The sequence below is a fragment of the Pseudomonas duriflava genome (genome assembly GCF_007830155.1).
In the GTDB taxonomy this organism is placed as follows: Bacteria; Pseudomonadota; Gammaproteobacteria; order Pseudomonadales; family Pseudomonadaceae; genus Chryseomonas; species Chryseomonas duriflava.
In genome coordinates, this window is sequence record NZ_VLKY01000012.1 from 115,344 (window position 1) to 173,014 (window position 57,671).

The 57,671-nt window shown below is 55.9% G+C and carries 50 protein-coding genes, 1 tRNA gene and 2 pseudogenes (1 of these 53 only partly in view); 21 read left to right on the forward strand and 32 right to left on the reverse strand.

Annotation, left to right across the window (positions count from 1 at the left end):
* The first annotated feature begins 260 nt into the window (after nucleotides 1–260).
* Nucleotides 261–911 (forward strand): HTH-type transcriptional regulator RutR, encoded by a 651-nt coding sequence (gene rutR / locus IQ22_RS17115; protein WP_145144389.1) that lies wholly within the window; start codon nucleotides 261–263, stop codon nucleotides 909–911.
* Between the two features lie 40 nt (nucleotides 912–951).
* On the opposite strand, the gene azu is transcribed toward rutR, so the two are convergent.
* The gene (gene azu, locus IQ22_RS17120) at nucleotides 952–1,404 is read right to left on the reverse strand and encodes an azurin (RefSeq protein ID WP_145144206.1); all 453 of its coding nucleotides are present in this window, start codon (nucleotides 1,402–1,404) and stop codon (nucleotides 952–954) included.
* 373 nt (nucleotides 1,405–1,777) lie between these two features.
* On the opposite strand from azu, the gene IQ22_RS17125 reads away from it, so the two are divergent.
* The 3 genes from IQ22_RS17125 to IQ22_RS17135 all read left to right on the forward strand — a co-directional run bounded on the left by IQ22_RS17125 (nucleotide 1,778) and on the right by IQ22_RS17135 (nucleotide 4,547).
* The gene (locus IQ22_RS17125) at nucleotides 1,778–2,365 is read left to right on the forward strand and encodes a cytokinin riboside 5'-monophosphate phosphoribohydrolase (protein ID WP_145144208.1); all 588 of its coding nucleotides are present in this window, start codon (nucleotides 1,778–1,780) and stop codon (nucleotides 2,363–2,365) included.
* Nucleotides 2,366–2,490: 125 nt separating this feature from the next.
* The gene (locus IQ22_RS17130) at nucleotides 2,491–3,348 is read left to right on the forward strand and encodes an SDR family oxidoreductase (RefSeq protein WP_167654178.1); all 858 of its coding nucleotides are present in this window, start codon (nucleotides 2,491–2,493) and stop codon (nucleotides 3,346–3,348) included.
* Nucleotides 3,349–3,467: 119 nt separating this feature from the next.
* Nucleotides 3,468–4,547, forward strand: coding sequence for a class I mannose-6-phosphate isomerase (locus tag IQ22_RS17135; protein WP_145144212.1), 1,080 nt, complete (start codon nucleotides 3,468–3,470; stop codon nucleotides 4,545–4,547).
* A gap of 35 nt (nucleotides 4,548–4,582) precedes the next feature.
* On the opposite strand, the gene IQ22_RS17140 is transcribed toward IQ22_RS17135, so the two are convergent.
* From IQ22_RS17140 to rnr, 9 genes are all read right to left on the reverse strand, one after another.
* Nucleotides 4,583–6,841, reverse strand: coding sequence for a YgiQ family radical SAM protein (locus IQ22_RS17140; RefSeq protein ID WP_145144214.1), 2,259 nt, complete (start codon nucleotides 6,839–6,841; stop codon nucleotides 4,583–4,585).
* 182 nt (nucleotides 6,842–7,023) lie between these two features.
* On the reverse strand, nucleotides 7,024–8,418 hold the full coding sequence (gene dnaB / locus IQ22_RS17145) for a replicative DNA helicase (protein WP_145144216.1): 1,395 nt from the start codon (nucleotides 8,416–8,418) through the stop codon (nucleotides 7,024–7,026).
* Between the two features lie 151 nt (nucleotides 8,419–8,569).
* A complete protein-coding gene (rplI, locus tag IQ22_RS17150) occupies nucleotides 8,570–9,016 on the reverse strand; it encodes a 50S ribosomal protein L9 (protein WP_145144218.1) in 447 nt (148 codons plus the stop codon).
* Between the two features lie 21 nt (nucleotides 9,017–9,037).
* Nucleotides 9,038–9,928, reverse strand: coding sequence for a YybS family protein (locus IQ22_RS17155; protein WP_145144220.1), 891 nt, complete (start codon nucleotides 9,926–9,928; stop codon nucleotides 9,038–9,040).
* Nucleotides 9,929–9,962: 34 nt separating this feature from the next.
* Nucleotides 9,963–10,193: a 30S ribosomal protein S18 gene (gene rpsR, locus IQ22_RS17160; protein ID WP_007161145.1), complete on the reverse strand. Its 231-nt coding sequence runs from the start codon at nucleotides 10,191–10,193 to the stop codon at nucleotides 9,963–9,965.
* Between the two features lie 28 nt (nucleotides 10,194–10,221).
* A complete protein-coding gene (gene rpsF, locus IQ22_RS17165; RefSeq protein WP_145144222.1) occupies nucleotides 10,222–10,644 on the reverse strand; it encodes a 30S ribosomal protein S6 in 423 nt (140 codons plus the stop codon).
* A 171-nt stretch (nucleotides 10,645–10,815) separates the two neighbouring features.
* Nucleotides 10,816–11,187, reverse strand: coding sequence for a response regulator (locus IQ22_RS17170; protein ID WP_145144224.1), 372 nt, complete (start codon nucleotides 11,185–11,187; stop codon nucleotides 10,816–10,818).
* Between the two features lie 297 nt (nucleotides 11,188–11,484).
* Nucleotides 11,485–12,228 (reverse strand): 23S rRNA (guanosine(2251)-2'-O)-methyltransferase RlmB, encoded by a 744-nt coding sequence (gene rlmB, locus IQ22_RS17175; protein ID WP_145144226.1) that lies wholly within the window; start codon nucleotides 12,226–12,228, stop codon nucleotides 11,485–11,487.
* The gene (gene rnr, locus IQ22_RS17180; RefSeq protein ID WP_145144229.1) at nucleotides 12,225–14,876 is read right to left on the reverse strand and encodes a ribonuclease R; all 2,652 of its coding nucleotides are present in this window, start codon (nucleotides 14,874–14,876) and stop codon (nucleotides 12,225–12,227) included. Before rnr ends, rlmB begins: the two co-directional genes overlap by 4 nt.
* A gap of 201 nt (nucleotides 14,877–15,077) precedes the next feature.
* On the opposite strand from rnr, the gene IQ22_RS17185 reads away from it, so the two are divergent.
* Nucleotides 15,078–15,164: transfer RNA gene (locus tag IQ22_RS17185), tRNA-Leu, on the forward strand.
* A gap of 366 nt (nucleotides 15,165–15,530) precedes the next feature.
* On the opposite strand, the gene IQ22_RS17190 is transcribed toward IQ22_RS17185, so the two are convergent.
* From IQ22_RS17190 to IQ22_RS17240, 11 genes and pseudogenes are all read right to left on the reverse strand, one after another.
* Nucleotides 15,531–16,823 (reverse strand): adenylosuccinate synthase, encoded by a 1,293-nt coding sequence (locus tag IQ22_RS17190; RefSeq protein ID WP_145144231.1) that lies wholly within the window; start codon nucleotides 16,821–16,823, stop codon nucleotides 15,531–15,533.
* 48 nt (nucleotides 16,824–16,871) lie between these two features.
* Nucleotides 16,872–18,059, reverse strand: coding sequence for an ATP phosphoribosyltransferase regulatory subunit (locus tag IQ22_RS17195; RefSeq protein ID WP_145144233.1), 1,188 nt, complete (start codon nucleotides 18,057–18,059; stop codon nucleotides 16,872–16,874).
* 277 nt (nucleotides 18,060–18,336) lie between these two features.
* Complete coding sequence (hflC, locus tag IQ22_RS17200; protein WP_145144235.1) at nucleotides 18,337–19,206, reverse strand: protease modulator HflC; 870 nt, start codon at nucleotides 19,204–19,206, stop codon at nucleotides 18,337–18,339.
* Complete coding sequence (hflK, locus tag IQ22_RS17205; RefSeq protein WP_145144237.1) at nucleotides 19,206–20,375, reverse strand: FtsH protease activity modulator HflK; 1,170 nt, start codon at nucleotides 20,373–20,375, stop codon at nucleotides 19,206–19,208. Before hflK ends, hflC begins: the two co-directional genes overlap by 1 nt.
* Nucleotides 20,376–20,473: 98 nt before the next feature.
* The gene (gene hflX / locus IQ22_RS17210) at nucleotides 20,474–21,778 is read right to left on the reverse strand and encodes a ribosome rescue GTPase HflX (RefSeq protein ID WP_145144239.1); all 1,305 of its coding nucleotides are present in this window, start codon (nucleotides 21,776–21,778) and stop codon (nucleotides 20,474–20,476) included.
* Nucleotides 21,779–21,791: 13 nt separating this feature from the next.
* Entirely contained in the window at nucleotides 21,792–22,040 is a 249-nt protein-coding gene (gene hfq, locus IQ22_RS17215) for an RNA chaperone Hfq (protein WP_145144391.1), read from the reverse strand.
* A gap of 83 nt (nucleotides 22,041–22,123) precedes the next feature.
* Nucleotides 22,124–23,092 carry a tRNA (adenosine(37)-N6)-dimethylallyltransferase MiaA gene (gene miaA / locus IQ22_RS17220; RefSeq protein ID WP_145144241.1) on the reverse strand — a complete coding sequence of 323 codons (969 nt, stop codon included), beginning with the start codon at nucleotides 23,090–23,092 and terminating at the stop codon, nucleotides 22,124–22,126.
* A gap of 42 nt (nucleotides 23,093–23,134) precedes the next feature.
* On the reverse strand, nucleotides 23,135–25,057 hold the full coding sequence (gene mutL, locus IQ22_RS17225; protein ID WP_145144243.1) for a DNA mismatch repair endonuclease MutL: 1,923 nt from the start codon (nucleotides 25,055–25,057) through the stop codon (nucleotides 23,135–23,137).
* Between the two features lie 144 nt (nucleotides 25,058–25,201).
* Nucleotides 25,202–26,446: pseudogene (locus tag IQ22_RS17230) on the reverse strand (N-acetylmuramoyl-L-alanine amidase); the annotation flags it as partial.
* 6 nt (nucleotides 26,447–26,452) lie between these two features.
* Nucleotides 26,453–26,941 carry a tRNA (adenosine(37)-N6)-threonylcarbamoyltransferase complex ATPase subunit type 1 TsaE gene (gene tsaE / locus IQ22_RS17235; protein ID WP_145144393.1) on the reverse strand — a complete coding sequence of 163 codons (489 nt, stop codon included), beginning with the start codon at nucleotides 26,939–26,941 and terminating at the stop codon, nucleotides 26,453–26,455.
* A complete protein-coding gene (locus IQ22_RS17240; protein ID WP_145144247.1) occupies nucleotides 26,938–28,425 on the reverse strand; it encodes an NAD(P)H-hydrate dehydratase in 1,488 nt (495 codons plus the stop codon). Before IQ22_RS17240 ends, tsaE begins: the two co-directional genes overlap by 4 nt.
* A gap of 60 nt (nucleotides 28,426–28,485) precedes the next feature.
* Between IQ22_RS17240 and queG the strand changes: the two genes are divergently transcribed.
* Entirely contained in the window at nucleotides 28,486–29,562 is a 1,077-nt protein-coding gene (gene queG / locus IQ22_RS17245; RefSeq protein ID WP_145144249.1) for a tRNA epoxyqueuosine(34) reductase QueG, read from the forward strand.
* Between the two features lie 55 nt (nucleotides 29,563–29,617).
* Here the strand turns inward: queG and orn are convergent, their stop codons facing one another.
* Both orn and IQ22_RS17255 read right to left on the reverse strand, forming a co-directional pair.
* Nucleotides 29,618–30,160: an oligoribonuclease gene (orn, locus tag IQ22_RS17250; protein WP_145144251.1), complete on the reverse strand. Its 543-nt coding sequence runs from the start codon at nucleotides 30,158–30,160 to the stop codon at nucleotides 29,618–29,620.
* Nucleotides 30,161–30,232: 72 nt separating this feature from the next.
* Nucleotides 30,233–31,003 carry a class I SAM-dependent methyltransferase gene (locus tag IQ22_RS17255; RefSeq protein WP_145144253.1) on the reverse strand — a complete coding sequence of 257 codons (771 nt, stop codon included), beginning with the start codon at nucleotides 31,001–31,003 and terminating at the stop codon, nucleotides 30,233–30,235.
* A gap of 129 nt (nucleotides 31,004–31,132) precedes the next feature.
* Between IQ22_RS17255 and rsgA the strand changes: the two genes are divergently transcribed.
* Nucleotides 31,133–32,152 carry a small ribosomal subunit biogenesis GTPase RsgA gene (gene rsgA, locus IQ22_RS17260; RefSeq protein WP_145144255.1) on the forward strand — a complete coding sequence of 340 codons (1,020 nt, stop codon included), beginning with the start codon at nucleotides 31,133–31,135 and terminating at the stop codon, nucleotides 32,150–32,152.
* A gap of 40 nt (nucleotides 32,153–32,192) precedes the next feature.
* On the opposite strand, the gene motB is transcribed toward rsgA, so the two are convergent.
* Both motB and motA read right to left on the reverse strand, forming a co-directional pair.
* The gene (gene motB, locus IQ22_RS17265) at nucleotides 32,193–33,305 is read right to left on the reverse strand and encodes a flagellar motor protein MotB (protein WP_145144257.1); all 1,113 of its coding nucleotides are present in this window, start codon (nucleotides 33,303–33,305) and stop codon (nucleotides 32,193–32,195) included.
* A gap of 12 nt (nucleotides 33,306–33,317) precedes the next feature.
* Nucleotides 33,318–34,169, reverse strand: coding sequence for a flagellar motor stator protein MotA (gene motA, locus IQ22_RS17270; protein ID WP_145144259.1), 852 nt, complete (start codon nucleotides 34,167–34,169; stop codon nucleotides 33,318–33,320).
* Between the two features lie 116 nt (nucleotides 34,170–34,285).
* Here motA and IQ22_RS17275 point away from each other — a divergent pair, with 116 nt between their 5' ends.
* The 5 genes from IQ22_RS17275 (at nucleotide 34,286) to IQ22_RS17295 (ending at nucleotide 41,765) form a co-directional block, all read left to right on the forward strand.
* The gene (locus IQ22_RS17275; RefSeq protein WP_145144261.1) at nucleotides 34,286–35,815 is read left to right on the forward strand and encodes an HDOD domain-containing protein; all 1,530 of its coding nucleotides are present in this window, start codon (nucleotides 34,286–34,288) and stop codon (nucleotides 35,813–35,815) included.
* Between the two features lie 72 nt (nucleotides 35,816–35,887).
* The gene (locus IQ22_RS17280; protein ID WP_425298879.1) at nucleotides 35,888–36,700 is read left to right on the forward strand and encodes a rhodanese-like domain-containing protein; all 813 of its coding nucleotides are present in this window, start codon (nucleotides 35,888–35,890) and stop codon (nucleotides 36,698–36,700) included.
* 139 nt (nucleotides 36,701–36,839) lie between these two features.
* Complete coding sequence (gene asd, locus IQ22_RS17285) at nucleotides 36,840–37,739, forward strand: archaetidylserine decarboxylase (RefSeq protein WP_145144265.1); 900 nt, start codon at nucleotides 36,840–36,842, stop codon at nucleotides 37,737–37,739.
* Between the two features lie 85 nt (nucleotides 37,740–37,824).
* Nucleotides 37,825–39,624, forward strand: coding sequence for a molecular chaperone (locus IQ22_RS17290; protein ID WP_167654179.1), 1,800 nt, complete (start codon nucleotides 37,825–37,827; stop codon nucleotides 39,622–39,624).
* A 56-nt stretch (nucleotides 39,625–39,680) separates the two neighbouring features.
* Nucleotides 39,681–41,765: an EAL domain-containing protein gene (locus tag IQ22_RS17295; RefSeq protein ID WP_145144267.1), complete on the forward strand. Its 2,085-nt coding sequence runs from the start codon at nucleotides 39,681–39,683 to the stop codon at nucleotides 41,763–41,765.
* 39 nt (nucleotides 41,766–41,804) lie between these two features.
* On the opposite strand, the gene serB is transcribed toward IQ22_RS17295, so the two are convergent.
* The gene (gene serB, locus IQ22_RS17300; protein ID WP_145144270.1) at nucleotides 41,805–43,001 is read right to left on the reverse strand and encodes a phosphoserine phosphatase SerB; all 1,197 of its coding nucleotides are present in this window, start codon (nucleotides 42,999–43,001) and stop codon (nucleotides 41,805–41,807) included.
* Nucleotides 43,002–43,161: 160 nt separating this feature from the next.
* On the opposite strand from serB, the gene IQ22_RS17305 reads away from it, so the two are divergent.
* The 4 genes from IQ22_RS17305 (at nucleotide 43,162) to IQ22_RS17320 (ending at nucleotide 47,702) form a co-directional block, all read left to right on the forward strand.
* Nucleotides 43,162–44,715, forward strand: a complete 1,554-nt coding sequence (locus IQ22_RS17305; protein WP_145144272.1) for an AhpA/YtjB family protein — start codon at nucleotides 43,162–43,164, stop codon at nucleotides 44,713–44,715.
* A 25-nt stretch (nucleotides 44,716–44,740) separates the two neighbouring features.
* On the forward strand, nucleotides 44,741–46,387 hold the full coding sequence (locus IQ22_RS17310) for a C13 family peptidase (RefSeq protein ID WP_145144397.1): 1,647 nt from the start codon (nucleotides 44,741–44,743) through the stop codon (nucleotides 46,385–46,387).
* Between the two features lie 113 nt (nucleotides 46,388–46,500).
* Nucleotides 46,501–47,142 (forward strand): oxidoreductase, encoded by a 642-nt coding sequence (locus IQ22_RS17315; protein ID WP_145144274.1) that lies wholly within the window; start codon nucleotides 46,501–46,503, stop codon nucleotides 47,140–47,142.
* A 92-nt stretch (nucleotides 47,143–47,234) separates the two neighbouring features.
* On the forward strand, nucleotides 47,235–47,702 hold the full coding sequence (locus tag IQ22_RS17320; RefSeq protein ID WP_145144276.1) for a YbaK/EbsC family protein: 468 nt from the start codon (nucleotides 47,235–47,237) through the stop codon (nucleotides 47,700–47,702).
* An 8-nt stretch (nucleotides 47,703–47,710) separates the two neighbouring features.
* Here IQ22_RS17320 and IQ22_RS17325 read toward each other — a convergent pair whose 3' ends face one another.
* Genes IQ22_RS17325 through mpl form a run of 3 tightly spaced genes read right to left on the reverse strand, consistent with a single transcriptional unit; the run spans nucleotide 47,711 to nucleotide 49,981 of the window.
* Complete coding sequence (locus tag IQ22_RS17325) at nucleotides 47,711–47,998, reverse strand: YceK/YidQ family lipoprotein (RefSeq protein WP_145144278.1); 288 nt, start codon at nucleotides 47,996–47,998, stop codon at nucleotides 47,711–47,713.
* The gene (gene ubiX / locus IQ22_RS17330; RefSeq protein WP_145144281.1) at nucleotides 47,991–48,620 is read right to left on the reverse strand and encodes a flavin prenyltransferase UbiX; all 630 of its coding nucleotides are present in this window, start codon (nucleotides 48,618–48,620) and stop codon (nucleotides 47,991–47,993) included. The genes IQ22_RS17325 and ubiX overlap by 8 nt, the downstream gene beginning before the upstream one ends.
* The gene (mpl, locus tag IQ22_RS17335) at nucleotides 48,617–49,981 is read right to left on the reverse strand and encodes a UDP-N-acetylmuramate:L-alanyl-gamma-D-glutamyl-meso-diaminopimelate ligase (protein ID WP_145144283.1); all 1,365 of its coding nucleotides are present in this window, start codon (nucleotides 49,979–49,981) and stop codon (nucleotides 48,617–48,619) included. Before mpl ends, ubiX begins: the two co-directional genes overlap by 4 nt.
* 259 nt (nucleotides 49,982–50,240) lie before the next feature.
* Here mpl and IQ22_RS17340 point away from each other — a divergent pair, with 259 nt between their 5' ends.
* Both IQ22_RS17340 and IQ22_RS17345 read left to right on the forward strand, forming a co-directional pair.
* Entirely contained in the window at nucleotides 50,241–50,897 is a 657-nt protein-coding gene (locus tag IQ22_RS17340) for a DedA family protein (RefSeq protein WP_145144285.1), read from the forward strand.
* A gap of 6 nt (nucleotides 50,898–50,903) precedes the next feature.
* Nucleotides 50,904–51,705: pseudogene (locus IQ22_RS17345) on the forward strand (M90 family metallopeptidase).
* On the opposite strand, the gene IQ22_RS17350 reads toward IQ22_RS17345, so the two are convergent.
* The gene (locus IQ22_RS17350) at nucleotides 51,685–52,794 is read right to left on the reverse strand and encodes a mechanosensitive ion channel family protein (protein WP_208733664.1); all 1,110 of its coding nucleotides are present in this window, start codon (nucleotides 52,792–52,794) and stop codon (nucleotides 51,685–51,687) included. The pseudogene IQ22_RS17345 and the gene IQ22_RS17350 overlap by 21 nt on opposite strands.
* Before the next feature lie 187 nt (nucleotides 52,795–52,981).
* Between IQ22_RS17350 and ppa the strand changes: the two genes are divergently transcribed.
* Complete coding sequence (ppa, locus tag IQ22_RS17355) at nucleotides 52,982–53,509, forward strand: inorganic diphosphatase (protein ID WP_145144291.1); 528 nt, start codon at nucleotides 52,982–52,984, stop codon at nucleotides 53,507–53,509.
* Nucleotides 53,510–53,632: 123 nt separating this feature from the next.
* Here ppa and rlmE read toward each other — a convergent pair whose 3' ends face one another.
* A complete protein-coding gene (rlmE, locus tag IQ22_RS17360; RefSeq protein ID WP_145144293.1) occupies nucleotides 53,633–54,253 on the reverse strand; it encodes a 23S rRNA (uridine(2552)-2'-O)-methyltransferase RlmE in 621 nt (206 codons plus the stop codon).
* A gap of 265 nt (nucleotides 54,254–54,518) precedes the next feature.
* Here rlmE and IQ22_RS17365 point away from each other — a divergent pair, with 265 nt between their 5' ends.
* Nucleotides 54,519–56,168 carry an NAD(P)/FAD-dependent oxidoreductase gene (locus IQ22_RS17365; RefSeq protein ID WP_145144295.1) on the forward strand — a complete coding sequence of 550 codons (1,650 nt, stop codon included), beginning with the start codon at nucleotides 54,519–54,521 and terminating at the stop codon, nucleotides 56,166–56,168.
* Nucleotides 56,168–56,899: a TrmH family RNA methyltransferase gene (locus IQ22_RS17370; RefSeq protein WP_145144297.1), complete on the forward strand. Its 732-nt coding sequence runs from the start codon at nucleotides 56,168–56,170 to the stop codon at nucleotides 56,897–56,899. Before IQ22_RS17365 ends, IQ22_RS17370 begins: the two co-directional genes overlap by 1 nt.
* 201 nt (nucleotides 56,900–57,100) lie before the next feature.
* On the opposite strand, the gene IQ22_RS17375 is transcribed toward IQ22_RS17370, so the two are convergent.
* Nucleotides 57,101–57,671 carry the final stretch of an ATP-binding protein gene (locus IQ22_RS17375; protein WP_145144299.1) on the reverse strand. The gene runs 1,910 nt beyond the window's last position, so 571 of the gene's 2,481 nt are visible here — the last part of the coding sequence; its start codon lies beyond the right edge, outside the window — the gene reads right to left on this strand; it ends in the stop codon at nucleotides 57,101–57,103.

Below are 57,671 nucleotides of genomic sequence, written 5' to 3' on the forward strand. Positions count from 1 at the left end.
CACAAACCATGCCAGATTGGCTTTTTCCCTCCCTTAACAAGGGGTTAACTAAAACCGCCACGCTTAGAGTGGACCACTTGGTCTGAATTAAGGCACCGGCATTGTGCAAGCCGCACGATGATGGGGCGATCCATCGCGTAGCCATGTGGTTATATCGTGCAAGGCAGCTCCGGTACGCTCGGCCTTCCATACCCGGTAAAGTGACTACTTTCCTGTCGACCATAGGAGCCGTTGTGAGCAAGGAAACCCTTCCGTCGCCCATGAAGAAATCCGCTCGTACACCAAGCGCCGCTACCCTCGAACGACGCCGGCGTCAGATCGAAGACAAGCGCAACGCCATCCAGAACGCAGCCCTGGAGCTTTTTTCCCGCTTCGGCGTGCATGGCACTAGCCTGGACCAGATCGCGACCAAAGCCGACGTCTCAAAAACCAACCTGCTTTACTACTTCGGCAGCAAGGAAGACCTCTACCTGAGCGTACTGCGCCAACTACTAGTGATCTGGCTGGCGCCGCTACGTACCTTCAGTCTCGAACAGGATCCTCTCGAAGCGATTGGAAACTACATCCGTTACAAGCTGGAAATCTCCCGCGACCATCCTGCCGAGTCGCGTCTGTTCTGCCTGGAAATCCTACAGGGGGCACCCTTGCTGCTGGGTGAGCTAGAGCAACCATTACGCGAGATTGTCGAAGCCAAGTCGGCGGTAATCCGCGGCTGGATCGAGGCCGGCAAACTGGCACCGGTCGATCCGCACCATTTGATCTTCACCCTGTGGGCAACAACCCAGCACTACGCCGACTTTCGCATTCAGGTCGAGGCAATCCTGGGTAAGACCCTTGATGATCCCGTGTTCTTCGAAGAGGTTTTTACGGGCGTGCGGGCATTGATTATCGACGGTATCCGCCCGCGTTGAGGAAGGCTCCCAATGTAACGGGGCGGGAGCCTGTAGACGCTCAGCCCTCGATCTTGAAGGTACCCTTCATGATGGCGGCATGGCCTGGAAAAGAACAGAAATAGGCATACTCTTCATCAGCCTTTAGCGAGGCCGTATCAACGGTTACGGATGTCTTCTCACCACCACCAATCACTTTGGTATGGGCAATGACACGCGGATCGTTTGGCTTCACATAATCATTGTCCAACCCGGCCGCTAGGCCATCGGTCGCGGCCCCATTCATATCGGCCTTTGTCGTCAGTACCCAGTTATGGCCCATCACATTTTTCGGCAGGGTTCCCGGATGAATAAGGTTGACCGTGAACTGCTTACAATCCTTGCCTACGTTGATGGTGTCCATATTGAACGTCATCTGGTCAGTGCCCAGAATATCGACTGAGCATTGATCAGCGGCCCAAGTGGGCGAGCTAACCAAAGCGAACAGGGCGGCAGTTATCAATGAGCGTTTCATGCATTCTCCTAAAACGGGACATTCCCTAGTGAAGACTGGCATGTTCGCAGGCAGGTTCCAATGCGTCCTGTTGCCTAGGACACGGTGAGTAACGAAACGGCTATAAGGCCTATCGAAACCTTTGAACGGCAAAGCCGGCCTGATTCCGTCAAGATTGCTCCATTGTCTACCCCAGCCTGGAGCCATGCCATGAACGTCCCGGACTTCCTTCATCAGGTCTTCGCTGCCTACGCACAAGGTGCCAGCGGTACGTGCCCTGAGCCGCACACGCACCTGCGCACGCTATAACGACCGCCGTGTACGGTCTCCCGAAACGTGGTCAAGAGGCGCGTCAAGGCTTACGCTAGCGCTTCAACCTAGTCAGGGATTTTCCATGTCGTTGAAAGCTGTCTGTGTTTTTTGTGGTGCCAAGAACGGTACCGATCCTGTCTATCGTGAAACTGCGGAGGCCTTGGGGCGCGCCCTCGCCGAGCGAGGCCTCACCTTGGTGTATGGCGGCGGTGCTGTAGGCCTAATGGGCGTCGTGGCCGATGCGGCTCTCGCTGCAGGAGGGGAAGTCGTCGGTATTATTCCGCAAAGCCTGAAGGACGCTGAAGTGGGCCATAAAGGCCTGACGCGCCTGGAAGTTGTTGACGGCATGCATGCGCGCAAGGCACGAATGTCGGAGCTATCCGACGCATTCATTGCCTTGCCGGGCGGTCTGGGCACGCTGGAGGAGCTGTTCGAAGTATGGACCTGGGGTCAGCTGGGCTATCACGCCAAACCGCTCGGGCTGCTTGAAGTGAATGACTTCTACGCCCCACTTGCCCAGTTTCTGGATCACCTGGTCAGTCAAGGCTTCGTGACCGCACCACATCGGCAAATGCTGCAGGTCCGCCAGTCGGCCCCTGAGCTGCTTGACGCTTTGGAGCACTGGAAACCCACGGTTGCACCGCGCTGGCAGAAAGACGCCCCGACCTGATCATGCGTATACGAGGCCAACGGCCTCGTTTCTCGTTACGCCATTTATCCTTTGTGCTGAACCCCTTCCCAGTAGAGCGGGTCGCATTTTTACGATGCGATTTTTAACCCTGTGGAGGATTCATTATGGCCGAGTACCCAACCCCCCCGTTTCCTGAACAACCGCAAGAGCCGCCTGCCGTTCAATCTAAAATGAATCCCATTCCAGACTGTGGCGAACAGAGCTACAAAGGCTCTGGACGTCTGGCTGGCAAGGTGGCTCTGATTACCGGTGGCGACAGTGGCATTGGCCGCGCGGTGGCAATTGCCTATGCCCGTGAGGGAGCGGATGTAGCCATTTCCTATCTGAACGAGCACGAGGATGCGGAAGATACTGCCCGCTACGTCAAAGAAGCTGGCCGCAAGGTTCTGTTAATTCCTGGTGATATCAGCCAGCGCCAGCACTGCCTGGATCTGGTGCAGAAAACTGTCGATGAGTTCGGACGAATCGACGTACTGGTCAATAATGCCGCTTTCCAAATGACGCATGAAACGCTGGAAGACATTCCAGACGAAGAGTGGGTACACACCTTCGATACAAACATCACGGCCATGTTCCGCATTACCCAGGCAGCGGTAAAACACATGGGCAAAGGTGGTTCGATCATCAACACCACGTCAGTAAACTCTGACATGCCCAAGGCAACGCTACTGCCCTACGCCACAACCAAAGGGGCTATTGCTAACTTTACGGCTGGCCTGGCCCAGCTACTTGCAGAGAAGGGTATTCGTGCGAACAGCGTGGCTCCAGGGCCGATCTGGACACCGCTGATTCCTTCCACCATGCCGCCTGAACAGGTATCCGAGTTTGGCAAACAGGTTCCGTTGGGCCGTCCAGGCCAGCCGGTCGAACTGGCACCGGTTTACGTCATGCTGGCATCCGATGAGTCCAGCTACGTCTCCGGCGCACGCATCGCTGTTACAGGCGGAAAGCCCATCCTGTAAGCCCTCTCGCTCCCGTGGCCAGTCTTCTCCTGGCTGCGGGAAGCATTTCCCAAGCGCCGCGTCGAGCGCCTGTTTTTCGAATTTGTCTGCCTGCTTCCTCTGTTGCATCAGGAGCACTCATGGACTGGTATCCCCTACGTTTAACCACCCCTATTCGCAGCCATATGTTTGGTGGCCATGCCATTGCCGAGCGACTGGGCAAGCGTGGTCTGCCGCCGGGTCGGATCGCCGAAACCTGGGAAGTTAGCGATGTCGATGGCAGCATCGCCCAGGTAACCGAAGGTTCCTTAGAAGGCCAATCTCTTCGTAATCTGGTTCTGCAGCATCCACGCGAGCTGATTGGTGCAGACTTTGATGGGCCACACTTTCCGATACTGACCAAATTCATCGACGGCTGCGGCATGTTGCCGGTCCACCTGCATGCCGACGACGAAACCGCTCGCCGCCTAGAGTGCCAACCCAACGGCAAGACCGAAGCCTGGCACATTCTTTGGGCTGAACCCGACGCCACAGCCTTAGTGGGCCTTAAGCCCGGCGTCGATACTAAAGCGCTGCGCCAGGCCTTGATCGCTCAGGACTATGACGCTGTCATGCGCCGCTTGCCTGTACGCACGGGCGAAACGATCTACGTTCCCGGCGGCACCTTACATAGCTTTGGCCCCGGCACGCTGGTTTACGAAGTCGAGCAAACTTCAGATATTCAGCAACAAGCCATGCCCTGGCAGATGTCCGATGGCGCTCCACTAAGCCATCAGGAGTGGATCGCTGGCATCGACGCCCTTATAGAACAATGCCATCTCGATCTGCGTCCGACGTTCACGCCAGGTCTTCGCCTTTCTCACAACACCGCTATTGACCGGGTGCTCTGCACAGCAGGCCCTTACTTTGCACTGGAACGCTGGCGCGTAACCGATGACACACCGTTTATTCATGGATTCGACAAGGCACTTATTCTGAGCAATGTTGGAGCGCCCTTTGGCCTCAAGACACAGGGTTGGTCCGGCAGGCTGGCTGCTGCGGAAACGGTGCTGATACCTGCCGCCATAGGCGAGTTTCAGCTTACCGGGCCGGCCGATGTATTGATCAGTTATCTGCCCGACCTGGAGTTCGATATACGCAAACCGTTACACGCTGCCGGCTATAGCGACGAAGTCATTAATACACTAGGTGATCCTAGCGGAGCCTTAGTAGCCAACTAGTAACAAAATGGCGAGCCCTAAGGCTCGCCATTCAATCAACGCGGCAGATTAGGCTCTCGCCGCGGCTTCTTTTTACCTTTGGCGAAAGCGGCTGCCTGGCCTTCCTGCTTCTTGTCCCACGCCTTACTGCCATCGCTTGCACGGGGCGGCAGGCCTGTATGCTGAGTCAGGAGAGGACGCCCCGCCTTCTTGCTACCCAATGGCGTCGAGTTCTTACGGCGTGCGCTCTGATACGTACCATCTACTGCCGGCTGGAAGGTCGGAATCAGGTGATGCTTACCATTACCAATCAAATCGGCACGCCCCATGTTCTTCAACGCCTCGCGCAGCATGGGCCAGTTGTTTGGATCGTGATAGCGCAGGAAGGCCTTATGCAACCGACGTTGCCGCTCACCTTTCACAATCGGTACACCATCGCTCTTGTAGGTCACCTTACGCAGCGGATTCTTGCCCGAGTGATACATTGCCGTTGCGGTTGCCATTGGCGACGGGTAGAACGCCTGTACCTGATCCGCACGGAAACCGTTGCGCTTGAGCCATAGCGCCAGATTCATCATGTCCTCATCGGTAGTGCCTGGATGCGCTGCGATGAAGTAAGGAATCAGGTACTGCTCCTTACCTGCCTCCTTGGAGTACTTCTCGAACATTTGCTTGAACTTGTCATAGCTACCGATCCCTGGCTTCATCATCCTGGAGAGCGGGCCTTCCTCGGTATGCTCCGGGGCGATCTTCAGATAGCCGCCCACATGATGGGTTACCAGCTCCTTCACATACTCCGGCGACTCCACAGCCAGGTCATAACGCAGCCCGGATGCAATCAGAATCTTCTTTACCCCCGGCAAAGCCCGCGCCGAACGGTACAGCTGGATCAAGGCCGAGTGATCGGTATTAAGGTTTTCGCAAATACCCGGCCATACGCACGACGGCTTACGGCAGTGCTTTTCAATCTCAGGGTCCTTACATGCGATGCGATACATGTTCGCTGTTGGGCCGCCCAGATCGGAAATCACACCGGTAAACCCAGGCACCTTGTCGCGGATCTCTTCGATTTCACGAATGATCGACTCTTCCGAGCGGTTCTGGATGATTCGTCCTTCGTGCTCGGTAATGGAGCAGAACGTACAACCACCAAAGCAGCCACGCATGATATTGACCGAGAATCGAATCATGTCATACGCCGGGATCTTTTCCTTACCATAGGCCGGGTGCGGAACCCGGGCGTAGGGCAGGCCGAAAACGTAATCCATTTCTTCTGTGGTCATCGGAATAGGTGGCGGGTTAAGCCACACATCCTGATCGCCATGTCTCTGTACCAGCGCACGGGCATTACCCGGGTTGGTTTCCAAGTGCAGCACGCGATTGGCATGAGCATACAACACCGGGTCACCCTTGACCTTCTCGAAAGACGGCAACCGAATCACTGTCTTATCACGGGTCAGCTTCGGGCTGGGCAGCAGTTCCACCACCTTGGCTTCGTTTGGATCTTCCTGGGCATTCGGGCCTTTTTCCTGCTCGATGGCGCAGGCTTGCAGATCCTGAGTATTTACATATGGATTGATGATCTTATCGACCTTGCCAGGGCGGTCGATACGAGTGGAGTCCAATTCGAACCAGCCTTCCGGCGTGTCCTTGCGAATGAACGCCGTACCGCGAATATCCGTAATCGCCTGGATAGTCTCACCCGCCGCCAAACGCTGGGCAATTTCAACCACGGCCCGCTCGGCATTGCCATAAAGCAAAATATCGGCTTTAGCATCCATCAGGATCGAATGGCGAACCTTGTCTTGCCAATAGTCATAGTGCGCGATCCGGCGCAGAGAGGCCTCGATGCCACCCAATACAATTGGCACGCCCTTGTAAGCTTCCCGGCAGCGCTGGCTGTATACCATGCTGGCGCGATCAGGCCGCTTACCTGCCATACCGCCTGGTGTGTAGGCATCATCCGAACGAATCTTGCGATCAGCCGTATAGCGATTGATCATCGAATCCATGTTGCCCGCCGCCACGCCGAAAAACAGGTTCGGCTTGCCCAGCTTCATGAAGTCATTCTTTGACTGCCAATCCGGCTGCGCAATGATGCCTACACGAAAGCCTTGCGCCTCAAGCAGACGTCCAATGATCGCCATGCCAAAAGAAGGATGGTCCACATAGGCGTCGCCAGTCACAATGATAATGTCACAGCTGTCCCAGCCGAGCAGATCCATCTCTTGCCGGCTCATAGGCAGAAAAGGAGCAGGTCCGAAGCACTCGGCCCAATATTTCGGATAGTCGAACAACGGCTTGGCAGCGTGCATGAAGGCTTCCAGGGATAAAAAGTAATGCGGGATAACGCGCTAGAATAGCACAAAAAATAGCCAATTAAGAGAGACCGAACGCTATCCGTCAGCTGACAAGCACTGACATTACGACTCTCAACGCGCTAGGGTGATAAGAAAAAGCCGCACAACCGTGCGGCTTTCAAGGCTACTCGCCAGACTTAATCATCATCGAAGTTATAACTGCCGGGTGCCAGGTTTTCGAAGCGTGTGTACTTACCAATAAAGGCCAGACGCACCGTTCCGATAGGACCGTTCCGCTGTTTACCAATAATGATCTCGGCAACACCCTTGTATTCGGTATCCGGGTGATACACCTCGTCCCGATACACGAACATGATCACATCAGCATCCTGCTCGATCGCTCCGGACTCTCGAAGGTCGGAGTTGACCGGACGTTTATTCGGACGCTGTTCGAGCGAGCGGTTAAGCTGCGAAAGCGCAACTACAGGGCAGTTAAATTCTTTTGCCAGCGCCTTCAGCGAGCGCGAGATTTCCGAAATCTCGTTGGTTCGGTTTTCACTGGCCGCCCCGCCAATACGCATTAACTGAAGGTAGTCGACCATGATCAACGCTAAGTCGCCATGTTCGCGAACAAGACGACGAGTCCGGGCTCTCATCTCGGAAGGACTGATTCCAGCCGTATCGTCGATAAACAGTTTACGGTCGTTGAGCAGGTTTACTGCCGATGTCAGCCGAGGCCAATCGTCATCGTCCAGTTTGCCCGAACGAACCTTGGTCTGATCGATACGCCCCAGCGACGAGAGCATACGCATAACGATCGAATCGGCTGGCATTTCGAGGGAAAATACCAAGACAGCCTTGTCGGTACGCAACACCGCGTTCTCGACCAGGTTCATCGCAAAAGTGGTTTTACCCATCGATGGACGGCCAGCCACGATGATGAGATCTGCCGGCTGCATCCCACTGGTCTTTTCGTCCAGGTCGACAAAGCCTGTAGACACGCCAGTAATGGCATTATCCGAATTGAACAAGGTATCGATGCGGTCGATCGCCTTGGTCAAAATATCATTGACCCCTATTGGCCCGCCGCTCTTGGGGCGCGCCTCGGCAATCTGGAAAATCTTCCGCTCCGCATCATCCAAGAGCTCATTGGCGTCACGCCCTTCAGGGTTGTAAGCACTATCAGCGATTTCGTTACTGATGCCGATCAACTGCCGCAAGGTGGCTCGCTCGCGTACAATCTGCGAATACGCCTTGATATTTGCTACCGAGGGCGTGTTTTTTGCCAGCTCACCCAGATAAGCCAGCCCGCCTACCTGAGGCAACTGCCCTTCTCTATCGAGTTGCTCCGACAGCGTGACCACATCGAAAGGCTTATTCAACTCAGCCAAACGAGTAATGGCACGAAAGATCAAACGATGATCATGGCGGTAGAAGTCACCATCCGACACTTGGTCGGAGACACGCTCCCACGCATTGTTATCCAGCATCAAGCCACCCAGCACGGCCTGCTCGGCCTCGATGGAGTGCGGAGGCACCTTCAGCGCGGCAGTTTGCAAATCGTATTGTTCAGCAAGGGCAATATCAGTCATGGCGTAGCGATTAGCACCGAAAAGTCGATCAGGAAAAGAGGCTTTCGTCGCCCAGAAAAAACAACGGGCACGTCATCTTGAGATGACGTGCCCGATTGTCGGCAGGCGGCGCTATTCGCGCAAGCCCGCCAGTCTAATGGTAGGTAGACGCTTACTCAGCGACTACAACCACCTTAACGCTTGCTTCGACGTCAGTGTGCAGCTGCACAGCCACGTCGAACTCGCCAACATTACGCAGAGCGCCGTTGGGCAGGCGAACTTCGCTCTTGTCCAGCTCGATGCCAGCTGCAGTAACAGCCTCAGCGATGTCACGAGTACCGATAGAGCCGAACAGCTTGCCTTCGTCGCCCGAGTTAGCCGCGATAGTCACGGTCAGCTCAGCCAGCTTGGCAGCGCGACTTTCAGCACCAGCCTTCTTCTCGGCAGCCTGCTTCTCCAGCTCGGCACGACGCGCTTCAAAAGCAGCAACGTTGTCAGCGGTAGCGGCAGTAGCCTTGCCTTGCGGCAGCAGGAAGTTACGAGCGTAACCGCCTTTAACGTTCACTTTATCGCCCAGGTTGCCCAGGTTGGCGATCTTTTCCAGCAGGATGACTTCCATTTGAGTCTTACCTCTTAACTTTTAACCTTCACCGTTCGCAGAGTCTTTTGGCGTATCCGCCAGGCGTCCACGAAAATCAAACAGGCTGTCAACTACGGCCATGATCACTAACAACGGATAAATCAACTGTCCAAAGACCAGTAGCGTTACATACAACCCTACCAGCCAGAAGCCACTCATATGCTTGCGCTTCACCAGACCGTGAGCCAGCGCGACACCAGCCACAGCTAATGGAACACTGCACAGCGGTGTCAGCATTCCCAGCTCGATACTGATGTTGGGTGCCAATAGCATGACCAACAGCACACCGAACGCCATAACAGGCGGCAGCCTCAACGCATGAAACTCACGCGCGAACCCACCCGGGTTATACAACGCCGCCTGCCAATGGCGCCCAAGCATCAGGCTCAGCAGACAGGTAATCTGGAAGAAGCTTGCCATCAGACCCGTCAGCACCGGCACCAGCATTTGCTTGAGCTGGGCCTGCTTGGCTTCTGGCAACGCATCCGGCGATTGTCCGATCATCTGCGGCAGGATCTTGCGGATCTCTTCTGCCAACAAATTGATGGGCTCTGCATATACATGGCCAAGCACCAGGGCAAAAACGGACCCCACCAAAACGCTTGCCAGCAGAACACGTGGCCAAGACACACTGCTGCGAAGAGCGCTAGCCAGCGCCAGGGTACCTAGGAATACGAGTAACAGACTCGGATCACCCAGCCACCACCAGAGCACGGCTGGCAGCAACGCCCAGACCACAACTCCCGCCGCATCGCCTGCGCCACGACGCAAGACGATCAAACTACCTGCCGCAGCGCTCAGCCAATACAGCAAGGGCAAGAACGCTGCAATTACCACTACAAGAGTGGCCTGCATGCGACCACGCATGATGAACTCAGCCAGGGCGCGCATGCGATTTATCCGTTAATTCGTGTCGGGCCCAGTCTCAACGGCCGTGGCTGTCGGTGTAAGGCAACAGGGCCAGATAACGAGCACGCTTGATGGCAGTACCCAGCTGACGCTGATACTTGGCCTTGGTGCCGGTGATACGGCTCGGAACGATCTTGCCGGTTTCGGAGACGTAGGCTTTCAAGGTGTTCAGATCTTTGTAATCGATCTCTTTAACGCCTTCAGCGGTGAAACGGCAGAATTTACGACGACGGAAGAAACGTGCCATAACTATGATTCCTCAATAAATCTCAGGCTTACTCGGCGCTGTCGTCGCCGTCAACGTCAGCATTGTCACTGCCATCGGCGGACTCGGACTCAGCAGGACGCTCACGACGCTCACGGCGCTCGCTGCGGTTCTCTTCGGCCTTGAGCATTTCAGACTGATCAGTAACAGCTTCATCGCGACGAAGAATCATGTTACGGATCACAGCGTCGTTGTAGCGGAAGTGATCTTCCAGCTCGGCCAGGGCCTTGGCGCTGCACTCGATGTTCATCAGAACATAGTGAGCCTTGTGCACGTTGTCGATGGCATAAGCCAACTGACGACGGCCCCAGTCTTCCAGACGATGAACTTTGCCACCGTCTTCTTCAATCGTTTTGGTGTAGCGCTCAACCATGCCGCCCACCTGTTCGCTCTGGTCAGGATGCACCAGAAAAACAACTTCGTAATGACGCATAAATGCTCCTTACGGGTTATAGCCTGCCACATAACGCGGTCAGACAAGGAGTGAATGTTTCGTTTTGACTTGCCGGCACACGAGTACACGCCGCAGGCAAGGGGCGGTATTCTAGAGAAGGGCACCCGGTGGCGCAAGAAAGATCACATCGGCAGGCGTCGGGCCGTCTACTTATCGGACGGATAGCCCGCCGAGAACCTGCCGGATCTTCATGAGATCGTAAGGCTTGAGCATGACGCCCACCTTTTCGAGTTCCTCGTCTTTGTCAAAGCTGTAACCCGATGCGACGATAATGCGCAGGTCAGGATAAGCTCGCAGCGCCTGTCGACTAAGGTCCAGGCCAGACATTCCACCAAGCCCTATATCAGTGAACAAGACATCGAAACGCTCTTTCTGCAAAGCCTGCAAGGCCTCTTCCGCCGAAGCCACAGCAGTTACCTGATACCCCAGCTCCTCCATTACTTCGCCGGTCAGGCTGCGCAGGGTCTGGTCATCCTCGACCAACAGAATGGTCGATACTTCACCGCTCGCAACGTCCTCCAAGGGCGTTTCCTCGTTTTACACCTATGAATGGAGACGCTAGACGCGGCTGTGCGCTTAGCATCTACGATATTTTGCATCCACGACAAACTTGTCGAGCGGATTACCATCGTTTTTAAGGCATCCTTTTGAAGGATGCCTCCTGAGTGTAGTCCGAGGTAGCCAGCAAGTCAGCTTCTGATCCACTTTTAGTAGAATCGGTCAGTCTGATTGCTCAGTGCCTGCAGTGCGTTACAAACTAATTCAGCAGCATTCCTACACTGTCCCATAGCCCCTCCCCACTCAACAAAACTGCTTAAGCTATCGACTGCGGCGCTGGCGAACGGCCTCAAACAGGCATACGCCTGTAGCTACGGATACATTCAAACTGCTGACACTGCCCCCCATGGGCAAGCGCACCAAATAATCGCAAAGTTCCCGAGTCAGTCGGCGCATTCCCTTACCTTCGGCCCCCATGACGAGTACGGTTGGCCCGGTCATGTCGACATTATAAAGGTCCTGCTCTGCCTCGCCGGCTGTCCCGACGATCCAAAGCCCTCTTTTCTTGAGCTTTTCCAGCGTACGAGCCAGATTGGTTACAGCAACTAGCGGCATGACCTCAGCGGCACCACATGCCACTTTGCGAACCGTAGCGTTAAGCGTGGCAGACTTATCCTTGGGAATAATCACTGCCTGTGCACCTGCCGCATCGGCAGTGCGAAGACAGGCGCCCAGGTTATGTGGATCCGTTACGCCGTCCAGCACTAACAACAAAGGGGGCGTTTCAGCACGCTCAAGCAACTCCTCAAGCATTGTCTCGCCCCATATCTGGCTTGGGCTGACCTGAGCGACAACGCCTTGATGGACCCCTTCGACTTGCTCATCCAAGACCTGCCTACTCTGCGTATCCACAGGAACACGGGCTGCTTCGGCCAACGAAACCAGAGTATGTACTCGAGGTTCCTGCCGCCCTTCCGCTATCCATAGTTGCTTTACGCGCTTAGGGTGATAACGCAATAAAGCTTCTACGGCATGGATACCGTAGACCATTTCCCACTGACTCATGACTTAACCTTACGTTTACGGACTTCACCTGCCGCGGCTTGCGCTTTTGCCTTGGAAGGACCCTTTCGGTGCTTAGTAGGCTTGGCAGCTTTGGCAGCCGGCTTCGCTTTGCCACCCTTGGCCTTTTTGGCAGAAGGCGTCGCCTTCGGTGAGGCTGCCTCACTTGATGATCTTGACTTGCCAGGCTTATCACCACCGGTTTTGGCCTCGTCGAGCAAGGCACGTTTCACGGCGCGACTACGTTTCACATCGGTATTACCCAATAGAAGGTCAGCCTGTTTAAGCAGTTCGGATGAGACTTCGACTGCGGCCGCCGAAGCCGGAGTTGGTATATGAGTGCGTTCTCGCTTACGCGATTTAGCCTTCGGCTCGCGTGCGTCATTACGCCGCTTACGATCAGTTGGAGCATTCTGACCAGAACCAGGTAGCGCAAAATCGATTTTGCGCTCATCAAGATCGACTCTTGCCACAATGATTTCGATCAGATCGCCGAGGCGGTAACTGCGGCCACTACGCTCACCCGACAGCCGATGATGTACGGCATCGAAATGATAGTAATCGCTCGGCAAAGAAGTAACGTGGACCAAGCCCTCCACATAGATATCGCTCAACTCCACAAACAGGCCGAATCCCGTGACCGCCGTAATCACGCCACTGTATGTCTCGCCGACACGATCACGCATGTACTCGCATTTCAGCCAGTTGGAAACGTCTCGCGTGGCCTCGTCTGCCCGGCGCTCAGTCATTGAGCACTGCTCACCCAACTGATCCAGACGTGCTTCGTCATAAGGGTAAATACGCGCCTTAGGTATTACGGGCGCGTCAGCCCGCTTGACGTGCCGGGATTCCATCTTGGAGCGGATTACGCTGCGAATGGCACGATGTACTAGCAGGTCGGGGTAACGACGAATCGGTGAGGTGAAATGGGTATAGGCCTCATAATTCAAGCCAAAATGCCCGTTATTGTCCGGGCTATAGACAGCCTGACTCAACGAACGAAGCATAACCGTCTGAATAAGGCGGAAGTCCGGCCGGTCATGGATAGTCTGTAGCAACGCCTGATAATCGTTCGGTGTTGGCGTAGCCTTTCCTTTGGTCAGTGTCAGCCCAAGCTCACCTAAAAACTGCCGAAGATTGGTCAGTTTTTCCAACGGAGGTGCATCATGTACCCGATACAACGCAGGAATATTGTGTTTTTCCAAGAACTTGGCTGTCGCTACGTTCGCACATAACATGCACTCTTCAATCAGCTTGTGAGCATCATTGCGCTGGGTCGGCCTGATTTCAGCAATCTTGCTATCTGCCCCAAAGACGATCCGGGTTTCCTGGGTTTCAAAATCAATAGCTCCTCGCTGATGCCGTGTTTCCAGCAAGGCCTTGTAAAGCGCATACAGCTCCTGCAGATGCGGCACCAAGTGAGGCAACTGCTCGCGAAACTGCTCGGCCTCAGCACTTTCAGGTGTCTCTAGCAATTGGCTGACACGGGTATAGGTCAGACGTGCATGAGAATGGATAACGGCCTCATAGAACTGATAGCCAGTCAGTTTGCCTGCCGACGAGATTGTCATCTCGCATACCATGGCTAGGCGATCCACCAAGGGATTCAACGAACATAGCCCGTTGGACAGAATTTCCGGCAGCATCGGAATGACACGCCCCGGGAAATAAACGGAGTTGCCTCGCTGCTCGGCTTCGGCATCCAGAGCCGATCCGACCTTTACATAGTGAGAAACATCCGCGATGGCCACGAACAAACGCCAGCCACCAGATTTCTTCTTCTCTGCATAGACAGCATCGTCGAAATCGCGGGCATCTTCGCCATCTATCGTCACGAACGGTACTTGCCGCAGATCAATGCGCTTGGCCTTGTCTTTTTCAGCAACCTCTGGCTTAAGCTTGGCAGCTTCTTTCTCGACGCCAGCGGGCCATACATGGGGAATATCGTAACTGCGCAGCGCCACTTCTATCTCCATGCCTGGCGCTAGATAATCCCCGAGAATTTCAACTACAGCGCCTTGGGCCTGTCGATGAATGGTTGGCCATTCTTCTATACGAACCTGGACAAACTGACCATGGCGAGCACCGCCGTGCTTACCGGCAGGCACTAGTACCTGCTGTTGGATCCTGGGGTTGTCCGCAACGACATAGGCAATTCCGCTTTCTTCGAAGAATCGCCCAACTACTGTTTCATGAGCGCGGTGAACTACCTCGACCAAGCCTCCCTCACGCCGCCCGCGGCGGTCGTAACCGGACACACGTGCCAGGGCCTTATCACCATCGAATACCAAGCGCATCTGCGCGGGGCTAAGAAAAAGATCATCACTGCCATCGTCCGGTATGAGAAAGCCGAAGCCGTCACGGTGTCCGCTGATACGTCCGCAGATCAGATCCAGCTTTTCAATCGGTGCGTAGGCTCCCTTGCGCGTATAAAGAAGCTGACCATCGCGCTCCATGGCTCGCAGTCGACGCCGCAAGGCTTCGAATTGATTTTCATCTGTCAAACCGAACTCTTCGATCAGCTGAGTGCGGGACGCGGGGGCGCCGCGCTCGGCCAGATGCTTTAATATCAGCTCACGGCTTGGGACAGGGTTATCATATTTTTCCGCTTCTCGAGCGGCCTCAGGATCGAGGGATTGCCAATCGGCCATCAGTTTGAGGTTACCTTTTGTCTGGTTAAGAGCTTCCCTATATTGAAGCCCGAAAATGCCTTCAGGTTTAGCCTACTGAAAAGAATAATTTTTTTTACAGTAGGGGTTTACAGTCTTTTAAATGATCCGTATAGTTCGCGCCCACAGCAACATCAAGTTGCTAACGCGAAACACGATGAACATCATCGCATATCGCACAGTGCCCAGGTGGCGGAATTGGTAGACGCACTAGGTTCAGGTCCTAGCGGTGGCAACACCGTGGAAGTTCGAGTCTTCTCCTGGGCACCACTATTCAAAAAACCGAGCTGAAAGCTCGGTTTTTTATTGTCTGTTACCCTCAAACAGACCAGCATATTTTACGCCCTCCTCTGCAGCCATGCCTTTAAGCGCGCCTAGTCGTTCGAAGTCCCTCTTCCCTCGATTGCTACCCTGACCGCACTCCGCACTCAGGCATTTCCCTGTTTGCCGAATATACCGCTAAAGCGGCACAAGACGCACCAACCTTCCTACGACTGCTACGCCACTAAGCAATGCTAGCAATCGCACTTTTTATACCGCAAGGGCAGCAGCCAAACCCACGACCTGCGAGATCCTGAACCTTAAATGGCAAAAGAGCCGCCCAAAGGCAGCTCTTTTTGATCGTTCATATCTTGATCAGGCGAACGGATGACGCAAAACGATTGTTTCGTTACGATCCGGCCCAGTCGAAATGATATCGATCGGAGCTCCTACCAGCTCTTGGATCCGAGCAATATAGGCCCGAGCGTTAGCAGGCAACTCATCCATGCTGCGAGCACCTACAGTTGACTCCGACCAGCCCGGCATATCTTCATACACAGGCTCCAAACCGATATAGCTATCCGCATCAGTTGGCGCCTCAAGGAGATCGCCGCCAGCATTACGGTAGCCTACGCAGATGCGCACCGTCTCCAAACCATCCAGCACGTCCAGCTTGGTCAGGCACAGACCGGAAACACTGTTGACCTCGATAGAACGACGCAAAATGACCGCATCGAACCAGCCACAGCGACGCGGACGGCCGGTCACAGAGCCAAACTCATGACCTTTCTTAGCCAGGTACGCCCCAGTCTCATCAAACAACTCGGTCGGAAACGGACCCGAGCCCACGCGTGTGGTATAGGCCTTGGTAATCCCCAGGATGTAATCAAGGTACAGCGGGCCGACGCCTGAACCGGTCGCAACGCCACCGGCGGTAGTGTTCGAACTGGTCACAAAGGGGTAAGTACCATGATCGATATCCAGCAATGTACCTTGCGCGCCTTCGAACATGATGTTCTCGCCGGCTTTACGCAGATTATGCAGGCGCGCCACGACATCAATCATCAACGGCTCAAGGACCTTGGCATACTCCATCGCATCGTCATAGGTCTTCTGGAAGTCAACAGCCGGCTCATTAAAGTAGTTCTGCAGGACAAAGTTGTGATAATCCAACACTTCCCGCAGCTTCACGGCAAAGCGCTCAGGGTGAAACAGATCACCTACGCGCAAGCCCCGACGAGCGATCTTATCCTCATAGGCTGGGCCAATGCCGCGCCCCGTCGTACCGATCTTGGCATCTCCACGAGCCTTCTCGCGCGCCTGGTCTAGCGCTACGTGATAGGGAAGGATCAACTGGCAGGCCGAACTAATACGCAAGCGCTCACGCACCGGCACGCCCTTGGCTTCCAGTTCAGCGACTTCTTTGAACAGCGCATCGGGTGCCAGCACAACTCCATTACCGATCAAGCATTCGGTGTCTGCACGCAGAACGCCGGATGGAATCAGGCGCAGGATGGTTTTTTCGCCATCGATGACCAATGTATGCCCAGCATTATGGCCACCCTGATAGCGAACCACAGCAGCCGCTTGATCTGTCAACAGATCAACGATCTTGCCCTTACCCTCATCACCCCACTGAGTGCCCAGGACAACGACGTTCTTACCCATAACCTTTATCCCCTGTGGAATCTTCGTAGCCGGCGAGCCGGCGAAATCTCATGACGCCAGCGGCGCCACCTGCCAATGTCCATCCCGGCACACCAAATGCCGATCGCAACCCGCCTCGCACGCATCAGCATCGGTCTGTCCAGGCAAGGCCTGAACGACCCGCTCACCAGCGTCGCGTAATTGACGAATCGCTTGCCATAGCTGGACGCCTTCGCCGTAAGGTGCCCAGACACCCGTCAAAGGCTCAACCATATTGGCCTGCCCTAACGTAACGAGCGTTTTCAGGTCAGTGGAAAAACCGGTTGCCGGGCGCGCCCTGCCAAAGTCGGCACCAATATTGTCATAACGCCCACCCTGAGCAATCGCCTGGCCACTACCGGGCACGAAGGCGGCAAATACAACCCCCGTGTGATAGTGGTAACCGCGCAACTCACCCAGATCGAAATACAACGGCACCTCAGGGAAGCGCTGCGCAAGGGCATCAGCAATAGAGCACAAGGAGTCCAAGGCTGCCAGTACTGCTGCCGGAGCGCCAGCCAGACGTTGTCGGGCAGTATCAAGCACCTCACGACCACCGCACAGCCCAACCAAGGCACGAAGCCTATCGGCCTGATCAGGGGCTAACGTTTGGGTCAGCAACATTACTTCATCAATAGCCTTGCGCTGCAAAGCGTCAAACAAGGCATGCTCACTTTCACCCGACAACCCGGCTGCTTCGCACAGGCCACGGTAGATACCTACATGCCCAAGATCCATGTGTACATTCGGAATCTCAGCGAGCTTGAGTACACTTAGCAGAAGACTGATTACTTCCAAATCACCTGCCGTATCAGAAACGCCGTACAGCTCCGCACCTATCTGGATCGGACTACGAGACGTCGTCAATGCGCGAGGGCGTGAATGCAATACACTCCCGGCATAACACAAACGGCTCGGCCCTTCCCGGCGCAAAGCATGGGCGTCCATCCGGGCTACCTGCGGAGTTATGTCTGCACGAAACCCCATGAGACGACCAGATAATGGGTCCGTTACCTTAAAGGTACGCAGTTCCAAGTCCTCGCCTGCAGCAGTGAGCAGTGACTCGAGGAACTCAATATGAGGCGTTACGACGAACTCGTACCCCCAACGCTGAAACAGCTCAAGCACCTGACGCCGCGCAATTTCTATGCTTGCAGCCTCAGGCGGCAGGATTTCTTCTATTCCGTCAGGCAGCAGCCAGCGGTCTACCGTTGCCATGTAGCCTTTCTCCATCATGCGAGCGGCAAGCCTGCCATGAAGACCTGTCGGCATGACCAGACAGATTCGACCCTGCGAAACGTGCGGACTTCAACGAGCCCTGAAAAAGAACCTGGAAGCGCAACGATCAGGAATGGCTAGGCCAACCGTAATGCTGCCCTTGCAACGTCACACAGGATTCATGCAGACGCAAAAAAGCCGGGATGTTCCCGGCTGACTTATGATACCACGAAATACGTACGGATCAGCGGCGGGCGACGAGCGCCCGCCACTTTCTTCAGGGCCTGGGTGTTTCCAGGTATTTGAAGAAGTCACTCTTCGGATCCAGAACCATGACATCGCTCTTGCTTTCAAAGCTGTTGCGATAAGCCGCGAGGCTTCGTGTAAACGAATAGAACTCTGGATTCTTGGAAAATGCTTCCGCATAAATAGAGGCGGCACGAGCATCCCCATCACCACGAGTCTCTTCAGCCTCACGGTAGGCTTCCGCCAGGATCACGCGGCGCTGACGATCAGCATCTGCACGAATACCTTCCGCCAGCTCGCGCCCCTTGGCCCGATGCTCACGCGCTTCACGCTCACGCTCAGTACTCATCCGCTCGTATACGCTACGGCTTACTTCCTTAGGCAGGTCAATAGCTTTGATACGCACATCAACCACTTCGATACCCAACTCAGCATTAGCCATTTTGTTCAACGATGTCGTCAATTCCGCCACCATGGCGTCCCGCTCACCCGACACGACTTCATGCAACGTACGCTTGCCGAACTGATCACGCAAACCTGCTTCAAGTCGGCGAGACAGACGCTCGTCAGCAATCTGCTTCATGCCTGACGTAGCCGTATAGAAGCGCTCCGCATTGAATACACGCCACTTGGCGTACGCATCAACCATAACCGCCTTCTTTTCCAACGTCAGGAAGCGCTGGGTTGGGGAATCCAGCGTCATGAGGCGAGCATCGAACTTACGCACCTTGTTCACAAGCGGGATTTTGAAATGCAGACCCGGTTGCAAGTTAGACTCAACAACCCGACCAAAGCGCAGCATAACGCCCCGCTCGGTCTGTTGAATCACAAAAAGACTGCTCCAGGCCAACAGAACCAGAGCAGCTACGACGACTAGAGCGCCTATAGCCCTGTTACTCATCAGCGACTCTCCCTTGTACGTACTTCAGGCAGTTGCGGCAATGTTCTGACCGAAGTAGAAGCAGCATCACTTGAACCATTCGACGAAGGCGTCTCGCTCGCACTTGCCGCACGGCTTTGGATCATTTTATCCAGCGGCAGGTAAAGCAGATTATTCTGTCCCGCTTCGCCTGTGATCAGCACTTTACTTGATTGGCTCAAGACCTCTTGGATGGCATCTAAATACAAACGCTCACGAGTAACCTGCGGAGCCTTCTCATATTCAGCGACCAGCTTATTAAAGCGATCGGCTTCACCCTGAGCCCGTGCAATGACTTCTTCCCGATAACCATTGGCCTCTTCAAGAATACGCTGGGCTTGACCACGCGCCTCTGGAATCACGCCATTGGCATATGTTTCAGCTTGGTTCCGCTCACGCTGTTCATCTTCACGCGCACGAATCACATCGTCGAATGCTTCCTGCACCTCACGCGGAGCGGCAGCACTCTGGATATTTACCTGAGTTACTGTGATACCCGTCTTGTAGTTATCCAGGAAGCGCTGAAGACGCTCACGCACCTCATTGGCAACCTGCTCGCGCCCAGACGTCAGCAACTGATCCATGGTGGTCGAACCAGCTACGTGTCGCAGAGCACTTTCAGTGGCATGCTGAAGACTGACTTCTGGCTGATCCACATTCAGCACGAACGATTCCAGATCAGTGATCTTGTATTGAACCGTCAACGGTACTTCGACGATGTTCTCGTCTTGGGTAAGCATCTGGCCCTGCTTGCTATAAGCACGCTCCCGCGTCACGTTCTCCTGGAACTTTCGATCCATTGGCGGGAAATAGATGTTCAAGCCTGGTCCTACGGTTTCGTAGTACTTGCCAAAGCGCAGGATAACCGCCTGCTCTTGCTCATCCACCACATAAAAAGCGTTGTACAGCCAAAGGCCGAACAGAAGCGCCAATCCAATAAGAATAAGACCGGTACCACCCCCACTGCTCTGCCCACTACCACCGCTGTCAGGGCGGCGCTTACCACCAAATAGGCGATTGAGCTTGTTCTGCAGTTTGCGTAGCGCCTCGTCCAAGTCAGGCGGTCCCTGGCGACCACCGCCATTACCACCTCGGCGCCCGCCCCAGGGATCTTGATTATTTGAGTTGCCACCCGGCTCGTTCCAAGCCATAGCGTTCTCCCTACTGATAAAGCGAAAACGCGCCGGTTGGCGCGCCGACCAATGCTACCGGATGCCAGAGGCCCGGACCAAAAACGTCGATGAAGGCTTTATTGCAAAGTATGTTGTGCGACAAAGTCATCGGGCTTAAAACCTGCACGACTGACAAGACGATTAAGTTCAGCGCGTGGTAAACGTACAGACAACAACGTACGACCTTCGTTGTCATGACGCTCCTCCTGAACGGCTCCCTGCTCGAACAGCAACGCCCGCAGCCGCCCCAGATCCTGGGACAGACACAGGGTACCGGTGAACAGATCTTCGCCCAGAAGCTCAGCCACGGCCTGACGAATCAGAGGTAACCCCTGTTCCTCACGAGCCGATACCCAGACTCGGATCGGGGTGCCTGTTTCTTCATCACGTTGAATATGTGGTTCTATCCCCTCCAGCAAATCAATCTTGTTATAGATCTCAAGCATGGGAATGTCATCCGCCCCAATTTCGCTTAGCACAGCATTGACCTGTTCAATCTGAAGCATACGGTCCGGCTCATGGGAGTCGATGACATGCAAAAGCAGATCAGCGTTGCTGGACTCTTCCAGCGTCGCGCGGAAGGCTTCTACCAGTTTATGGGGCAGATGCCGTATGAAGCCCACCGTATCGGCTAGTATGATTGGCCCAAGATCCTCCAATTCCAAACGGCGAAGCGTGGGGTCCAGCGTCGCAAACAGCTGATTGGCAGCATATACCCCTGAGGCCGTCAGACTGTTGAATAGCGTCGACTTGCCTGCGTTGGTATAACCTACGAGTGAAACAGCGGGAATCTCAGCACGCCTCCGTCCTCGCCGGGCCTGCTCACGCTGACTGCGTACCTTTTCCAGACGCTGCTTAATCTGCCGGATACGAATGCGCAGCAAACGGCGGTCAGTTTCTAACTGAGTTTCACCCGGCCCTCGAAGACCAATCCCTCCCTTTTGTCGCTCAAGGTGCGTCCATCCTCGAACCAGGCGCGTGCTCATGTGATCCAGCTGAGCCAACTCGACTTGCAGCTTACCTTCATGAGTACGGGCACGCTGGGCAAAGATATCCAGAATCAGACCGGTACGATCAAGCACACGGCACTCCAAGGCACGTTCGAGATTACGCTCCTGACTGGGCGTTAACGTGTGATTGAAAATGACGAGTTCAGCCTGGTCAGCCTTAACAAGATCATGCAGTTCATCGACCTTGCCGGTACCGATGAGAAAGCGAGCGGAGGGCTGATAACGCGACACAGTGACAAGAGCCACCATGTCAGCGCCGGCGGAGCGCGCAAGTTCTTGGAACTCCTGAGGATCCTCGCGGACATCAGGATCCTGGCCTTCGATATGGACCAGAATGGCCCGTTCACCACCACCCGGGCGTTCAAAGAACAAGGGCGACTCCTATTTACAGATTACCGGGTTCAGCTGGCTGATCGCTGCTAGGCAGACGTACAGGGCGGCTGGGCACAACGGTAGAAATGGCGTGCTTGTATACCATCTGGCTGACTGTGTTTTTCAGCAGGATGACAAATTGATCAAAAGACTCGATCTGACCTTGCAACTTGATGCCATTGACCAAGTAAATTGAAACCGGAACGCGTTCCTTACGCAGGGTATTCAGGTAAGGGTCTTGTAGCGAATGCCCTTTTGACATTGTGCCGCTCTCCTCAAAGATAAAAGATTCAGTAATTGCAAGGTCGGAAGGTTCGCCATCATCGGCGCGATTCTTCTTGAGACTCAACTGCATATGGAGACCGCCTTAAGGCTTTTCAAGACACGCGACACATTGTCGCGCGCCAAACTATCTAACCACTGTAGCTGGCTCCAACCACGCAGCCAGGTGAGCTGTCGCTTGGCCAGCTGGCGCGTGGCGATGATGCCGCGCTCAGTCATTTCATCAAAACTCGTTTTTCCGTCCAGGTACTCCCATACTTGACGGTAGCCGACGGCGCGCATAGAGGGTAACTCGGCGTGTAAATCGTTCCGTGCTCGTAAACGTGTGACCTCATCAATGAAGCCCTGTTCCAGCATCAGGCGGAAACGCACAGCGATCCTCTCATGCAATATCGCCCGCTCCCTGGGAGCAATCGCCAGATGAATGGCAGTATACGGGAATTGTTCGATAAACGGCGCGCTGGAATCAGCATTTCCTCCATGTTGACGCATCCGGTACTCGGTCATCGTTACACCACTGGAGCGATACACCTCAAGCGCTCGGGTCAGCCGCTGAGGGTCGTTGGGATGAATGCGGGCCGCAGACTCGGGGTCTACTTCGGCAAGGCAACGATGAATCGCGCCCCATCCCTCATGTGCAGCCTGTGCTTCGATATTAGCGCGCACCGCCGGGTCAGCGCTGGGCATGTCAGCCAGGCCTTCCAGCAGGGCCTTAAAATAAAGCATGGTTCCGCCGACCAACAAGGGAATGCGCCCGGCCGCTGTGATGTCAGCCATCGCCGCGCGTGCATCTGCGCAAAAATCAGCAGCGGAATACGCCTCGTTGGGTTCACGAATATCGATCAGCCGGTGAGGAAAAGACTCAAGCACCTCAGGAGAAGGCTTGGCCGTACCGATATCCATGCCGCGATACACCAACGCGGAGTCGACACTGATCAATTCACAAGGCAGTACACGCGCCAACTCCAGAGCAAGATCAGTCTTGCCCGAAGCTGTCGGACCCATGAGAAAAATGGCAGGAGGAAGAGACATTCACACACTCATTGAAGGCCTGCAGACATCATCTGAGGCCGATTACCTGCCACGCAGGAACAGTTTATCGAGATCGTCCAGCCCCATTTGGGTCCAGGTAGGTCGACCATGGTTACATTGACCACTGCGCTCGGTGATTTCCATATCCCGTAGCAAAGCGTTCATTTCCGGTAGTGTCAAACGCCGGTTTGCTCGTACTGCGCCGTGACATGCCATGGTGCCAAGCAACTCGTTCAAATGCGCCTGGATTCGATCACTGGTCCCATATTCGAGCAGATCGGAAAGGACATCCCGAACCAGCTGGGCTGCCTGGGCCTGCTTGAGTAGTGCAGGCGTCTGCCGGATAGCCAAGGTTTCCGGACCCAATCGTTGTAACTCGAAGCCCAGTTTCTGGAACCAGTCTGCATGCTCTTCAGCACAGTCCGCTTCGCGCTCGCTGACCGCAATGGACTCTGGAACCAACAAGGGCTGGCCGCGCAGTCCCTCACTGGCCATCGCAACCTTGAGCCGTTCATAGGTGATACGCTCATGAGCAGCATGCATATCTACCAAGACCAGACCTTGGGCATTCTCAGCCAGAATATAAATACCCTTGAGCTGCGCCAGCGCATACCCCAATGGAGGAATATCCCCTTGCTCTTCAGGCAATGTTGCTGATGCGGACGCAGGTGAGGCCGGACCGTTTCCAGGAAGCGGCGCGAAAAAAGCCTGATAAGCCCCCTGCTTTTCTGCGACTGACAAATTCGAGTGGGTAGATGGCGGGGGCGCGTAGGACGAGCCGCTGCCAGAGCCATTCGGCCCACTGCCATAGGACGCCAGTGCCGACCTGCTTGGCTCAAGCACACTAGCCGCCAAACTCATTTCACCTTGCGGGCCGAACTCGCCGGCCGCCGTACCAGTCACTACAGGCGCGGGCAGACTGGACGCCGCGGGTGCTGCCAGTTGATCATCCGGCCGAATATCGGCCAGGGCCCGATGCAGCGTACCGTAAAGGAAATCATGCACCATACGGCTGTCACGAAAGCGGACCTCGTGCTTGGTGGGGTGAACATTCACATCCACGACCCCTGGGTCCAGCTCGAGAAACAGGACGAATGCCGGATGGCGCCCGTTATACAGTACATCCCGGTAAGCCTGCCGTATCGCATGGGCAACTAGTTTGTCTCGGACCATCCGCCCGTTTACATAGAAATATTGCAGGTCTGCCTGGCTGCGCGAGAACGTTGGTAGCCCTACCCACCCCCAAAGGCGCAGCTCACCTCGCTCATGCTGAATAGGCAAGGCCTGCTCAAGAAAGGTAGACCCACAGACTGCACTGACACGCCGGGCCTGACTGATATCGGTCGTGGCCTCATGCAGGGATAACACGGTCTTGCCGTTATGCCGCAAGTGAAAACCCACATCGAAACGGGCCAATGCCAGGCGCCGTACGACCTCCTGCAAATGATCAAACTCGGTTTTTTCCGCCCGCAGAAATTTACGCCGTGCGGGTGTATTGAAAAACAAGTCGCGCACTTCTACCGTCGTGCCGGGCGGATGAGCAGCCGGATTAACCCGTGAATGCATTTCTCGCCCTTCAGTTTCTACTTGCCAGGCGTGATCGGCCTCATAATGACGTGAGGTCAGGGTCAGTCTCGATACGGAGCTGATCGAGGCTAAAGCTTCTCCGCGAAAACCAAGGCTTTCGACATGCTCTAGTTCGTCGAGGTTGTAGATCTTGCTAGTGGCATGACGCTCAAGTGCTAGCGGCAGATCATCGGCAGGAATACCCTTGCCATCGTCACGGATACGCAGCAGCTTGACGCCACCCTGCTCGACCTCGATGTCAATTCGACGAGCCCCTGCATCCAGGCTGTTTTCCAGCAATTCCTTGGCGACCGAGGAGGGACGCTCGACGACCTCACCCGCAGCGATCTGGTTGGCCAGGCGCGGGCTGAGAAGTTGAATACGGCGTATGTCAGTCATGAAAGCAGCCAGAAATAATCAGAAGGTCAGGGCTTGCTGAACAGAAAAGCAGCAAAGCTTTCCGAACAGGACATCAGGTCAGAAGGCAGCGCTTATCGGTCCAGAGGGATCTTATGGGTTCCCCGTCGCTAACTGCTGCCCCTTCTGGTCACGCAGCCAAGCAAGGTAAGTTCCGGGTGGCGGACTTCTCTGGAAATACTGCGAGACGCCTGCGCGAATCTGGCGAGCCAGAAGTTCTTGATGCCTGGAAGAGGCCAGCTTGGTCGACTCGCTCGGATTGGAGATAAACCCGGTTTCGACCAGAATCGATGGAATATCCGGAGATTTCAACACAACAAAGGCGGCCTGTTCAACCTTGCGGTGCAGGAGCTTGGTTTGCTGCCCCATACTGGTCAGCACCTTTTGGCCGACATCCAGACTGGAGGACAGGGTTGACGTCATCGAGAGGTCCAGCAGCACGCCAGCAAGCATTTGATCCTTAGTATCCAGCGCGCTACCCACCCCCCCGATGAGATCGGAACTGTTCTCCGTATCAGCCAGCCAGCGCGCCGTTTCTGACGTAGCGCCACGTTGCGACAACGCAAAAACGGAAACGCCAGAAGCGGACCGATTCGGCGCAGCATCTGCATGGATAGAGATAAATAGGTCAGCCCCCTTCTTACGGGCAATCTCGGTACGCTTGCGCAGCGGAATAAAATAATCACCCGTACGCGTCAGCTCGGCCCGGTAGCCTTTCATCTGATTGATCTGTGCCTGCAGCTTGCGAGCAATGGCCAAAGTAATGTTCTTTTCGAACAAGCCTCCCCCCTGGGCAACGGCACCAGGATCTTCACCGCCGTGACCGGCATCAATCACGACAATTACATCGCGCTTGCCGGACGGTCCTGCCGGCACCGTCACTTTGGGCTGAGCCGGGCTTACCGGCGTTGAGGGTCGTTCGGGGGTTGGCGTAGCCGGAACGTCCGCGCTAATGTCGGCGCCCTGATCGTACAGGTCGACTACGAGGCGGTCTCCGTATTGCTGATTGGGTGCCAGGGTAAAACTCTTGGGCGTTACCGGCTGGGCAACGTCGAGCACGACACGCAGGTCATTTTCCGTGCGCTGAGCCGAGCGCAATCCTGTAATGGGAGTGCCCTTCAAGCGCGCTTCATTAAGCTGGGTAGATAACTTGGCGCCACTCAGATCAATGACGATCCGATTGGGCGCCGTCAAGGTAAAAACACTGGCCTTGACCGGGCCACTTAAATCAAACACCAGACGCGTGTTGTCCGGCGCACGCCAGACACGCATATCCTTGATGTCGGCAGCGGCCAGTACTTGAGTCGCCATGCACAACAACAACGCACCTATGGCTGCCCATCCCAAGCGTACTCGCATCCCCCACCCCATTCGCCTTTAAACTCCTGTGAACAGGGCGGCGTGCCAAGCTTCGCCTTGTGGGCTTTGAAACACCAGCTGCACGTTACGACCGCCCGCGTGGGGCGTAATGGTAATGTCCAGATCAGGCTTTGGCAAAAGGCCCCGCCCCCGCTCTGGCCATTCGATCAGACACAGGGCATCCCCTGTGAAATAGTCTCGAATTCCAAGAAACTCAAGTTCTTCGGGGTCGGCCAGACGGTACAGATCGAAGTGGTAGGCCTGGATATCCGCTATCTCATAAGGCTCCACCAGAGTGAATGTAGGACTTTTGACCGCTCCGGCATGCCCCAGGCCACGCAGAATGCCGCGCGACAGGGTTGTCTTTCCAGCGCCAAGATCACCATGCAGGTAAACGGTCCCGCGGCCTCCGCTGGCCTGAGCGATCTTTTTCCCTAGGGTAGCCATACCTTCTTCGTCAGCTACAAACAGCACGGTTTCAAATGGAGTTGTCGAAGGAGGAGTCATTTGAGACATGGATTATAACTCTCTAAAAGCTGACGAACGGTATCGGGAAAGTCACTAGCGGCCAGTCCTCGTCCATGCTGACCAAGCAGCTCACCGGCCCTCCCATGTAGCCAGGCACCTAGACAGGCCGCTTCGAAAGCCGGTAGATGCTGAGCCAACAAGGCGGCAATGATGCCTGTAAGCACATCGCCTGCGCCACCGGTTGCCATAGCAGGATGTCCTCGCCCACATAACGCCATCCGGCCATCCGGAGCGGCGATAAGCGTTCCAAGCCCCTTGAGCAGTACAACCGCACCGTAACGTTCGGCCAGCTTTCTGGCCGCCGTAGGCCGAAGGTTCTGTACCGTTGCGGTATCGCTACGCAGCAGGCGTGCGGCTTCACCAGGATGAGGGGTCATGATCCAGGGCCCCTTGGGCGTACTGACTGCCTGACCTGCCAGTAGGTTGAGCGCATCGGCGTCCCAGACCTGAGGAATGTCCCGAGAAGCAGCCACGCTTAGAAGACTGCGGCTCCAGGCGCCCTGCCCCAATCCCGGCCCAACGGCCAGGACGTCGGCTTTTTCAACCAGCGAGATAACTCGGCTCGAGGACTCGACACCTGCAACCATGATTTCGGGACGACGCGCCAACGCGGCGGCCACATTGGAAGGACGCGTCGCCAGAGACACCATACCGGCCCCGCAGCGCAGTGCGGCTTCAGAGGTCATCATCGCTGCGCCCCCCGTCCCTTCGTTACCACCCATCACCAGAACATGCCCAAAGTTTCCTTTATGGGCACTACGCTTACGCGGGGGCAAGCGCGGCAGGTTGCGGGGCGACAGACGTTGGGCCAAGGCATCAGCCGGATTCTGGGGCTCCTCGACCAGCGCGGCAAATTCAAGCTCGCCACAATGATCGGGCCCCTCTCCCGTCAGCAACCCCAGCTTTACCCCAATGAACGTAACGGTTAGATTCGCCTGAACCGCAATGCTAGTGACAGCCCCGGTATCAGCATTGAGTCCGGAGGGAACGTCCACAGCCAGAACGGGTAACGGCGAGGCGTTGATTTGTTTGATAGCTTCAGCGTATGCGTCCCGAACACTGCCTGAAAAGCCTGTACCCAACAGCGCGTCCACAATGACGCCACTCAGCTCCGCACCGCTCTTCCATGCTTCCGACCGAGCCCCGCAACCAGTGGCTTCAGCATAGGCATGCGCCGCGTCGCCTTTGAGCGTGGCGGGATCGTTGAGGTGGTATACTCGCACCGGCCAGCCCGCCCGTTGCGCCAAGGCCGCGATCAAATAACCATCGCCGCCGTTGTTGCCTCCTCCAGCGAATACTGTAATCGCCCCGGCATCGGGCCAGCGTTGGCGCAAGGCACGCCAGGCCGCACGTGCGGCACGATGCATCAATTCGAAACCAGGTGTTCCCGACGCGATCAATCGAGCATCGAGGGCGCGCACTTGGGCAGCGCTATAAAGGGAAAGCGGCAAGTCATCGTGCATGCGGAAACGGGCTCCAGGTCTGGAAAACTCATATTCTCGTCGGTAGCTTAACGCCACGCCATGTCTTTACCTACACTCGATCTCGACACACTTGCCCAAACTATCAAGGACTGGGGACGTGAGCTGGGCTTTCAGCAGACCGGCATCACAGGTGTCGACCTGGCTGATCATGAAGCGTACCTCGAGCGCTGGCTTGCCGCGGGCTATCACGGCGAGATGGACTATATGGCCGCGCACGGCCGCAAACGTTCTCGCCCAGATGAGCTGGTTCCCGGCACGCTGCGTATCGTCTCGCTTCGGATGGACTATCTGCCGGGCGATACGGAGATGGCTCGGCGCTTGGCCGAACCAACCGGAGCCTATGTCTCGCGCTATGCGCTGGGACGCGACTATCACAAGCTCATTCGTAAGCGTCTGCAGCAACTGGCCGAACGAATCCAGGCCACTATTGGCCCGTTTGGCTATCGCGCCTTCGTTGACAGCGCCCCCGTGCTGGAAAAAGCATTGGCCGAGAAGGCAGGCCTTGGCTGGATTGGCAAAAACACGCTGGTCCTTAATCGCAAGGCTGGAAGCTATTTCTTCCTGGGTGAACTATTCACGGATCTGCCGCTACCGGTAGATGCGCCTCACGCCGGCAACCATTGCGGTCGCTGCAGCGCCTGCATGGATATTTGTCCGACCGCCGCCTTTGTTGCGCCCTACGTACTGGATGCGCGGCGCTGCATTTCATACCTCACCATCGAGCTGAAGGGCTCGATCCCGGAAGAATTGCGCCCACTTATTGGTAATCGGGTGTTCGGTTGCGACGATTGCCAGATCGTCTGCCCCTGGAACCGCTTTGCCAAGCCTACAACTCAGCCTGACTTCCAGCCTCGGCATAATTTGGATAACAGCGACCTAGTATCCTTGTTTCGCTGGACCGAAGCGGAATTTCTCAGCCGCACGGAAGGCTCTCCCCTTCGCAGAGCCGGGTATGAGCGCTGGCTGCGTAACCTTGCGGTGGCGCTGGGTAATGCGCCTACTAGTATTCCTGTTGTCGAGGCTTTAAAGCTGCATCGAGCGCATCCTTCCCCGCTCGTGCGGGAACATGTTGAATGGGCCTTGGGGCGGCACGGTGAGACGGCTTCCATTGCTTGAACCCAGGAGTTGGGTGCAATGCCTTTTGGTTGTTGCACCCAGCGAGCGAGCAGGCTTAGTACTTGATAAAGTGCTCGCGGTAATAACGCAGCTCTGCGATTGAATCGCGAATGTCGTCCAGCGCCAGATGGCTGCCGGCTTTCTTAACGCCGTCTCGGACATGCGGTGCCCAGCGCGCAGCCAGCTCCTTTAGCGTCGACACGTCTAGGTTGCGGTAATGAAAATAGGCTTCTAGCTGGGGCATGCGCCGATACAGGAAGCGGCGATCCTGGCAGATACTATTGCCGCAGATCGGCGAAGCTCGCGCCGGCACCCACTCTTGCAAGAACTCCAGGGTCTGCCGCTCGGCCTCAGCCGTATCAATAGTGCTTTCACGCACCCGCTGGGTCAGACCGGACTGGCCATGCTGGCGAGTATTCCATTCATCCATGCCATTTAGAATCTCGTCAGGCTGATGAATGGCGATAACCGGCCCCTCAGCCAACACATTTAAGTCGCTGTCTGTCACGATAGTGGCCATTTCGATGATTACATCGTTGTCCGGATCCAGACCGGTCATTTCTAGATCAATCCAGATCAAGTTCTGGGGGTTCTGCATGGCAATACTCCTTGAGCTATGCAGCGCAGTGTAGCGGAATAAATATGCCTCGGCTGGCCCTGTGCCAGGGTATCAACGCTGCCAGACGAGGATTCGGGACTGCCGCCAGTCATTCAGCTCGATAACCTGACTAGGCGGGACGCCCGGTATCTCGAACGTATTGCTGATCAATCGGCTACCCGGACGCATCTCGGCTCTGGCTTTTTCCCAGAGCGCTGGCATGGGCGCTGGAGACAAGAAGCAATACACAACCTCATAGCCTTCCAGGTTTTCCTTCCAGAGGCTGCGATAACGAATCCGACAATTACGCCGCGGCAGGCAGCGTAGCCAGGAGAGCACAAAGCTCATGGGCGCTGTTTCTACGCCAGTGAAACGACTCTGGGGATAGTCGCGTGCCAAATGGCAAAGCGTCCCCGCCAGACCGCTGCCCAGATCGACAAAGGTAAAGCCCGGCGGCAGGTCTGCCAGCAGCTCGCTAAGCTTTAACCGAGTCTCGCGGCCGGTGAGGTACAGCGGAACACGCTCGGTTAGGCTGTTCCAGTTCAGCAGAAGCACAGTGAAAAAGCCGACCGGATAAATCCAGGCTGGGATGGCGTAGCCATTGAATGCAACAAGGGCAGGTACAAAGAGAAGATTGATAAAGAGCCACCAACGGTGGAGACCAAAGCACTGCCCCAGGGTAGCGGCTAGCACGCCTTGGAGGCAGGCGGCAGCCATCAGCGAAAAACGATAGTGAAAAACGACCATGCTGACCTGTAGCACGGCCCAAACAATCAGCACGGCCAGAAGTTGGGTCAGTAAAGCCAATACAGCAGGATATCGGTGACGAAGAGTGTCGAGCATGCGGCCTGTCATGGAGTCGAGTAATGAGATGCAGTCTAGCTAAGAATGGCCTCTATCGAACGATCCTTCACCGAGTCGCTCAACTGCCTGATAGACTCCGTTTCTACCTTAGGTTTATCGAGCGATTACATGGCCAAACGCCATCTTACCCGTCGGCAGAGCTGGCGCATCGAAAAAATTCAGACTGAACGCGCAGCCCGTGCCGAAAAGCGGGAATCCCGTCTGATTGAAGAGCTGGAGGGCGGCGATCTGGGCCCTGAGCAGACCGGCCGGATCATTGCCCACTTTGGCGTTCAGGTGGAAGTGGAAGGCGACGATGGCCAAATCCAACGCTGCCACTTGCGTGCCAACCTGCCTGCACTCGTGACTGGCGATCGTGTGGTCTGGCGTTCGGGCAACCAGGGTATTGGCGTCATTGTGGCGCAACTGCCGCGGACCTCGGAGCTATGCCGCCCCGACATGCGCGGCGTACTCAAGCCGGTAGCAGCTAACGTAGATCTCCTGGTTATCGTCTTCGCTCCGCTACCAGAGCCACATGGAAACCTGATCGATCGCTACCTTGTCGCAGCCGAGCATGCCGGCATCCAACCCCTACTCCTATTGAACAAGGCTGACCTGATCGACGACAGCAATGCCCAGCGCATGGACACCCTGCTCGGGATCTATAACGATTTGGAGTACCCCTTGCTTGAAGTTTCCGCCCTTAACGGCTTGAGCCTGGATCGCCTGAAAGAAGCCCTGGATGGGCACATCAGCGTATTCGTCGGGCAATCCGGGGTAGGCAAGTCGTCTCTGGTCAATGCACTATTGCCCGGGGTAGACACCCGTGTCGGCCCTCTCTCAGAGGTAACAGGCAAGGGAACGCATACTACGACAACGGCCCGCCTGTTTCACTTTCCAGGCGGCGGCGATCTCATCGACTCGCCCGGTATCCGTGAGTTCGGACTGGGCCATGTGAGCCGTGACGACGTGGAGGCCGGCTTCATCGAACTCTCCGACCTCTCCGGCCAGTGCCGTTTCCGCGACTGCAAACACGATCGCGAACCCGGGTGCGCCTTTCTCAAGGCACTCGAAGAAGGGCGAATCCATCCTCAACGCATGGCCAGTTACCGCCACATCATCGCCAGTCTGCCCGAGCCGGAGTATTGACCCTTCAGCCCTACTCCAGACAGGCGCATCGTTTATCGCTTTAGCGCTCGGACGGCGGAGTCATCTTTAGCGCGCCATCGTCAAACGCGTTGAGCTTTTGCTGTAAGTCCTGCGGATTGAGCGGCTGAGCGAGATTGTTAGTTGCCCTGACGCTTCCTACACCACCCGAAGCGTCAGATGCTGCACCTTGCCGGTCTTCTGGCGGTGGACCCACCGGAGAAGACGGAGCGGCCTCGCTACTACTGTCACCCTCGATATTCCGCAGCGCCCTCTTCGTCAGTACAACGATATCGATACGACGGTTCACTGGATTGAGCGGATCCTTGCGGTCGAACAGGGCCGACGAGGCAAACCCTACGACACGCGCCACCTGATTATCCGGATAACCGCCGGCAATCAGAGCCCGTCGTGCTGCGTTCGCTCGAGCAGCTGACAATTCCCAATTTCCGAAATAACCCTTGTCAACAAACGGTTTGGCATCGGTATGGCCGCTAACGCTGATCTTGTTCGGCACCTGCTTGATGGAGTCTGCCATGGCCAACAGGATGTTTTCGAAATAGAACTTCAATTGGGCACTGCCAGAGTCGAACATGGGCCGGTTTTCGGCATCGACAATCTGGATACGCAAGCCATCCTGAGTAATCTCCAGCAGAATCTGGTCCTTGAAGCGTTGCAGATCCGGGTTCTCGTCGATCTTGTTCTGCAATTCCTGAAGAAGCAGTTGCAGCCGCTCCTTATCGATCTTCTCGGCGATATTTTCCGCCAGGTCTGCATTGATACCTGATGCCTCACCCGGCGTCGGTTTGGACGAACTCTCTTCGGAGGGCACGTCGTCAGGGTTGCTTGGCATATTTTCGGACTTGGGCTGCTGATCCATGGTGGGATTGAGCGTTTGGTCCGGCGAAGGCGTTGGTGTGCCGCCAAGGTCGATCACATACGGACTGCCACTGTCGGTAAAACCGATCGGGTCCTGGAAGTAACCGGCAATGGCGATTCGCTGCTCGGGTGTGGCTGAAATCAACAGCCACATCACCAGGAAGAACGCCATCATGGCGGTCATGAAGTCAGCGAAGGCGATCTTCCAAGCACCGCCGTGGTGCCCGCCTTCAACTTTCTTGACGCGCTTGATGATAATAGGCTGGTTGTTATCCATGACTAGTTAGCCTCAGGCGCCACGCATGGCTTGCTCAAGCTCGGTAAAGCTTGGGCGGTGGGCGGGGTACAAGACTTTACGGCCAAACTCGACCGCTACGGTCGGCGGCATGCCGGATGCCGAGGCAACCAGGGTGGCCTTGATAGACTCAAGAACATTGAGCTCTTCCTTGGCGTCATGCTCGAGCGATGAGGCCAGTGGCGCAAAGAAACCGTAGGCCGCCAGAATACCCAGGAAGGTACCAACCAGGGCTGTACCCACGCTTGCACCAATCTTGATGGTATCTCCCTCGGCCAACAGGCCCATGGTGATTACGATCCCGAGTACTGCCGCCACGATACCCATGGCCGGCAGACCGTCTGCCACTTTAGACACGGCATGAGCGGGATGCTCGAGGTCTGCCTTCATGCTGGCGAGTTCCATGTCAAACAAGCCTTCCAGCTCGTGAGGTGCCATGTTGCCCGAAGACATGAGACGTAAATAATCTGTGATATAGGCCGTCATCCGCTCATCCTTGAGAATGGCCGGATACTTGGTGAAGATAGGGCTTTCGTTAGGCTCTTCGATATCACCTTCGATAGACATCATCCCCTCGCGGCGGCTCTTGTTGAGAATCTCGTAGAGCAGCTTAAGGACGTCTAGGTAATAACCATGCGTGAAGCGATGACCAAACATTGACAAAGACTTCTTCAGCACGACCTTGAACGTGCTGCCTGAGTTCGCCTGCAGGAAGGCCCCCATCGAAGCGCCGCCAATAACCAGCACTTCGTAAGGATGCACGAGGGCCATGATACTGCCACCCGACAGTACGAAGCCTGCAAGTACGCAACCAATGACAACGATAATGCCGATGATTTTGACCATAATTTTCAAACACTTTAAGTTGACTAAGGCCCAAAGACGGGAATGCTGATTTAGTTATCGGATAATCTGCGCCAGACTGTAGGCCTTTTATGAAAAGCCATTCCTGCGAGCCCTCTATGTCCAACTCATCCGCTCGTCCTACGACGCTTGATGCCTGGCTGACCAAGCTGGAAAGCGTGCGCTTGTCCGTTCCTGTCGAAGTACGGGATGACGTCCGCCGGGCCCTGCTCAATGGCCAGCGCACCGTTCCGGAAATTGCCGAAGCCGCGATCAAATCACCGGCCCTGGCACTGGTGCTGCTGCGCGAGGCCAATCGAAGCCCGCTCGGCAAGGAGAATCCGGCGGTTACCCTGGAAATAGCCTTAAGCCGACTGGGGCTAGGGCCTGCAGAATATGTGTTATCGGCGTTGCCGCCCGAAACTAGAGAGCAATACTCACCGGCCCTGGAGCAGATTCTGCTGATAAGCCAGCATGCCCTCTCTCAAGCCACAGGCTTGTTCGGAAACTCACTGGCGCGCCTGCGGCAGGAGGTTCGTCTCTGCGCACTTTTGTTTCTTGCGCCGGTCTGGCCGCTGGCGCAGCTCTACCCGGAGCTCTGGACCGAATGGGAGCAGCGTGTACTAGGCAATCACGAACCTGCTGTGCAGGTTGAGCGTGAGTTGTTAGGCGTTCCCTTGCTTGAACTCTGCCTAGCCCTTGCCGAACGCTGGAGCCTGCCAGCCTGGATCGTTGAAGGGTACCGGTTGCTGGTTCAGGATCGTCGCCGTCTGGTCAAGGCGCTGCATATCGCTCATGACAATAGCCATCCCCTGCAACAGCAACAGCGCCTCGATGCTGACCTGCCGCTGCGCCGTTGGTTAACCCAGCCAAGCAACACTATTCTATTGGCGAATGGCCTGGCTCTAGCGGCGCACCAGAGCTGGAGCGACCCCCATGTTCTCCGCTGGCAACGTCTGACCGGTCTGTACATGCAGGCTCCGCTGGAAGAGGTACAACAGCTCACGCATCAGGCTGCTGTACAAAGCGCGAAGCAGCAGGCCAAGCCCGGTTTCTGGCATCCTGCCGAAGCGTTGCTATGGCCTTGGGACGAACGACGCCTGCGCCCGAAAAAGGCACTACCCAAGTCGTCTCATACACCGCCAGTAGACATCGACACCTGGAAAAAATACTGCCAGACCCTATTGAAGGACCCTAGCCCCTTCACCAACCTACTGCAACTGACCGCCTGCGCGTGCGATGCGTTGATAGCCTGTGGCCTGCTTCGCTTCATGGTGCTGATTCCTGATCGCTCTGGCGCCCATCTACTGGCCCAGCAGGTTTATGGGCTTCCAGAAGCGTCCAACGGCCTACAACTGTCGCTGTCTACCAGCGCTCTGTTGCGCAAGTTCATGGCAGAGCCGGCCCAACTGTGTCTAACCCAGGACAATGCCGCTCAGTTCATTCAACACCTGCCCGGTAACCTACGTGCGCTTTTCGCCACTCAAAACCTGATACTTCGCTCGGTGGGCAACAAGTCACGCGTTGGTCTGCTGGTCATTGCCGATAAACAAGGAGCGCCGCTGTCCGAGCGGGATCTGCAAGCCTTCAGCAAAACCATGACGTGCATTGAGCGAGGGCTTCTCTTGCATGACCCATACATATCCTGACCATGATGAATGGTTCAGCTTTCAGGCAACCCCGGTACAATCTGCCCTATCCTTTCATTCAGGGAATTCGTCATGTCCTTTTCTGACCTGCCTCTCGTAATCGAGCCCGCCGACCTAGCCGCACGCCTCGACGCGCCTGAATTAATTCTGGTCGACCTGTCGAGCGTGGCTCGCTACGCCGAAGGGCATATCCGGGGCGCCCGCTTCGTTGCGCCACAGCGCACTCAATTGGGCAAGCCACCTGCACCGGGCCTGCTGCCAGAAAAGGCTGATCTTGAAACCTTGTTCAGCGAACTGGGGCATCGCCCCGATGCCGTTTACGTGGTTTATGACGACGAAGGCGGTGGCTGGGCCGGACGCTTCATTTGGTTACTGGACGTGATTGGTCATACCCGTTACCACTACCTTGATGGGGGGCGTCACGCCTGGATCGATGCGGGCCTTCCCTTAACGCAGGATGTACCGGCACCCGGCCAGACGCCTGTCGCCCTGACCTTACACGACGCACCTATAGCTACTCGCGAGTACATACAACATCGCCTAGGCGCTATGGACATGGTCATCTGGGATGCTCGCGGTGCCGATGAATACCGCGGAGACAAGGTCCTGGCAGCACGAGGAGGTCATATTCCGGGCGCCGTGAACTTTGAGTGGACCGCCGGCATGGACCCGGCCCGCAACCTGCGTATCCGCCGCGACATGTCCGATATTCTGAACAACCTGGGCATTACTCCGGATAAAGAAGTAATTACCCATTGCCAGACGCATCACCGTTCGGGGTTCACCTATCTTGTGGCCAAGGCGTTGGGCTATCCAAGCGTCAAGGGTTATGCAGGCTCATGGGGTGAATGGGGCAATCATCCAGACACACCCATCGAACGTTAGACGTGAACGCTCGATAGCAGGCCAAATGGCAGTATAATGCGATAGATATCACAGCTACTTTGTGAATCTTTTTCTCGTTTCGCCTTGTCTGGCCCTGTCTGCTGGTTCACGCTTCGAAATTGCCGCTCAAGGACTCACTATGAATTTCAAAGATCGCCTGTTCATCTTTAGCCAGCATATTCTGCCCCATCATCTTCTATCCCGGATGATTGGTTGTGTAGCTGAATGCCGGATGCCCTGGCTCAAGAATGCACTAACGGCCTGGTTCGCCCGCCGCTACGCAGTGGACATGCGTCAAGCCGAGGTCGAAGACCTGACGGCCTATGAAAATTTCAATGCGTTTTTCACACGCAGCCTGAAGCCGGACGCTCGTCCCCTTCCAGCTGACCCCGACGCGATTGTCAGCCCGAGCGATGGCGAAGTGAGCCAGATCGGCCACGTCGAGCATGGTCGTATCTTCCAGGCCAAGGGCCATAGCTATAGCCTGCTGGAACTGCTGGGCGGCGACGCCGAGCGTGCCGCGCCGTTTATGGGCGGCTCCTTTGCCACGATCTATCTCTCGCCAAAGGATTATCACCGCGTACACATGCCTGTTGCCGGTACCCTAAGAGAAATGGTCTACGTACCGGGTAAAATTTTTTCAGTTAATCACCTGACGGCCGAAAACGTACCTGAACTGTTTGCCCGTAACGAACGCGTAGTGTGTTTATTCGATACCGAGCACGGCCCCATGGCCATGGTTCTGGTAGGCGCTATGATCGTGGCCAGCATCGAGACCACTTGGGCCGGCCTCGTGACTCCACCTAAGCGGATGCTCAGAACTACCCGCTATGATGAAGCCGCACGCGCCCCGATCCATTTGGAAAAAGGACAGGAAATGGGCCGCTTCAAGTTGGGCTCTACTGTTATCGTCTTGTTTGGGCCGGACCAAATCCGTTGGGCTCAGGAGCTTGGCGCTTTCAGCACGGTCAATATGGGGCAGCAGATCGGATCACCGGTACGCACCGATATCATCGAACCGATGCCGGGCGAGCTTTAACCAGGCGAAGTTTGGCTTACACGCCTTTTATCAACCCTAGGGATAAACGTCCCAACCACTGCTCAATTGGGAGAGATCACTGTCGATGGTTAGCCAAGGCCCTCAGCACCTGCTGCGGGTGCCGACGCCCACGCAGCGGAGTCTGACGTTTTGCGAAGCCAGCCCCAACGGACTAAAACACTGGCTGGATCAACTGCCGCGAGCCAAGCTCGGCGAAGTGGCGCGCCTGTTGTATCAGGGATTGATGGAAATCAATCAGTTGATCCAGCCCAACGACATGCGTCTTCGCTTACTGGAGCTGCTGCGCCCGGAAGTTTATCGAACCTGCACGCTGCTTGAGCGGCATGTGCTGGATCAGCCTATTGTGCTGGACGAGCGCTCACGCAAGGTCGCCAACCTATGCCAGGCCTTGCAAAACCATCTGGCAGCCGGCTACAAGCTTGTCGTTACCGAAGAACTGGCAGCGTCGTCCCGTGACCGAAACACGCTGCTGCCCTTGGCCTTGCAACGAGCACTACGCAGCCTGCAAGGCCCTCTGATCCGTGCCGCCCTACTGTATACACCTGCCAGCGACCATCTATGGCTGGAGCTTCACCAGCTGTTCCTGCTGGCACAACGCCTGAACCTGCATACCCAGCGCATCCGCGATGATCTGGTTCAGCGGCCGGATGGTCAAAGCCCGCAAGAAGCCTATTGCGCGGCTCTCCTGTTTGGCACAGCCCGTTGCAACCAGATACGCCAGCGCCAGATCATTCAACTGGTCGAGTATTTAGATCGCTGGGCCAGCCTGGTACAGCTCAAGCCTGCCGATCAGGCAGACGTACTGTTTGTCGTCGCGCCTCAGATCGATGCCCCAGCCCGTTACCGGACCCTCCTTAAGGAAGCCAATCTTAAGGGCCTGCTGGGATTGTCAACGCATTCCCTGGTCGGCCAGATCAGCGACTACCTTGCCCTGCCGCCTGAAGAGCGTAGCCGAGCGCGCTTGCCGGCCCAGCCTGACATCAGTACCGATCTGCTCCAACATGTACGGGCCGCCTGGGGGCAGGAATCGGACCGGGCCTTTCAGCGCACATCCGGTCAGGGTCGACTAGAAGTATGCATTGGCATGAGCGCCCTGCACTTTCACCTGTCTGGTCGGCTACCTTTTGCCCAGACCCTTAATCTTCCAGCCCCACCGGCGGCCAAGCCTGACTTTGCGCCAGCGCAGAAAGCCGATGTATGGTCATTAGCCTTTGATGCGGAGTACAACACGTCTGAACCGGGCGATACGCTTGAAGAGATTCGTTACGAAACGCCGGGCACTGTCCAGAGTCAAGAGCCTGAGCTCGATAAGACCTATCCGCTGTTCTCGCTGCCCATCGTCAATCACAGCCCAGGCGGCTATTGCGTCAGCTGGCCCAACGAAGTACCCGATCAGCTACAGGCAGGGGAAGTAGTAGGGCTACGCGGCACCAATGAGCACAGCTGGGGGATCGCCGTCATCCGCTGGATTCGACAGGTTCGCGGAGGTGGCACGCAAATGGGGCTGGAGTTACTTGCACCGACGGCCCGCCCATGTGGCCTTCAGCTCTTGCGTAAGGCTGAGCAAAACAGCCAATACTTACGTGGTCTGCTGCTGCCGGAAATCAAGGCTATTGACCAGGCACCTACCTTGATTGCTCCGCGCCTGCCTTTTCAGGAAGGCAGCAAGGTACAGATCAATCAGAACGGCATGGAGCAGCAGGGCATGCTGACCCACCGGCAAAGTGCTACCGTAAGCTTTAGCATATTTGAATATCGATTATTGGAGAGCGCTAGCCCACCCCCACCCAAGCCTGGGAAGGAAGGTGCGGGCTCGCCGTCAGCTCACGAAGACGATTTTGACTCCCTCTGGAAGTCGCTGTAGATTCCGGCCTCCTGATCTGTTGATCACTGTTCTTGCTCAGGTCCTTATAACCGTCTATGGCTACTGCGAAGAAAATCATCCGCCTGCTTATCATCGAGGAATCGCAGAACGAAGCCGAGCGGCTGGTCAGCCTGTTTCGTAATGCAGGCTCCGCGACTCGCGCTCAGTGCCTGGATAGCCCAGAGGCGCTCACCAGCGCCCTGCAGCAAAGCTGGGACCTGCTTATTGCGACGCCTTCTTGCCAAGCGCTGCCACCTTTTGAAGCCCTTAAAATAGCTCGCAATCAGGCTGGAGACTTGCCCTTCATCCTGCTGGTCGATCCGGAGGACCCGGACGCTATTACCCGGGCTCTGATGCAAGGGGTTCAGGACGCTGTTCCACTTGGAGAAGATGAGCGCTTGGTTCTGGTTGCACAACGAGAACTAGGCAATCTAGAAACACGTCGCGCCTATCGTGCTGCCGAGGCAGCACTGACCGAGGCGGAAAAGCGTTGTCAGTTGCTTTTGCAAAATTCCGAGGATGCCATTGCCTATGTGCACGATGGCATGCATGTCCATGTTAATCCTATCTATCTGGAGCTGTTTGGTTACGCAGACAGTGAGGACGTAGAAGGCATGCCGGTTATCGACTTGGTGGCCACTAGCGATCAACAGGCTTTCCGGGACTTCCTTAAGCAATACTCGTATGACCCTGAGGCGAACGGTACGGCACGCTTCACGTGCTTGGGTCTCAAGGCTGACGGTACGACATTTACAGCAGATATGAGCTTTTCGCCTGCTTTTTACGAGGATGAACCTTGTATTCAGGTGATTATTCGAGACAGCGGCCTAAACGAGGCGGTGCTTGAGGAAAAGCTTCGTGAAGCCACTCGGCTGGATCCTGGAACCGGCTTGCTCAACCGGGCCGGTATGATTGCAGCGCTTGAAAGCGCATTGGAACAAGTGGCTCGGCAAGAGCATGCAGCCAGCTTTGCCTACCTGCAAATTGATCACTATGCGGGTACGCTGGCAGAAGCCGGGCTGACTCACACTGACGCCCTGCTGAAAACCCTGGCCAGACAACTGCAGCAACAGGTAGGCCAAGGCGTCCTGCTTTCACGGTTCAGCGACGATGCCTTCGCCGTACTGGCGGATCGGCAGCCAGTAGAGCAGCTAGAAGCCATTTTAAGAAGTGTGTTGAAGCAGACTACGGCACATCCGCTGGAAATCAACAAGCGCGCCTTTCAACCTTCCTACTCCATCGGCCTTACGACGCTGGATACCAAAACGCCTCATGCAAACGCTGTTCTTGACCGCGCTCACCGCTGCGCTCAAACGATCGCCCGACAGGGAGGCAACGATCTAAAGCGCTACGATCCTGCCGAGGAGCTCGCTGCCGCAGCCAGCCGAGGCAACTTAGTTGCCATGGTACAGCAGGCCTTGGATTTGAATCAGTTCCGCCTGCTATTTCAGCCCATTATCAGCCTCCGCGGTGATCAGCAAGAGCATTATGAGGCCTTGCTGCGCCTGACCAATGCGCAAAATGAGCAGGTACCGACCTCTGATTTTTTGCGGGCTGCCCACGAAAGCGGCCTCAGCATACGCATCGACCGCTGGGTAATCCACAATGCGATTCGTATCCTGGCTGACCACCGCGCCCGCGGTCATAGCACGTGCCTTTTTCTCCATTTGTCAGCGGCGTCCCTACAGGACACTAGGTTGTTGCCATGGCTACAGGCGACCATGCAGGCCTCTCGTTTGCCAGCCGAAGCCCTAATCTTCCAGATCAGCGAAGCGGATGTTGTGGCTCACCTGAATCAGGCTCGACTAATGACCCATGGCCTAAGGAAACAAGGCCACCGTATTACACTGGGTCAATTCGGTACGTCATCTTCGTCCTATACGCTTCTGGAGCAGATCGCTGTTGATTTCGTCAAGGTTGATGGTGCCTTTGTACGTGACCTCAACCATGCGGAGAATCAGGAGGCGCTGAAAGCGCTGATCGCTAGCGTCCATGAGCATGAAAAGTTATGCATCGTGCCCTTTGTCGAAAGCGCCAGCATTCTTGCTACCCTCTGGCAGTCAGGCGTGAATTATATCCAGGGCTATTATTTGCAGGAGCCTAGCCAGGCCATGAACTACGAGTTCACCTCCGAAGAGTGATACCAGGCCGGACTATAACAGCCGGCCCGGCTTTAACGGTCAAGAGGTGCCGTCGCGATCTCGTACACCCAGGAGATAGAGCACCCCGTCCAGCCCCAGCGTGGTAATGGATTGCCGAGCCGACTGACGTACCAGCGGCTTGGCCCTGAAGGCTACCCCTAACCCTGCCAAAGCCAGCATGGGCAGATCATTAGCGCCATCGCCTACTGCAATGGTCTGCTCCAGGCTCACCCCTTCCTTCATCGCCAGCTCACGCAACAAATCGGCTTTGCGTTGCGCATCTACAATAGGTTCCACCGCGACGCCGGTTACCTTCCCATCAACGGTCTCCAGCTCATTGGCAAAAACGTAGTCGATGCCTAAGCGCGCCTGAATCTGGCGAGCAAAATAGGTAAAGCCCCCTGACAGGATGGCAGTTTTGTAACCCAGACGTTTGAGTTCGGCAAACAGATGCTCAGCGCCTTCGCTCAAGCGCAGGCCAGCGCCAATATCTTCAAGAACCGACTCCGGTAGGCCCTTAAGCAACGCCAAGCGCTCTTTGAAGCTGGCCCGAAAATCCAGTTCCCCCCGCATGGCTCGCTCCGTAATAGCCGCGACCCGCTCACCAATACCCGCAGCCTTGGCCAACTCGTCGATGACCTCAGCCTGGATTAGCGTGGAGTCCATATCGAACACTGCCAGCCGCCGATGACGGCGAAAAAGGGTATCAGCCTGGTAGCCGATATCCATGTTCAATTCCTGAGTCACGCTGAAAAAGGCGGCGCGCAAGGCTTCAGGATCAGCTGGCTCGCCAACCAGGGTGAACTCCAACGCTGCCCGCCCGCGCGCACCAGGCGCAGACAACGGTTCGATTCGCTCAATCGATAACCCTTGGGCCTCAACCAGCTCACCGACGCGCTGTACCTGGGCCGCTTCGATATGCCGGCTCATCAACGTCAATATATGACGGGGCGATGCCTCCGCAGCCTGCCAGGTCGCATACGAAGAGGCATCCAACCGCGCCACGTGCAACCGCGCCCCCCGCTCTGCGGCGCGCCGCTCAAGCGTTTCAGTCAAGACACTCAGCTCATGTTCTACTGGCAGTTCGGCAACCAACCCGAGACTGACCAGCCCTTGAATACGATTCTGCCGGATATCCAGCAATGACGCGCCAGCTTCGGCCAGTACGGCGGCCAATACAGTGCTCAGCCCGGGGCCGGCATATCCGTTACTTGTAATGAGGATGATGTCTCGCAAGGCGCAGCCTCCGCCAGAAAAAGAAGCGATTCTAACCGTTTCTCGCCGTACCCGGAGTCCTAGGGATTGACGAGCGGTTCATCGTCGGGGCCAGCACGCTTTAACGACCCCGGCCCGCTGGGTATACTGCGATACACATTTTTGTCCAAAGAATCCCCCTGTGACTCGGCCCGCGACTGTAAAGCCCGACAATTTCTTTCTGCTACTGTTTCGAGCCCTGCGCCAACGCCGCATTCCCATTGCCCTGCGTGTCGTTTCGCACAGCCTCATTCTCGTTATTGCAGCCCTGCTCATTTATGCCGTGGTCATGGGAATGCAGTTTCGCCACGCCATGCAACAGCAGGCCGATGCCATCGGACAGACCCTAGTAAGACAGACGGCGGCCTCGGCCACCGAGCTGCTGGTGTCCAACGACACCCTTAGCCTGAATGTCCTGCTGGGCAATCTGGCCCGCAATCCGCTAGTAGCCCATGCCGCCGTGTTTAGTCCGGATAATCGCATTCTGGCGGAAGCCGGCACTCGTCCTACACGAAGCTTGTTGGGAGAAACGGAAGGCATCTACTCAACACCGATCAAATTCCAGGATGTCACCACCGGGCAGTTGCGCCTGAGTCTGGATATGAACGAATTCCAGCAACCGATGATGATCAGCCTGCAGAACATGGCGCTGCTGGGGCTAATCCTGCTGGCTCTTACCCTGATTCTCAGCCTGCGTCTGGGACGCAACCTATCCACTCCGCTACTAGAGCTACGGGTGTGGCTACGTGATCCGGATGACCCAGCGCCCAGCGCAGGCCGCCTGGATGAAATCGGTGATCTGGCTCGCCAGTTACAGACGCGCCTGGTGCCAGAAAAGCCCAAGCCTGCCAAGCCGAAAAGGTCTTCCAAGGTCAGCAAGGTCGCTCCTGCAGATACCATCGAAGGCGATGAAGACAACCCCTTCCTGGATGAGCGTGCCGGCATCAAAGTCCGCCCTACCCCGTCTGCCAAGCCTGCTAAACCTGTGGCAGTACCGGATGGTGACAGCGATGAGTTCGATGACGACGCTTTTGCCGACGTCATGCCTGACCTTGAAGAAGCGGAAGATGAAGGTAAGAACAAAGCCGCCTCTGCTCCTGTTACGCCTGCCATGGCGAATGAACCAGACATTGTCTCCACTGCCGTACTGGCGATTCAGCTAGGCTCCCAGGAGCAACTCCGTAAATTACCGCGGGCTCGTCTGGTTGACCTGCTGGAGCGCTACAAGCATTGCTTGGAACAAGCCACGCAGCTATACAAAGGTGAACTTCACAGTCTGATCGATGGCGGCAGCCTGATTCTTTTCCATGAAACCAATGACGACGATGATTACCTAACGCATGCACTCTGTTGCGGTGAAATCATGCGTGCCCTGGGTCATGCATTGCAGGTTGAAGTTGCTGACAGTGGTATTACCCTGCAATTGCAGCTGGGCCTGACCCATGGCGAACGGCTGGTAAAGCTTAAGCTGCCGGAACTGCTGGCTAATGAAACCGTACGAAGTGCCATCATGCTTAGCCAGCACAGCCGGAACCTGCTACTGGTCGAACGCAGCATCGCTGAAGATGCGCTCTTGCGTGAGCGTGCCCGCATCCGCTCTATCGCAAGTCCAGAGGGTGCCAGCTGTGTCGAACGTCTCCTCGAACCGTATTCCTCTACTCTTGAACGTCATCTCGTTCGTCTCGAAACACGCTAGGGCTGGCCAGCGCCAGCTCCTCAGCCTGTCCCGTCGCCGATTTTCGGGCACAGCAGCACCGCTAAGCCTGGTCCTGCTGCTGGCCTGTTCGCCTGCAGGTGCCCAGAGCGGCACTGAGATACGCCTGCCTGACGGTGCCGTGTATCACGGTGAAACCCAGCATGGTCGCTTGCAGGGAGAGGGCCGCCTAGACTGGCCCAACGGCAACTGGCTGCGTGCCAATTTCAAAGACGGCCTGGCCAATGATCAGGGCGAGCATCACCTGGTAACCGGCACGCACTATCAAGGGTCTTTCCAGGCGGGCCTATATGAAGGCAAGGGTGTACTGACGACACCAGCCGGACGCTATGAAGGCCAGTTTCACCAAGGACTTTTCCACGGGAAAGGTTTTCTAGAGTCAGCTGACGGCTGGCGCTATCAGGGTGAGTTCGTCAAAGGCGTAATGCAGGGCGAGGGTTCCCGCACCGACAGTGACGGCAGCGAGTACAGCGGTACGTTCAGAAACGGACAGCTCAATGGCCAAGGCCAATGGGCCGACTTGGAAGGCAACTTCTATGAAGGCGGATTCATCGACAGCCTGTTCTCTGGTAAAGGTCGCTATCAAAGTGCGGATGGCAGCATCTGGGTAGGCACGTTCAAGAGAGGTGAACTAACAGGCCAAGGGACGTTTACAGGCGCTGACGGGAGCCGTTATAGCGGCGTCTTTAAAAACTGGCTTTATCATGGCCAAGGCCGCTTCACGGATGCAGAGGGCCGCCTTTATATCGGTCACTTCATCGAAGGCAAATTCGACGGCCATGGTGTTTTAACCTACCCGGACGGCCGCCGTGAGGCTGGGCTGTGGAGTGAAGGCCAGCGTCTACGCAATGAACATGGCGTGTATCAGCCAGACCCACTGGAGCGCGGGCTGCTGGAACAAGGTCAACGGCTCGACCAGGCCTTGGCCAGCGTGTTGCCCTCTACTGCCGGCATCGAGCTGTATGGCATCAGTCTGGGCGGCGATGGTCAACAAAAGGTATTCCAACGTGAAGCAGATTACGTTGCCGACCTACTAACCGGGCGCTTTAAAGCACGCAGCGTGATTCGCCTGATCAATCAACGCGACCCGTTAGCGGCCAATCCGCTGGCAACTCGGGAAAACTTGCACCAGGCTATCCAAACACTGGCCGAACGCAGCGGTAATGAAGACCTGATCGTGTTGTACCTCACCAGCCACGGCTCCGCTGATCACCGTTTGGCCTTGAGCGAACCAGGCCTGGAGCTGGCCAACCTGCCAGCGACCGAGCTTGCAGCCCTGCTCACCCCGCTCAAGCAACGCGACAAGGTAGTTATTGTCTCGGCCTGCTATAGCGGAGGGTTCATCCCACCGCTCAAAGACGAACATACCCTGGTGATGACAGCCGCTCGGGCCGACCGCACTTCGTTCGGCTGCACGGACGAAGCGGACTTTACTTACTTTGGCAGGGCCTTGTTTGCCGAAGCTTTCCAGAAAACGGATGATTTACAGAAAGCGTTTACCGAAGCCAGCAACATCGTAGCTGAGCGTGAGGTTAGCCAAGGTTTCGAGCCTTCCGAACCCCAGATCTGGGCGCCACCAGCTGTACTAAAGAAGTGGCGTTTGTTACGTGCCGCTCAGGATGAGCACGTCGCGCTGTCTACCCCTGAGACATAAGCAACCTCCTCCCTAAAAGGCGTGTCAGAACGAAAAGAGTGGTATGCACCGCTAGGCTGCTCAAAGTGCCCGGAAATACCGCTCGATATGCTCACCGATAAGGAGCCTTACTTATGCATCTGACCCCGCAGAACATCCTGATTGCAGGCGCAACCGGCCTGACCGGAGAGCATTTGCTGGACCGCCTACTAAACGAGCCCACCCTTTGCCGCATTCTGGCGCCAACACGCCGTCCTTTATCCCCCCACCCCCGCCTGGAAAACCCGATAGGCGAGCTGAACGAACTTCTTCCCTCCCTGACCGGCCCCCTGGATGTCGCCTTTTGCTGCCTAGGTACAACAATCAAGAAAGCCGGATCCCAAGAAGCTTTTCGGACGGTTGACTATGATCTGGCGCTGGCAGTGGGCCAACGGGCCCGTGAGTTAGGTGCTCGTCACTACATTGTTATCAGCGCAATTGGCGCTGATCCCTCTTCATCCTTTTTTTACAACCGGGTCAAAGGTGAACTGGAAGAAGCCTTGAAAAGCCAGAATTGGCCGCAGCTCACCCTGGCCCGCCCGTCTCTGCTATTAGGCCCGCGTCCCGAACAACGCCTGAGTGAGCAGCTTGCCGCCCCGTTGTCGCATCTCCTGCCAGGTAAATGGCACGGTATCGAAGCCTGTGTTCTGGCTCGTGCGCTTTGGCGCCTGGCCTTGGAGGAGCAAGATGGTACACGGGTAGTCGAGTCGGATGAGTTGCGTAAACTGGGACGCTGACCTAAGCCATTACGGGCTCGTTCGCGAGGCTCTATGGTTGACGTAAGCAGTCTCGCTTTGAAGAATCTGGGTTCACTGTTTTGGAGATAGCCATGAGCCTAGACTCGGTCCGCGACTTTTTTGCCACACATGCTCCCGACCTCTCGATTATCGAACTGGATACCAGTACCGCTACCGTAGCGCTAGCTGCCGAAGCACATGGTGTAGAGCCAGGACGTATCGCCAAGACCCTAGGCCTGCGCATTGGTGAGCGAGAGGTGCTCCTGGTCGCTCGCGGCGATGCGCGGCTGGACAATCGCAAGCTCAAGGCCGCCTTTGGCAGTAAGGCCAAGATGCTCGACGGTGAGCGCGTTCAGGCACTGACCAGCCATCCGGTTGGTGGCGTCTGTCCATTCGGCTTGGCAACCCCGCTTCAGGTGTATTGCGATACTTCACTCAAAGCTTTCGATGAAGTATTACCTGCAGCTGGTGCCATCCACAGCGCTGTGCGCTTGTCCCCCTTGCGCATGGCGGAACTGGTTAAGGCGGAGTGGGTAGATGTTTGTCAGGAGGTTAGCTAATCCTTGATTTAACTACCACCACGGACAATTAGCCCGACCCCAAGTACTTTAGCCAAGGCTAGTGGAAACAACACAGTGTCCAATAGCAAACTGGCTGGCAGATCAAGAGCGGGATATGTAGGCGCTTCGACACCAAAGCGCTCGGCTGGGCAACAGCCGCCCTGCAGGGCATACCAGTCCAGACGCGTTCCCGCATAAACAAGTGGCGCGCCGGGCTTGTTGGCGTTGAGGGCGCCGACGCTAGCACAACCACTAAGCAGCATCAGCATGAGCCCGGCGCAGAGCAACTTATTCATCGCTGACCAGATGATGCTCACCCCAGCGCGGCAGCATGTCCTGAGGAATATTCAGCGTATTAAGAATACGCGCCACGACAAAGTCGATCAGATCATCCACCGTCTGCGGCTGATGGTAGAAGCCTGGCGCTGCTGGAAGAATCGTCACGCCCAGATTGGACAACTTGAGCATGTTTTCCAGATGAATACTGGAAAACGGTGACTCCCGAGGCACCAGAATCAGCGTGCGGCGTTCCTTGATAGCAACATCCGCTGCACGCTCGATCAGGTTGTTACAGGCGCCCGTGGCAATCGCTGACAGGGTGCCGGTCGAGCATGGGCAGACCACCATGGCAGCCGGCGCACTGGAGCCGGAGGCAGGCGGAGCCATCCAGTCGCTCTGCCCGAATACACGGATCTGCCCGGCGGCCGCACCGCAATATTCCGTCAGAAATGCCTGCATCGCCTGCGGCTTGGGCGGCAAGGTCACATCGGTTTCGGTCGCCATAACCAGATGAGCTGCCTTGGAGATCATGAAGTGCACCTCACGCTCTTCCTGGATCAAGCAGTCCAATAGCCGCAGACCGTATTGCGCGCCTGAGGCGCCCGTCATCGCCAGGGTTACGCGTTCAGGTCCACTCACGCCCTATCTCCTTCCCTCAAGGCGGTAGCCAGCTTGCCATGCAGCCCACCAAAACCGCCGTTACTCATGATGACCACGTGTGTCTTACCACGCGCCTCGCTTTTGACACGGGCGATAATGGCGTCTAGCGAGTCGCACACCACAGCCGGTACAGAACAGGCATCAGCCGTACCGGCCAGATCCCAGCCCAGGTTTGGCGGTGCGTACCAGATAACTGAGTCAGCCAGTCGCACGCTATCCGGCAAGCCATCACGATGGGCACCCAGCTTCATCGAGTTGGAACGCGGCTCGATTACAGCAACGATAGAGTCGTCGCCAACCCGAGCGCGCAGCCCCTGCAGCGTTGTAGCGATGGCCGTAGGATGATGGGCGAAATCGTCGTAGATCGTTACTTCACCGATCTCAGCAATCGTCTCCATTCGTCGCTTGACGCTCTTAAACTCACATAAGGCTGCGATGCCTTGCGGTGGAACAACACCAACATGACGAGCCGCCGCCAAAGTGGCGAGGGCATTTGCAACGTTATGCTGCCCCGTCAGATTCCACTCGACAATGCCCTGAGCTTGGCCCTCGAACAATACCTCGAAGCATGAGCCGTCGTCGCGCACCAAGCGTGCCTGCCACTGGCCGCCCTCACCGGTTGTTTGTACAGGCGTCCAGCATCCTGTATCCAGTACACGAGCCAGCGCCGGCTCGGTAGTTGGGCGAATGATTAACCCTTCACCTGGAATGGTTCTGATTAGATGATGGAACTGACGCTCAATGGCCGCCAGATCGGGAAAAATATCGGCATGATCAAATTCCAGATTGTTGAGAATCGCCGTACGAGGCCGATAATGAACAAACTTGGAACGCTTATCGAAAAAAGCGCTGTCGTATTCGTCTGCCTCTACGACAAAGAACGGCGTTCCACCCAGGCGTGCCGAGACACCAAAATTCTGTGGGACGCCACCAATCAAAAAGCCAGGACTCATGCCGGCATGTTCCAGCACCCAGGCCAGCATACTGGTTGTTGTGGTCTTGCCATGAGTACCAGCCACCGCCAATACCCAGCGATCTTGAAGAACATGATCCGCCAGCCACTGCGGTCCGGATACATAAGGCAGCCCTTTGTTCAAAACATGCTCTACAGCAGGATTACCGCGAGACAGTGCATTGCCGATAACAACCAGATCGGGAGCCGGCTCGAGATGGGCTGGCTCGTAGCCTTGCATCAGCGAAATTCCCTGCGCCTCCAGCTGGGTACTCATGGGCGGATAGACATTGGCATCGGACCCCGTCACTTCATGGCCTAACGCCTTGGCTAATACAGCCAGCGAGCCCATGAACGTGCCGCAGATACCGAGAATATGGATATGCATGGATGACCCCTGAACGAGCGAGGCCCGGCAGCCCCGTAAAAACCTGCCGCAGGTTAGCACAGCGACAAGCGGCATCGTGCACCTCCCTCGGTCTTACCCGAATCGTATGGGCATCTCAAGGCGTGAACGTCTTCGCAAAAGAATTATTCGTGCAACATTTCGCAAATTACAAGGTGCTGTCCGACCCAACGGCCACTAGCAGGGTAGAGGCTTCCCCCTATAATGAACCCTTCGCCCCACCGCCAGAGATAGGCTGTTCATGGACTTCAATCCGATCGACCTGATACTTCACCTCGACGTCTACCTTGAATTGCTGGTTAGCAATTACGGCTCATGGATTTACGTCATCCTGTTCCTGGTCATCTTCTGTGAGACGGGCCTGGTTGTTATGCCCTTCCTGCCCGGCGACTCGCTGCTGTTCATCGCAGGCGCCATCTGTGCAACAGGCGGCATGGACCCCTGGCTACTGGGTAGCCTTCTAGCCTTTGCCGCCATCTCCGGCGACAGTACCAATTATGTGGTTGGCAGAACCCTGGGCGAGAAACTCTTCTCCAATCCCAAATCCAAAATTTTCCGACGCGACTATCTGGATCGCACTCAAGCCTTTTATGCCCTGCATGGCGGCAAGACCATTACGCTCGCGCGCTTTCTACCCATTATTCGGACCTTCGCGCCTTTTGTAGCGGGTATAGGCCGGATGAACTATCTGCGTTTTCTAGGCTTTAGCGTCCTGGGTACTTTCCTGTGGGTTGGCGGACTCGTCACCCTGGGCTATTTCTTTGGCAACGTGCCCTTCATCAAACAACACCTGTCCATGCTCGTGATTGCCATTATCGGTATATCCCTGCTGCCCATGATCATCAGCGTGATCAGCCGCCGCTTGCGCCCCACCCCGAGCCGCAGCGAGATCAGCTGAGCACAGGTGTGGTCGTTTCGTGCCTGGCGAGACCGGAGGGTGCTAAAGCGCACTCCGGTCTCGCCTGATCTTTGGGCTGCCGTACATGCACGTCTGCCTATTATCGCGGGACTCGATGCTGCAAACGACCTGCTGTTACAACAGCGCAGCCTTCTCTTTCTAGCCCACAAGCGGATCACCCTGCTTGGTAACCTTATCCTTGACGACGTAGATCGGCTGGCTCTGGCAGCACAAGCCGTATTTCCGCTGCTGTCCCTGCCAGACCAGAACTGGTACCGGGGCTTTCACGAAGTGATCCTGTATCCTCAGGACTTTGCCAGCCCGCAACGCTACCGGGATGAAGTTGGTGTTGAGCATGAAGAGCTCAATGAGCTTAGTGGCGAGGCATGGGTGCAAGGCCCGGTCATCATGGCCTGGTCCGGTATTCAAGAGAGTGGCGACTGGACCGGTTACAACCTTGTCATTCATGAACTGATGCACAAGATCGACATGCTTCGAGGCGAAGCCAACGGCTTGCCGCCATTACATCGGGAGATGTCAGTAGCGGATTGGGCCTTCACTCTTCAGAGCGCCTACGATGATCTCAATCAACGCCTAGAAACCGCCTCCGAAGACGAAGCGCCCATCGATCCCTATGCAGCCGAGCATCCTGCTGAATTCTTCGCGGTCTGCTGCGAATATTTCTTTAGTGCCCCAGCTGTCCTTGACGCTGCGTATCCTGACGTTTTATGCACAATTGCGTCTTTTCTTCCGCCAGGATCCGCAGCTCAGATGGCTAGCAACAACCTCACCGAATCTCGATACCTGAAGCCGCTTCAGCTCCTTTGGGCGCATCAGGTGCAGCTCGATGGGCTACAGGCACGTCCTCGAGAAACTCCAGCGAACGTACCGGCATGCCAAACTTGATCTCACGTTGGGCCAGTTGAGTAAGTAGTTCGAGATTGATCTTCTGCTGAATGTCCATGTACAGGTTGTAGTCAGGACTCAGCACGTAATAGACCACTTCAAACTTTAACGCATTGGTCTGTAGCGCTAGCAGATGTGCACGGTCGAATCGTGTTTGCTCCACTGAGGTAATGATCTCCTTTACCAGCGGGGCGATCTCTGCGACTTTTTCTGGCGGTGTACGGTAAGAAATATCGAAACTGAAGAGAATGCGCCGCTCAGACATGCGTTTGTAATTATGAATGGTCTGTTGCAAGAGCTGGGTATTCGAACAGATCACCTGCTCGCCGCTGAGGCTGCGAATACGTGTTGTTTTCAGGCCAATGTATTCAATTGATCCGGCAATATCGCCGAACACGACAAAATCACCTTGCTCAAAGGGTTTGTCGATCCCGATCGACAATGATGCAAACAGATCGCTCAATACGTTTTGTACGGCCAGCGCAACGGCAATGCCGCCAATACCCAGGCTGGCAACGAAAGCCGTGATGTTGACGCCGAGATTGGCCAGCACCGAAAGGAATACAACCGCCCACAAGGCCACACGAATCATCAGTGAGATCATCGTCATGGTCAGTTGGCTGCGCTGATGACCCGACTTGCTTTGCATGGACGAGCGCGCCCATAGCTGAATGACCGCATCTATCCACAGGCCAGCTTGTAACGCTAGAACAAAAAACCAGATGTGACTGACTCGGTCCTCCCAGATGGGATTCAAATCGATCACGTACAAACCGATCTGTATGGCCATCAGCAGAATGAGCAAGCGGCTCGTCCGCTCGGCCATGGCGCCTACATATTGGGTCCAGCCGCCACTTTTATGAGTGGACCAGGCAATGATGCGCCCCGTTACGGCGCTGACTATACGTCGGATGATCCAGTAACTGACGACGACAATGACTAGCGCCAAAGCCAGGTTGATAACGGTAGCTTCGTTGACCCACTTGAACATGCCTGTCATGACTCCGATTCAGGAAAGACCTCCCGCATCATGGATACGGACCTCCCTTTTCAGTGGCCTGCAAGCGGGCAAAGTTCCAGTATTGAACCTTATCCAGCACCAAGGCTCGAATACCCGATCAAATACGCCTATACTTCTGCCCACATTACGTGGCCTATCAACAAGGGTGAGTCGCTCCATGAGCTACAGCAAGATTCCGGCCGGCAAAGACGTGCCAAACGACATCTACGTCGCGATCGAAATCCCGGCTAACCATGCGCCGATCAAATATGAAATCGACAAGGACAGCGATGCCCTGTTCGTGGACCGTTTTATGGCCACCCCGATGTTCTATCCGGCCAACTACGGATACATCCCGAACACGCTAGCTGACGACGGCGATCCTCTGGACGTCCTGGTCGTAACCCCTTATCCAGTGGCGCCTGGCGCAGTTATCCGTGCGCGTCCGGTCGGCGTTCTGCACATGACCGACGAAGCCGGTGGCGACGCCAAACTGGTTGCCGTACCGCATGACAAATTGTCTGTGCTGTATCATGATGTAAAGGAATACACCGACCTGCCCGCTCTGCTTCTTGAGCAGATCAAGCACTTCTTCGAGAACTACAAAGACCTCGAAAAAGGCAAGTGGGTGAAAGTAGAGCGCTGGGGCAACGCTGAAGAAGCCCGCGCGGAAATTCTGAAGGCAGTCGCGGCTTACCAAAAATAAGTCGTTACTACCCAATAAAGCCGGCCACAAGCCGGCTTTTTATTGTCTGCTGTCTTTTATCTAATTCCGCTCAAGCTTAGATGCGCAAGGGTCGCAGGTATTTAGGGTAGCACCGTAGGCGCCTTATCCTTTAAATCCCTTTGCCACCAGATAAACTTCCTTTGAGCGCGGCCGTGACGCGTCGGGCTTGCGTATCACCACCTTCTCGAATGAGCGGCGAACATCCTTCAGGAATTCGTCGGAGCCTTCGCCCTGAAAGACCTTGGCCACAAAGTTGCCATCGGGCTTTAGCACCTGCCGAACCATATCGAGAACAAGTTCGACCAAGTACATGGAGGAAGCCTGGTCGGCAGCAGCGATGCCGCTGATATTGGGAGCGATGTCGGAGATAATCAGGTCAGGCTTATTGCCGTCGAGCTTGTCGAGAATCTGCTGGAACACCGCATCGTCGGTAAAATCGCCCTGGATGAAATCGACGTTATCCAGCGGGTCCATTGGCAGAATGTCGCTAGCCAAAACCCGCCCCTTCTCACCTACAAGCCTTCCGGCTACCTGTGACCAACCACCAGGAGCGGAGCCAAGGTCCATGACAAGCATGCCGGGGCGTATCAGTTTGTCCTTCTCGTTCAGTTCGATCAGCTTGTAGCTGGCACGGGAACGCAAGCCATCCTTCTGAGCTCGTTTGACGTAAGGATCGTTGACGTGTTCATCCAGCCAGCGGCGGCTGCTTTTGGATCGTTTCATGAGAGAGCCAAGCACGGAAAAATCAATGAGAGGAGCGGACCAACGCACGAGACAAAGGGAAAGGCTGTTGGGCGCATAATGACAACGATTATAAACCGATAATACAAGTCCAGGGGCTGGTATCGCATAGCGCCGAAGCATACGGCACCGTTGGCCGCCCTATCAGGCCAGGACTGACAGGGCGGACGATGGCGGGTATAATTCATGCCTTACCCCCGCCCTTCTATTGCTTCCTTTGCCGGAGTCACCGGCCAGGATTACCGCCATGATTCGCATTAACGAACTGTCTCTGCCGCTTGATCATTCCACAGATGAATTACGCAAGGCCATCGTCAAACGTCTTGATATCCGCGACGCCGACCTGTTGAACTTCACTGTCTTCAAGCGCAGCTACGATGCCCGCAAGAAGAACAGCGTCATTCTTTTCATCTACATTATTGATCTGGAAGTACGAGACGAGGCAGCTATTCTGGCGCGCTTTGCCGATGACCGACATGTACTCCCGGCCCCGGATACCAATTACTATCCGGTAGGAAAAGCGCCGGCCCATCTGAGCGAGCGGCCGCTGGTAGTGGGTTTTGGTCCTTGTGGCTTATTTGCGGCGCTGTTGCTCGCGCAAATGGGCTTTAAGCCCATCGTGCTTGAGCGCGGCAAAGATGTGCGTCGACGCACCAAGGATACCTGGGCGCTATGGCGCAAGAAGACCCTGACCCCGGAATCCAACGTACAGTTCGGTGAGGGTGGTGCCGGCCTGTTCTCCGACGGCAAGCTCTACAGCCAGATCAAAGACCCGAAGTTCTATGCCCGTAAGGTGATGCACGAATTTGTCCGCGCTGGCGCTCCGGCCGAGATCATGTATGTGAGCAAGCCGCATATCGGCACCTTCCGTCTTACCGGTGTGGTAGCAGCCATGCGCGAGGAGATTATCGCTCTTGGCGGCGAGGTGCGTTTCGAAAGCAAGGTGACCGACCTGCTGATTAACGATGGCCAGCTTGAGGGAGTGGTGCTAGGTAACGGAGAAACCATTCATAGCCGCCACGTAGTGCTGGCGCTGGGCCATAGTTCTCGCGATACCTTCCGCATGCTGCACCAGCGGGGCGTATTTATCGAGGCCAAACCCTTTGCCGTAGGTTTTCGCATCGAGCACCCACAAGGCATGATCGACCAGGCCCGCCTGGGCAAATATGCCGGCCATCCTGAACTCGGCGCTGCCGACTACAAATTGGTGCACCACGCCAAGAATGGACGTGCCGTCTACAGCTTTTGCATGTGTCCAGGCGGCACCGTAGTAGCGGCCACCTCCGAGCCGGAGCGTGTTGTGACCAATGGCATGAGCCAGTACTCACGCAATGAGCGCAATGCAAATGCCGGCATCGTCGTAGGCATCAACCCGCAACAGGATTTCCCCGGCGGCCCGCTGGCCGGCGTGGAGTTCCAGGAGCGTCTGGAGTCACGTGCCTATGAGTTGGGCGGCCGCGATTACTGCGCACCCGCCCAATTGGTAGGCGACTTCATTCGCGGAGTACCCTCAGCGGAATTTGGCGAGGTGGAACCCTCCTACAAGCCTGGTGTGCGCCTGGGCGATCTTGCGCCCTCGCTACCGGAGTATGCGATCGAGGCCATTCGCGAGGCGCTGCCGGCATTTGGCAAACAGATACGCGGTTTCGATCGTGATGACGCGGTGCTTACCGGTATTGAAACCCGCACGTCCTCTCCGGTGCGCATTACTCGCGACAACGAGACGCTGCAAAGCCTCAACTTGCGCGGCCTGTATCCGGCCGGTGAAGGCGCTGGCTATGCGGGTGGCATCTTGTCGGCAGGCGTGGACGGGATCAAAGTGGCTGAGGCATTGGCCAAGTCGCTTCTGTCAGACATAGAGATGACGGACGAGCAGTCCAGCCGAGCGGCTTGTTGATGAAACTCGATGACATCAAAAAACTTCACCAGAAAAAATACCGAGCCGAGTTCGGCTATTTTCTGGTGGAGGGCGAGCATCTGTTGCTGGAGTTGCAAAAGGCGGCCTTACAGAATCCGTTGTTACAGCGCAGCCAACTGTATGTAACCAGTGCCTATGAGCACTGGCAAAGCCCGTTTGAAACCCACCTCATCAGCGATCGGCAAATGGCGCAAATTGCGGATACCAAGACACCGCAAGGCATTATTGCGCTAGTACCAATGCCGGCGACAACCGCGCCGGCCTGTGCCTCTGCTGATAACGAGCGGGCTATCTATCTCCATGAAATCCAGGATCCGGGCAATCTCGGCACTGTCCTACGCACCTTGGCTTGGTTCGGTAATTTTCGCTGCCTGCTCAGCCCCGGCAGCGTTGATCCGTATAACCCTAAAGTTGTGCGCTCCAGTATGGGTGCTATTTTTCATGCATCCATCGAGCTGGATGTAGAAATAGACTCCTTGCGTACGCGTTTCGAACGCATTGCTTGCCTAGACATGAATGGCGAGCGCGTGCAATCGGAGAACTTTAAGACGTTCGATTGCTATCTGTTCGGCAACGAAGCACGCGGCGTGCCCCGCGAGCAATTGATCGCACTCAACGCGCAACCCTTTACTATTTCCGGCTGCGGCACCATCGAATCGCTGAACCTGGCCGCAACGGTCAATATGTGCGCGTACGAACTAAATAGATAACAGATCTTAAAGAGCCGTTTTCTCATTTTGGAAAAGGGAACAGATTGAGCCGGCCCTGACATCCTCTCAAGGCCGGAAACCGCATGCGGCAAGGCTGTATGGGCTCCGAAACATCACCCAGCACAGCTTGCCTCTCATCAGACCTGCCTAGAGCAAAGGGACAATTATTTCACATCGCTAACGTTCACTTTTGCCCTCAGGCTAAAAGGAACTGACCGTCGTAGGCGAGGCCGGAGACAGACTCGACAATAGTCGTTCAATCTCCTGGAAGTTAGCCGGCTTAGTCAGATGATAGTCGAAACCCACTTCTTTAGACTGAACTCGGTCCTGTTCAGCGCCCCAACCTGTCAGTGCAATGATGGCCATATCCTTCAGCTTGGGCTTCAAGCGCAACGCCTTAGCTACCTCAAAGCCGTTCAGGTCTGGAAGGCCGATATCGAGAAACATGACATCGGGCCGGAAGCTTTCAACTGCTTCCAAGGCTTGATAGCCATCATGAACCATATGAAGGGTATGCCCGCTCATTTCCAGCAGTGTAGAAAGAACTTCGGCTGCATCAATGTTATCGTCCACAACAAGGATGCGAAGACCGCCACGCTGCTCGTCAATGTGGGGCTGATGTATCCGCAAGGGCAATACCTCGGTGCTTTTCTGGTCAATCGTGGGTATATGAACCCGGAACTTGCTTCCGCCTCCCAAACCAGGACTAGTAGCCATAACAGTTCCGCCATGCAGCTCTACCAACCGCTGTACAAGCGTAAGACCAATCCCA

Bases quoted from the DNA above. Each gene is read 5' to 3' on its own strand.
- IQ22_RS17275 (WP_145144261.1), top strand. From the start codon at position 34,286: ATGTCCAACTCATCCGCTCGTCCTACGACGCTTGATGCCTGGCTGACC.
- IQ22_RS17365 (WP_145144295.1), top strand. From the start codon at position 54,519: ATGATTCGCATTAACGAACTGTCTCTGCCGCTTGATCATTCCACAGAT.
- miaA (WP_145144241.1), bottom strand. From the start codon at position 23,092: ATGTCTCTTCCTCCTGCCATTTTTCTCATGGGTCCGACAGCTTCGGGC.
- IQ22_RS17125 (WP_145144208.1), top strand. From the start codon at position 1,778: ATGTCGTTGAAAGCTGTCTGTGTTTTTTGTGGTGCCAAGAACGGTACC.
- hfq (WP_145144391.1), bottom strand. From the start codon at position 22,040: ATGTCAAAAGGGCATTCGCTACAAGACCCTTACCTGAATACCCTGCGT.
- rpsF (WP_145144222.1), bottom strand. From the start codon at position 10,644: ATGCGTCATTACGAAGTTGTTTTTCTGGTGCATCCTGACCAGAGCGAA.
- tsaE (WP_145144393.1), bottom strand. From the start codon at position 26,941: ATGACTCCTCCTTCGACAACTCCATTTGAAACCGTGCTGTTTGTAGCT.
- IQ22_RS17280 (WP_425298879.1), top strand. From the start codon at position 35,888: ATGTCCTTTTCTGACCTGCCTCTCGTAATCGAGCCCGCCGACCTAGCC.
- azu (WP_145144206.1), bottom strand. From the start codon at position 1,404: ATGAAACGCTCATTGATAACTGCCGCCCTGTTCGCTTTGGTTAGCTCG.
- IQ22_RS17155 (WP_145144220.1), bottom strand. From the start codon at position 9,928: ATGCGCGCCCTGGCTGAGTTCATCATGCGTGGTCGCATGCAGGCCACT.
- IQ22_RS17290 (WP_167654179.1), top strand. From the start codon at position 37,825: ATGGTTAGCCAAGGCCCTCAGCACCTGCTGCGGGTGCCGACGCCCACG.
- rplI (WP_145144218.1), bottom strand. From the start codon at position 9,016: ATGGAAGTCATCCTGCTGGAAAAGATCGCCAACCTGGGCAACCTGGGC.
- motA (WP_145144259.1), bottom strand. From the start codon at position 34,169: ATGGTCAAAATCATCGGCATTATCGTTGTCATTGGTTGCGTACTTGCA.
- rsgA (WP_145144255.1), top strand. From the start codon at position 31,133: ATGGCCAAACGCCATCTTACCCGTCGGCAGAGCTGGCGCATCGAAAAA.
- IQ22_RS17195 (WP_145144233.1), bottom strand. From the start codon at position 18,059: ATGGCAACGGTAGACCGCTGGCTGCTGCCTGACGGAATAGAAGAAATC.
- IQ22_RS17315 (WP_145144274.1), top strand. From the start codon at position 46,501: ATGCATCTGACCCCGCAGAACATCCTGATTGCAGGCGCAACCGGCCTG.
- mutL (WP_145144243.1), bottom strand. From the start codon at position 25,057: ATGACTGACATACGCCGTATTCAACTTCTCAGCCCGCGCCTGGCCAAC.
- orn (WP_145144251.1), bottom strand. From the start codon at position 30,160: ATGCAGAACCCCCAGAACTTGATCTGGATTGATCTAGAAATGACCGGT.
- IQ22_RS17190 (WP_145144231.1), bottom strand. From the start codon at position 16,823: ATGGGTAAGAACGTCGTTGTCCTGGGCACTCAGTGGGGTGATGAGGGT.
- rlmB (WP_145144226.1), bottom strand. From the start codon at position 12,228: ATGAGTCAGTGGGAAATGGTCTACGGTATCCATGCCGTAGAAGCTTTA.
- IQ22_RS17340 (WP_145144285.1), top strand. From the start codon at position 50,241: ATGGACTTCAATCCGATCGACCTGATACTTCACCTCGACGTCTACCTT.
- IQ22_RS17320 (WP_145144276.1), top strand. From the start codon at position 47,235: ATGAGCCTAGACTCGGTCCGCGACTTTTTTGCCACACATGCTCCCGAC.
- IQ22_RS17325 (WP_145144278.1), bottom strand. From the start codon at position 47,998: ATGAATAAGTTGCTCTGCGCCGGGCTCATGCTGATGCTGCTTAGTGGT.
- rutR (WP_145144389.1), top strand. From the start codon at position 261: ATGAAGAAATCCGCTCGTACACCAAGCGCCGCTACCCTCGAACGACGC.
- IQ22_RS17240 (WP_145144247.1), bottom strand. From the start codon at position 28,425: ATGCACGATGACTTGCCGCTTTCCCTTTATAGCGCTGCCCAAGTGCGC.
- mpl (WP_145144283.1), bottom strand. From the start codon at position 49,981: ATGCATATCCATATTCTCGGTATCTGCGGCACGTTCATGGGCTCGCTG.
- IQ22_RS17130 (WP_167654178.1), top strand. From the start codon at position 2,491: ATGGCCGAGTACCCAACCCCCCCGTTTCCTGAACAACCGCAAGAGCCG.
- IQ22_RS17295 (WP_145144267.1), top strand. From the start codon at position 39,681: ATGGCTACTGCGAAGAAAATCATCCGCCTGCTTATCATCGAGGAATCG.
- IQ22_RS17350 (WP_208733664.1), bottom strand. From the start codon at position 52,794: ATGTTCAAGTGGGTCAACGAAGCTACCGTTATCAACCTGGCTTTGGCG.
- dnaB (WP_145144216.1), bottom strand. From the start codon at position 8,418: ATGACTGATATTGCCCTTGCTGAACAATACGATTTGCAAACTGCCGCG.
- rnr (WP_145144229.1), bottom strand. From the start codon at position 14,876: ATGGCCGATTGGCAATCCCTCGATCCTGAGGCCGCTCGAGAAGCGGAA.
- IQ22_RS17140 (WP_145144214.1), bottom strand. From the start codon at position 6,841: ATGCACGCTGCCAAGCCGTTGTTCGACTATCCGAAATATTGGGCCGAG.
- asd (WP_145144265.1), top strand. From the start codon at position 36,840: ATGAATTTCAAAGATCGCCTGTTCATCTTTAGCCAGCATATTCTGCCC.
- rlmE (WP_145144293.1), bottom strand. From the start codon at position 54,253: ATGAAACGATCCAAAAGCAGCCGCCGCTGGCTGGATGAACACGTCAAC.
- ppa (WP_145144291.1), top strand. From the start codon at position 52,982: ATGAGCTACAGCAAGATTCCGGCCGGCAAAGACGTGCCAAACGACATC.
- hflK (WP_145144237.1), bottom strand. From the start codon at position 20,375: ATGGCTTGGAACGAGCCGGGTGGCAACTCAAATAATCAAGATCCCTGG.
- IQ22_RS17255 (WP_145144253.1), bottom strand. From the start codon at position 31,003: ATGCTCGACACTCTTCGTCACCGATATCCTGCTGTATTGGCTTTACTG.
- motB (WP_145144257.1), bottom strand. From the start codon at position 33,305: ATGGATAACAACCAGCCTATTATCATCAAGCGCGTCAAGAAAGTTGAA.
- hflC (WP_145144235.1), bottom strand. From the start codon at position 19,206: ATGAGTAACAGGGCTATAGGCGCTCTAGTCGTCGTAGCTGCTCTGGTT.
- rpsR (WP_007161145.1), bottom strand. From the start codon at position 10,193: ATGGCACGTTTCTTCCGTCGTCGTAAATTCTGCCGTTTCACCGCTGAA.
- queG (WP_145144249.1), top strand. From the start codon at position 28,486: ATGTCTTTACCTACACTCGATCTCGACACACTTGCCCAAACTATCAAG.
- IQ22_RS17135 (WP_145144212.1), top strand. From the start codon at position 3,468: ATGGACTGGTATCCCCTACGTTTAACCACCCCTATTCGCAGCCATATG.
- IQ22_RS17370 (WP_145144297.1), top strand. From the start codon at position 56,168: ATGAAACTCGATGACATCAAAAAACTTCACCAGAAAAAATACCGAGCC.